Source organism: Pseudomonas sp. zfem005 (assembly GCF_032621735.1).
GTDB classification, from domain to species: domain Bacteria; phylum Pseudomonadota; class Gammaproteobacteria; order Pseudomonadales; family Pseudomonadaceae; genus Metapseudomonas; species Metapseudomonas solani.
In genome coordinates, this window is sequence record NZ_JAVYJE010000013.1 from 115,344 (window position 1) to 172,307 (window position 56,964).

Annotated in this window: 48 protein-coding genes, 3 tRNA genes and 1 pseudogene (2 of these 52 running past the window's edge); 20 read left to right on the forward strand and 32 right to left on the reverse strand. The window is 65.2% G+C overall.

Annotated elements, in window-relative coordinates; translation table 11 throughout:
* From RTW82_RS26325 to RTW82_RS26340, 4 genes are all read left to right on the forward strand, one after another.
* On the forward strand, positions 1–91 hold the end of the coding sequence (locus RTW82_RS26325; protein WP_316926939.1) for a histidine phosphatase family protein. The gene continues 620 nt to the left of window position 1, outside the view; the window shows 91 of its 711 coding nt (coding positions 621–711); the start codon falls outside the window, past its left edge; its stop codon occupies positions 89–91.
* A 60-nt stretch (positions 92–151) separates the two neighbouring features.
* A complete protein-coding gene (locus tag RTW82_RS26330; protein WP_021221784.1) occupies positions 152–466 on the forward strand; it encodes an SCP2 sterol-binding domain-containing protein in 315 nt (104 codons plus the stop codon).
* A 207-nt stretch (positions 467–673) separates the two neighbouring features.
* The gene (locus tag RTW82_RS26335) at positions 674–1,744 is read left to right on the forward strand and encodes a phosphotransferase family protein (protein WP_316926940.1); all 1,071 of its coding nucleotides are present in this window, start codon (positions 674–676) and stop codon (positions 1,742–1,744) included.
* A 25-nt stretch (positions 1,745–1,769) separates the two neighbouring features.
* Entirely contained in the window at positions 1,770–2,537 is a 768-nt protein-coding gene (locus RTW82_RS26340) for an SDR family oxidoreductase (protein ID WP_184488019.1), read from the forward strand.
* A gap of 173 nt (positions 2,538–2,710) precedes the next feature.
* On the opposite strand, the gene RTW82_RS26345 is transcribed toward RTW82_RS26340, so the two are convergent.
* Positions 2,711–3,361, reverse strand: coding sequence for a hypothetical protein (locus tag RTW82_RS26345; protein ID WP_021221787.1), 651 nt, complete (start codon positions 3,359–3,361; stop codon positions 2,711–2,713).
* A gap of 99 nt (positions 3,362–3,460) precedes the next feature.
* Here RTW82_RS26345 and RTW82_RS26350 point away from each other — a divergent pair, with 99 nt between their 5' ends.
* Positions 3,461–4,237 (forward strand): TSUP family transporter, encoded by a 777-nt coding sequence (locus RTW82_RS26350; RefSeq protein ID WP_021221788.1) that lies wholly within the window; start codon positions 3,461–3,463, stop codon positions 4,235–4,237.
* Here the strand turns inward: RTW82_RS26350 and nudC are convergent.
* The 8 genes from nudC to RTW82_RS26390 all read right to left on the reverse strand — a co-directional run bounded on the left by nudC (position 4,214) and on the right by RTW82_RS26390 (position 13,496).
* Positions 4,214–5,047 carry an NAD(+) diphosphatase gene (gene nudC / locus RTW82_RS26355; protein ID WP_021221789.1) on the reverse strand — a complete coding sequence of 278 codons (834 nt, stop codon included), beginning with the start codon at positions 5,045–5,047 and terminating at the stop codon, positions 4,214–4,216. The two genes, RTW82_RS26350 and nudC, sit on opposite strands and share 24 nt — an antisense overlap.
* Positions 5,047–6,726, reverse strand: coding sequence for a ferrous iron transporter B (locus tag RTW82_RS26360; RefSeq protein WP_316926941.1), 1,680 nt, complete (start codon positions 6,724–6,726; stop codon positions 5,047–5,049). Before RTW82_RS26360 ends, nudC begins: the two co-directional genes overlap by 1 nt.
* 39 nt (positions 6,727–6,765) lie before the next feature.
* The gene (locus RTW82_RS26365; RefSeq protein ID WP_021221791.1) at positions 6,766–7,578 is read right to left on the reverse strand and encodes a crotonase/enoyl-CoA hydratase family protein; all 813 of its coding nucleotides are present in this window, start codon (positions 7,576–7,578) and stop codon (positions 6,766–6,768) included.
* Between the two features lie 150 nt (positions 7,579–7,728).
* The gene (locus RTW82_RS26370) at positions 7,729–9,090 is read right to left on the reverse strand and encodes an amino acid permease (RefSeq protein ID WP_031288616.1); all 1,362 of its coding nucleotides are present in this window, start codon (positions 9,088–9,090) and stop codon (positions 7,729–7,731) included.
* A 15-nt stretch (positions 9,091–9,105) separates the two neighbouring features.
* Positions 9,106–11,361: an Orn/Lys/Arg decarboxylase N-terminal domain-containing protein gene (locus RTW82_RS26375; protein ID WP_043243319.1), complete on the reverse strand. Its 2,256-nt coding sequence runs from the start codon at positions 11,359–11,361 to the stop codon at positions 9,106–9,108.
* 126 nt (positions 11,362–11,487) lie between these two features.
* Positions 11,488–12,228 (reverse strand): DNA polymerase III subunit epsilon, encoded by a 741-nt coding sequence (gene dnaQ, locus RTW82_RS26380; protein ID WP_021221794.1) that lies wholly within the window; start codon positions 12,226–12,228, stop codon positions 11,488–11,490.
* A 59-nt stretch (positions 12,229–12,287) separates the two neighbouring features.
* The gene (rnhA, locus tag RTW82_RS26385) at positions 12,288–12,713 is read right to left on the reverse strand and encodes a ribonuclease HI (RefSeq protein ID WP_371877105.1); all 426 of its coding nucleotides are present in this window, start codon (positions 12,711–12,713) and stop codon (positions 12,288–12,290) included.
* Positions 12,714–12,731: 18 nt separating this feature from the next.
* On the reverse strand, positions 12,732–13,496 hold the full coding sequence (locus tag RTW82_RS26390) for a methyltransferase domain-containing protein (RefSeq protein WP_031288618.1): 765 nt from the start codon (positions 13,494–13,496) through the stop codon (positions 12,732–12,734).
* 60 nt (positions 13,497–13,556) lie between these two features.
* Here RTW82_RS26390 and gloB point away from each other — a divergent pair, with 60 nt between their 5' ends.
* Positions 13,557–14,336 (forward strand): hydroxyacylglutathione hydrolase, encoded by a 780-nt coding sequence (gene gloB, locus RTW82_RS26395; protein WP_316926942.1) that lies wholly within the window; start codon positions 13,557–13,559, stop codon positions 14,334–14,336.
* A gap of 100 nt (positions 14,337–14,436) precedes the next feature.
* Positions 14,437–16,035 carry a lytic transglycosylase domain-containing protein gene (locus RTW82_RS26400; protein WP_316926943.1) on the forward strand — a complete coding sequence of 533 codons (1,599 nt, stop codon included), beginning with the start codon at positions 14,437–14,439 and terminating at the stop codon, positions 16,033–16,035.
* Here RTW82_RS26400 and RTW82_RS26405 read toward each other — a convergent pair.
* Positions 16,023–17,474 carry an HDOD domain-containing protein gene (locus RTW82_RS26405; protein ID WP_316926944.1) on the reverse strand — a complete coding sequence of 484 codons (1,452 nt, stop codon included), beginning with the start codon at positions 17,472–17,474 and terminating at the stop codon, positions 16,023–16,025. The two genes, RTW82_RS26400 and RTW82_RS26405, sit on opposite strands and share 13 nt — an antisense overlap.
* Before the next feature lie 240 nt (positions 17,475–17,714).
* On the opposite strand from RTW82_RS26405, the gene RTW82_RS26410 reads away from it, so the two are divergent.
* From RTW82_RS26410 to fabI, 6 genes are read left to right on the forward strand one after another with little or no spacing between them, the layout of a single operon-like run.
* Positions 17,715–19,544 (forward strand): extracellular solute-binding protein, encoded by a 1,830-nt coding sequence (locus RTW82_RS26410; RefSeq protein ID WP_316926945.1) that lies wholly within the window; start codon positions 17,715–17,717, stop codon positions 19,542–19,544.
* Positions 19,541–21,412, forward strand: coding sequence for an extracellular solute-binding protein (locus RTW82_RS26415; RefSeq protein ID WP_316926946.1), 1,872 nt, complete (start codon positions 19,541–19,543; stop codon positions 21,410–21,412). Before RTW82_RS26410 ends, RTW82_RS26415 begins: the two co-directional genes overlap by 4 nt.
* On the forward strand, positions 21,412–22,497 hold the full coding sequence (locus RTW82_RS26420; protein ID WP_184488008.1) for a microcin C ABC transporter permease YejB: 1,086 nt from the start codon (positions 21,412–21,414) through the stop codon (positions 22,495–22,497). Before RTW82_RS26415 ends, RTW82_RS26420 begins: the two co-directional genes overlap by 1 nt.
* Position 22,498: 1 nt before the next feature.
* Positions 22,499–23,518, forward strand: a complete 1,020-nt coding sequence (locus RTW82_RS26425; protein WP_263400788.1) for an ABC transporter permease — start codon at positions 22,499–22,501, stop codon at positions 23,516–23,518.
* A gap of 1 nt (position 23,519) precedes the next feature.
* Positions 23,520–25,127 (forward strand): ABC transporter ATP-binding protein, encoded by a 1,608-nt coding sequence (locus tag RTW82_RS26430; RefSeq protein ID WP_316926947.1) that lies wholly within the window; start codon positions 23,520–23,522, stop codon positions 25,125–25,127.
* Positions 25,128–25,147: 20 nt separating this feature from the next.
* Complete coding sequence (fabI, locus tag RTW82_RS26435) at positions 25,148–25,942, forward strand: enoyl-ACP reductase FabI (RefSeq protein ID WP_043243326.1); 795 nt, start codon at positions 25,148–25,150, stop codon at positions 25,940–25,942.
* A gap of 208 nt (positions 25,943–26,150) precedes the next feature.
* Here the strand turns inward: fabI and RTW82_RS26440 are convergent, their stop codons facing one another.
* The 6 genes from RTW82_RS26440 to tig form a co-directional block, all read right to left on the reverse strand.
* Positions 26,151–28,025 carry a SurA N-terminal domain-containing protein gene (locus RTW82_RS26440; protein ID WP_316926948.1) on the reverse strand — a complete coding sequence of 625 codons (1,875 nt, stop codon included), beginning with the start codon at positions 28,023–28,025 and terminating at the stop codon, positions 26,151–26,153.
* Between the two features lie 214 nt (positions 28,026–28,239).
* Entirely contained in the window at positions 28,240–28,512 is a 273-nt protein-coding gene (gene hupB / locus RTW82_RS26445) for a nucleoid-associated protein HU-beta (RefSeq protein ID WP_003087931.1), read from the reverse strand.
* Between the two features lie 136 nt (positions 28,513–28,648).
* Positions 28,649–31,045, reverse strand: a complete 2,397-nt coding sequence (lon, locus tag RTW82_RS26450) for an endopeptidase La (protein ID WP_043243329.1) — start codon at positions 31,043–31,045, stop codon at positions 28,649–28,651.
* Between the two features lie 132 nt (positions 31,046–31,177).
* Positions 31,178–32,458 (reverse strand): ATP-dependent Clp protease ATP-binding subunit ClpX, encoded by a 1,281-nt coding sequence (gene clpX, locus RTW82_RS26455; RefSeq protein ID WP_271658458.1) that lies wholly within the window; start codon positions 32,456–32,458, stop codon positions 31,178–31,180.
* Positions 32,459–32,568: 110 nt separating this feature from the next.
* On the reverse strand, positions 32,569–33,213 hold the full coding sequence (clpP, locus tag RTW82_RS26460) for an ATP-dependent Clp endopeptidase proteolytic subunit ClpP (RefSeq protein WP_031288134.1): 645 nt from the start codon (positions 33,211–33,213) through the stop codon (positions 32,569–32,571).
* A 94-nt stretch (positions 33,214–33,307) separates the two neighbouring features.
* A complete protein-coding gene (tig, locus tag RTW82_RS26465) occupies positions 33,308–34,618 on the reverse strand; it encodes a trigger factor (RefSeq protein ID WP_316926949.1) in 1,311 nt (436 codons plus the stop codon).
* A gap of 271 nt (positions 34,619–34,889) precedes the next feature.
* On the opposite strand from tig, the gene RTW82_RS26470 reads away from it, so the two are divergent.
* The 4 genes from RTW82_RS26470 (at position 34,890) to RTW82_RS26485 (ending at position 39,589) form a co-directional block, all read left to right on the forward strand.
* Positions 34,890–35,597: a response regulator gene (locus tag RTW82_RS26470; RefSeq protein ID WP_021220501.1), complete on the forward strand. Its 708-nt coding sequence runs from the start codon at positions 34,890–34,892 to the stop codon at positions 35,595–35,597.
* Positions 35,598–35,600: 3 nt separating this feature from the next.
* Positions 35,601–36,887 (forward strand): ATP-binding protein, encoded by a 1,287-nt coding sequence (locus RTW82_RS26475; RefSeq protein WP_316926950.1) that lies wholly within the window; start codon positions 35,601–35,603, stop codon positions 36,885–36,887.
* 101 nt (positions 36,888–36,988) lie between these two features.
* A complete protein-coding gene (locus tag RTW82_RS26480; RefSeq protein ID WP_316926951.1) occupies positions 36,989–38,782 on the forward strand; it encodes a serine hydrolase domain-containing protein in 1,794 nt (597 codons plus the stop codon).
* 24 nt (positions 38,783–38,806) lie between these two features.
* Positions 38,807–39,589: a MipA/OmpV family protein gene (locus RTW82_RS26485; RefSeq protein WP_316926952.1), complete on the forward strand. Its 783-nt coding sequence runs from the start codon at positions 38,807–38,809 to the stop codon at positions 39,587–39,589.
* 248 nt (positions 39,590–39,837) lie between these two features.
* Here RTW82_RS26485 and nadS read toward each other — a convergent pair whose 3' ends face one another.
* From nadS to RTW82_RS26510, 5 genes are all read right to left on the reverse strand, one after another.
* Entirely contained in the window at positions 39,838–40,125 is a 288-nt protein-coding gene (gene nadS, locus RTW82_RS26490; RefSeq protein ID WP_316926953.1) for a NadS family protein, read from the reverse strand.
* Positions 40,126–40,127: 2 nt separating this feature from the next.
* Positions 40,128–40,442, reverse strand: coding sequence for a type II toxin-antitoxin system RelE/ParE family toxin (locus RTW82_RS26495; protein WP_316926972.1), 315 nt, complete (start codon positions 40,440–40,442; stop codon positions 40,128–40,130).
* 154 nt (positions 40,443–40,596) lie between these two features.
* Positions 40,597–40,681: transfer RNA gene (locus RTW82_RS26500), tRNA-Leu, on the reverse strand.
* 54 nt (positions 40,682–40,735) lie between these two features.
* Positions 40,736–40,811: transfer RNA gene (locus tag RTW82_RS26505), tRNA-His, on the reverse strand.
* 35 nt (positions 40,812–40,846) lie between these two features.
* Positions 40,847–40,923 (reverse strand) — tRNA-Arg (locus RTW82_RS26510).
* Positions 40,924–41,193: 270 nt separating this feature from the next.
* Between RTW82_RS26510 and folD the strand changes: the two genes are divergently transcribed.
* The gene (gene folD / locus RTW82_RS26515; RefSeq protein ID WP_184488001.1) at positions 41,194–42,048 is read left to right on the forward strand and encodes a bifunctional methylenetetrahydrofolate dehydrogenase/methenyltetrahydrofolate cyclohydrolase FolD; all 855 of its coding nucleotides are present in this window, start codon (positions 41,194–41,196) and stop codon (positions 42,046–42,048) included.
* Between the two features lie 91 nt (positions 42,049–42,139).
* Here folD and RTW82_RS26520 read toward each other — a convergent pair whose 3' ends face one another.
* Genes RTW82_RS26520 through RTW82_RS26545 form a run of 6 tightly spaced genes read right to left on the reverse strand, consistent with a single transcriptional unit; the run spans position 42,140 to position 48,056 of the window.
* The gene (locus tag RTW82_RS26520) at positions 42,140–43,876 is read right to left on the reverse strand and encodes an extracellular solute-binding protein (RefSeq protein WP_021220496.1); all 1,737 of its coding nucleotides are present in this window, start codon (positions 43,874–43,876) and stop codon (positions 42,140–42,142) included.
* Positions 43,877–43,909: 33 nt separating this feature from the next.
* On the reverse strand, positions 43,910–44,182 hold the full coding sequence (locus RTW82_RS26525; protein ID WP_021220495.1) for a DUF2160 domain-containing protein: 273 nt from the start codon (positions 44,180–44,182) through the stop codon (positions 43,910–43,912).
* A gap of 8 nt (positions 44,183–44,190) precedes the next feature.
* The gene (locus RTW82_RS26530; RefSeq protein WP_043243335.1) at positions 44,191–44,991 is read right to left on the reverse strand and encodes a carbohydrate ABC transporter permease; all 801 of its coding nucleotides are present in this window, start codon (positions 44,989–44,991) and stop codon (positions 44,191–44,193) included.
* A gap of 8 nt (positions 44,992–44,999) precedes the next feature.
* Positions 45,000–45,869, reverse strand: coding sequence for a sugar ABC transporter permease (locus RTW82_RS26535; protein WP_316926954.1), 870 nt, complete (start codon positions 45,867–45,869; stop codon positions 45,000–45,002).
* The gene (locus tag RTW82_RS26540) at positions 45,866–46,963 is read right to left on the reverse strand and encodes an ABC transporter ATP-binding protein (RefSeq protein WP_021220492.1); all 1,098 of its coding nucleotides are present in this window, start codon (positions 46,961–46,963) and stop codon (positions 45,866–45,868) included. Before RTW82_RS26540 ends, RTW82_RS26535 begins: the two co-directional genes overlap by 4 nt.
* Positions 46,964–46,973: 10 nt before the next feature.
* A complete protein-coding gene (locus RTW82_RS26545) occupies positions 46,974–48,056 on the reverse strand; it encodes an ABC transporter ATP-binding protein (RefSeq protein ID WP_021220491.1) in 1,083 nt (360 codons plus the stop codon).
* Between the two features lie 279 nt (positions 48,057–48,335).
* On the opposite strand from RTW82_RS26545, the gene RTW82_RS26550 reads away from it, so the two are divergent.
* A complete protein-coding gene (locus tag RTW82_RS26550) occupies positions 48,336–50,204 on the forward strand; it encodes a sigma-54-dependent Fis family transcriptional regulator (RefSeq protein WP_316926955.1) in 1,869 nt (622 codons plus the stop codon).
* 24 nt (positions 50,205–50,228) lie between these two features.
* Here RTW82_RS26550 and RTW82_RS26555 read toward each other — a convergent pair whose 3' ends face one another.
* The 5 genes and pseudogenes from RTW82_RS26555 to RTW82_RS26575 form a co-directional block, all read right to left on the reverse strand.
* On the reverse strand, positions 50,229–50,957 hold the full coding sequence (locus tag RTW82_RS26555; protein ID WP_021220489.1) for an alanyl-tRNA editing protein: 729 nt from the start codon (positions 50,955–50,957) through the stop codon (positions 50,229–50,231).
* Position 50,958: 1 nt separating this feature from the next.
* Positions 50,959–51,945: a serine O-acetyltransferase gene (locus RTW82_RS26560; protein WP_316926956.1), complete on the reverse strand. Its 987-nt coding sequence runs from the start codon at positions 51,943–51,945 to the stop codon at positions 50,959–50,961.
* Positions 51,946–51,967: 22 nt separating this feature from the next.
* Complete coding sequence (locus RTW82_RS26565; RefSeq protein WP_043246101.1) at positions 51,968–52,882, reverse strand: PLP-dependent cysteine synthase family protein; 915 nt, start codon at positions 52,880–52,882, stop codon at positions 51,968–51,970.
* An 11-nt stretch (positions 52,883–52,893) separates the two neighbouring features.
* A pseudogene (gene moeB / locus RTW82_RS26570) lies at positions 52,894–54,777 on the reverse strand (molybdopterin-synthase adenylyltransferase MoeB).
* 13 nt (positions 54,778–54,790) lie between these two features.
* A complete protein-coding gene (locus RTW82_RS26575; protein WP_410478856.1) occupies positions 54,791–55,729 on the reverse strand; it encodes a DMT family transporter in 939 nt (312 codons plus the stop codon).
* 98 nt (positions 55,730–55,827) lie between these two features.
* On the opposite strand from RTW82_RS26575, the gene RTW82_RS26580 reads away from it, so the two are divergent.
* On the forward strand, positions 55,828–56,964 hold the 5' portion of the coding sequence (locus RTW82_RS26580) for a PLP-dependent aminotransferase family protein (RefSeq protein WP_316926958.1). 288 nt of this gene lie beyond the right edge of the window; 1,137 of the gene's 1,425 nt are visible here — the first part of the coding sequence; its start codon is at positions 55,828–55,830; its stop codon lies beyond the right edge, outside the window.

The following is a 56,964-nucleotide window of genomic DNA, read 5'->3' on the forward strand; positions in this document are numbered from 1 at the left end:
GTTCCGCGGCAGCGAAGTGGCGCTAGCTTCCTTCAACAGTCATGTGCATCTGGAACTGTTGAAGGCGCCGGAGCTCATCACCTATCGATGAGCACGGCCCACTGCGCCCCAGAAGGGGCGCTAGAAAAACCTGAAAATAAAGGAAAGAACCATGACCACAGTTGCTGACATCGTCAAAAACATGCAGTCCAAGTTCAACGCCGGTGCCGCCGCTGGCCTGGACCTGGTATTCCAGTTCAACATCGAAGATGGCGACAACCACTACCTGGTCGTCAAGGACGGCACCTGCGACGTACAGCAAGGTGATGCTCCGAACCCGAACGTCACCCTGATCATGTCCACCGAAACCCTGGTTGGCATCATGACCGGCGAAACCGACGGCATGCAGGCCTTCATGGGCGGCAAACTGCGCGCCGAAGGCGACATGATGCTCGCCATGAAGCTCGGCGAGCTCTTCCCGGTCTAAGCTTCGAGCTGACCAGGAACAGAGAAAACCGGAGTCCCAGGGCTCCGGTTTTTTTTCGCCCGGCGCAGGTGAATCCGGGCTAATCAGGCAGTTTGATTGTGCTGCAACACGCCTGCCTATAACGGCCCTTCGCCCTTGTGACGCCATCCGGGCGGCATTAGATTAGCGAATAGTCTCGGGCCCTCATCATAAGTAGAAGGGATAAGCATGACGCTTACTGATCAGTCCACCCGCATCCGCGAAGGCGAAGAGCTCGACGTCGCGGCCATCGATCCTTACCTCAAGGCCAACATCCCCGGCCTGACCGGTACGCCGCGCATCAGCCAGTTTCCCGGTGGTGCCTCGAACCTGACCTACCTGCTGGAATACCCGGAGCGCGAGTTCGTCCTGCGTCGCCCGCCCTTCGGCCACAAGGCCAAGTCCGCCCATGACATGGGCCGCGAGTTCCGCATCCTCAACCAGCTCAACGACGGCTTCCCCTACTGCCCGAAAGCCTATGTGCACTGCACCGACGAATCGGTGATCGGCGCCGAGTTCTACGTGATGGACCGGGTCAAGGGCGTGATCCTGCGGGCCGACGTACCGGCCGAGCTGGGCCTCGACGAAGCCAAGACCCGCGCGCTGTGCAAGAGCTTCATCGACAAGTTCGTCGAGCTGCACAACGTCGACTACAACGCCTGCGGCCTGGGTGACCTGGGCAAGCCGGAAGGCTACGTGCAGCGCCAGATCTCCGGCTGGAGCGACCGCTACGAGAAAGCCCTGACCCCCGACGCCCCCACCTGGGAGCCGGTCAAGGCCTGGCTGCGCGAGAAGATGCCCGCCGACCACCACAAGCCGGCGATCGTGCACAACGACTACCGCTTCGACAACGTGATCCTCGACCCAGCCAACCCGATGAACATCATCGGTGTGCTCGACTGGGAGCTGACCACCATCGGCGACCCGCTGATGGACCTGGGCAACACCCTCGCCTACTGGATCGAAGCCGCCGACCCGGCGCCGGTGCAACTGATGCGCCGCCAGCCCAGCCACCTGCCGGGCATGCTGAGCCGCCAGGAGTTCGCCGACTACTACGCCGAGCGCGCCGGCCTGCCGCCGATCACCAACCTCGATTTCTACTACACCTACGGCCTGTTCCGCCTGGCCGGCATCGTGCAGCAGATCTACTACCGCTTCTTCCACGGCCAGACCCAGGACAAGCGCTTCGCACAGTTCATCCACATGAACAAGCTGCTGGAGCAGATGAGCCTGCAGGTCATCGGCAAATCACGGCTGTAACACGGCACATAACAAGGGGAACCCCATGTCCAAGACCCACCTGTTCGACCTCGACGGCAAGATCGCCTTCGTATCCGGCGCCAGCCGTGGCATCGGCGAGGCCATCGCCAAGCTGCTGGCCCAGCAGGGCGCCCACGTGATCGTCTCCAGCCGCAAGATCGACGGCTGCCAGGCCGTCGCCGACGCCATCGTCGCCGAAGGTGGCAAGGCCACCGCCATCGCCTGCCACATCGGCGAGATGGAGCAGATCCAGAGCGTCTTCGCGCAGATCCGCGAGCAGTTCGGCCGCCTCGATATCCTGGTCAACAACGCCGCCACCAACCCGCAGTTCTGCAACGTGCTGGACACCGACCTGTCGGCCTTCCAGAAGACCGTCGACGTGAACATCCGCGGCTACTACTTCATGTCCATCGAAGGCGGCAAGCTGATGAAGCAGAACGGCGGTGGCAGCATCATCAACGTCGCCTCCATCAACGGCGTCTCCCCGGGTGAGTTCCAGGGCATCTACTCGGTGACCAAGGCTGCCGTGATCAGCATGACCAAGGTCTTCGCCAAGGAATGCGCGCAGTTCGGCATCCGCTGCAACGCCCTGCTGCCGGGCCTGACTGACACCAAGTTCGCCTCGGCCCTGACCAAGAACGACGCCATCCTCAACGTCGCCCTGCAGCGCATCCCGCTGAAGCGCGTGGCTGACCCGAGCGAAATGGCCGGTACCGTGCTCTACCTCGCCAGCGACGCCTCCAGCTACACCACAGGCGTGGCGCTGAACGTGGACGGCGGCTTCCTCTCCTGAGGAAACCCCGCCCATGAAAAAGGGAGCCCATGTGGCTCCCTTTTTCTTTTCAGCGCCCGGGCGCCCTTGTGGACGCTGGGCAACCTGCAGGTTGGGCTGAGGTACGAAGCCCAACGCAGCGAAGCCGCCCCATGCACGTTGGGCCTGGCTGCGCTCGGCGCCACCCTACGCGATCAGCGCCAGTCCTTGAGCGCCTGGGTGGCGACGGGATTGAGGGGCTGGGCCAGCAGGCCGGTGGGCGAGAGGCTGACGGAGTAGACCGCGCCGTCGGCCATGGGCAGGTAGGTCACCCGCTGCGCCTGGGGGTCGAACAGGAACAGGTCACGCTGGTTGAGCCGCAGCCAGCGCCACAGGTCGATGCCATAGGGGCTGGCGGCCAGCTCGGCTTCGGCGTGCTGGGCCAGCTGCTGTTCCTCGATGGCGAGGAAGCGCCCGGAGAGCTTCTCCAGGCGGTAGCCCGGCTGCAGGCCGATCAGCTCGGCCAGGCCCTTGAGGCGGAAGATCCGCGCATCCAGCTGCCACAGGTCGCCATCCAGCAACACCGTGCGCTCGTTGCCGCCTTCGAGCAGGGTCACTTCGTAGCGCTGCGGGCCCAGGGCCTTGAAGTTGAGGGTGACGATGGGCTTGTCGGGGTGCAGGGGCTCGTAGCGGGTCAGGTCCCAGGCCACGGTGCCCACCAGCAGCGCCAGGGCGAGGAAGCCCAGGCCGAGGGTGCCGCGCAACCAACCGAGGAACCAGCTGCGATCGAAGAGGATGCGCGCGGCCACAACCGCGGCAAGCAGAGCCAGCAGGGCGATGCCCCAGGCCAGGCCGTCATACTGCATGGAACCCTTTCCTTCTGTGCAAAATAGCCGGCATTATGCGGACCTCCCGGCGCAGCGACCAGTTGCCGCGCTGCGCAATCGGACACAGATCGAGCATTTATGCCCTTCCCTCTCGACTTCGCCGTCGACCCCGTCACCCTTCTGGTGCTGGCGGCGGTCGCGTTCCTCGCCGGTTTCATCGACGCCATCGCCGGCGGTGGCGGCCTGCTGACCATTCCCGCCCTGCTCACCGCCGGTCTGCCGCCGCACCTGGTGCTGGGCACCAACAAGCTGTGCGCCACCTTCGGCTCGGCCACCGCCAGCTACACCTTCTACCGACGCAAGCTGTTCGAGCCGGCCAAGTGGCGCAGCGCGCTGATCGCCACCGCCCTGGGCGCGGCCATAGGCGCGGTGATCGCCCACTGGCTACCGGCCCATTGGCTGAACCAGATGCTCCCCGCCGTGGTGTTCGGCTGCGGCCTGTACCTGCTGTTCGGCAAGGTGCCGGATGCCCAGCACGCCGTCGACGCGCCCATTCCCCGTGGCCGCCAATGGCCCCAGGGATTGGGCCTGGGTTTCTACGACGGCGTCGCCGGCCCCGGCACCGGCGCCTTCTGGACCGTCAGCAGCCTGTTGATGTACCCCCTCGACCTGGTGCGTGCCAGCGGCGTGGCGCGGACGATGAACTTCGTCAGCAACGGCGTCGCCCTCGCGGTCTTCGTGGTGGGTGGCCAGGTGGCCTGGCTGCTGGGCATCTGCATGGGCATCGCGCTGATGGCGGGCGCCTTCCTCGGCGCGCGCACGGCCATCAGCGGCGGGGCGAAGTTCATCCGCCCGGTGTTCATCTGCGTGGTGTTGGCGCTGACCGCGCGGCTAGCCTGGCAGCACTGGTTCTGAGTGACCCAGGCGGCGCGCCAGGTAGAGGTCGATCAGGTAGCGCGCGATGGACTTGCTCGCCGGCAGCGGCGGCAGGTCGTGGATGGAGAACCACTGGGCGTCCTCGATCTCGCCCGGCTGCGGAACGATATCGCCGCTGACGTATTCGGCGTGGAAGCCGAGCATCAGCGAATGGGGGAAGGGCCAGTTCTGGCTGGCGATGTACTGCGGCATGGCGATTTCCACGCCGACTTCCTCGCGCACTTCGCGTGCCACGCACTGCTCCACCGACTCGCCCGGCTCGACGAAGCCGGCCAGGGTGCTGTAGACGCCGCTGACGAAGCGCGGCGAGCGCGCCAGCAGCAGCTCGTCACCGCGGGTCACCAGCACGATCATACTCGGCGACAGGCGCGGGTAATGGTGCACGCCGCAGCTTTCGCAGTGCATGGCCCGCTCACCGGCGACCTGGCGCATGCGCGCGCCACAGCTGCCGCAGAAGCGTTGCTGGTCGGCCCAGGTGCCGATCTGGGTGGCGAAGCCGAGCATGCGGAAGGTGTCCGGGTCGCCCTGCATCATCAACTGGCGCAGGCCGACCCAGGCGCTGCCGGGCACATCGGCGGTGCTCGCCAGTTCCAGCAGGTAGATTTCATCGCCATCGAAGTGGCCGATGCCGTGTTCGGAGAGGATCGGCAGGTCCTGGCGCTTCAGCCATTCCCGGGGGAACAGCACGCCATTGCCGTCGGCCAGGAACTGCTGCCGGCAGTGGGCCAGGGCCCAGCCACCGGCACGACTGGCATCGAGCAGGCTGGGCTGCCAGCGTTCGTTGGCCATCAGGTCGCCACCGACAGGCCCAGTGCGCGGACGCTTTCAGCGGCCAGGTCGAGCACGCTCGGCTGGGCATCGGGGCGCAGCACGCCGCCACCTTCGAGGTAGTACTCGAGGCTGGTGAGGGCGTCGGCCAGAGTTTCCAGCAGTTGCTCGGAGGGCATCTGCGGCGCTTCGATCATGTCTTTCTGGATGAAGTCGCCACAGGCGCCTACCAGCAATGCCGCGCGCTCCTGGCCGAGGAACCAGAGGCCGCCACGCACGGCTTGCAGGGTCAGGGGCACGTTGGCCAGGTGCAGCTTGTCGCCATTGGATTCGAGGTACGCGGTGATGGCGCGCTTGGCCATGGCCAGGCCGGCCTGGGCTTCGTCGATGACCACGATGCGCGCTTCGGTCAGTTGGTGCTGGGCGAAGGATTCCGATTCGGTCATCGCCTGGGCCGCCGCCTGGCGGTTCTCGCGACGCTCGCCACGCTCGAGGTCGGCCACCATGCTTTCGACATAGAGCACGGCATCGGCCAGCTTGTGCAGGGCTTCGGGGGCGGCCGGCGATTGCTCGCTCCAACTGGCGACCACCGGCAGCTGCGCATGCAGGGCGTTGGCGGCGGAGGTCTGGCCGACCATGCCGAGGGTCTTGGCCAGCTTGCCCAGCAGGGCGTGCAGGCTGCCGAAGCTTTCCACCTGGGCGGTGCCGCGCTCGATCAGGTCGAGCACGTCCTTGACGCTGGCCAGCTCCTCGCGGATGGCCGAGGACAGGGAACGCATCACGGCCTGGCCCGGGCCGGCCAGACGCTGGTATTCCTCTTCCAGCAGGTGGTCGGTGAAGGGCAGCGCGGTCATGCCGAAGACGCTACGCAGCTCACTGGCACGCGGCCCCTGGCTATCGGCCAGGGCAACGAGGTAGAGCAGTTCCTTCTGCAGGTTGCGCGGCGCTTCGTAGAGTTCGTTGGCGAGCAGTTGCTTGAGCTCGCGGTCGATGCGCGAGAACAGCTGCTTGCGTGCCTTGCGCGGCAGCAGCTGGCCATCCAGCACTGCTTCCACGGCGGCGGCGCCGATCCAGCACAGGCGCGCACGGGGGTCGATGGCGTAGAGGCTGTCGAGGCGACCGAGGGCACGGCCCATCAGCTTGAGGCTGGCCTGGGGGTTCTGCTCGCGAATGAAGCCCAGCAGGCCCACCTGGTACATCTGCCGCAGGCGACGGGCCAGGAGGTCCTGGGCGCCGGTCTCGGGGAGGTTGGCGGCAGCGGGCACGCGCGCCTGGTCCAGGCGCACGCTGAAGAAGAAGCTCTCCGGCAGGGCCGGCTGGTTGGCGGCCTGGCGCAGGTCGTTGATCGCGGGCAGCAACAGCTCGGGCATTTCCTGGCGATGGGCGTCGACGTTTTCCAGGTAGCGGCGCAGCACGTAAAGCGCATTGGCGAGCGCGGCCAGCTGGCTGTCGCGCTCTTCACCGGCCCCGGCCGGGATGTCGGTCGCCTGGTCCAGGACTTCCTGGGCCAGCAGCTCGGCGCCGGTGAGTTCGATGAGGTTGAGGGTGCCGCGCACCTGCTGCAGGCTTTCCACAGCCTGTTGCAGCAGGCTGCCGTTCTCGCGTTCGACGATGAACTGCTCGAGGCTCTGTTCGGCCTGTTCAATGGTGGCGAACAGCTCGTCGCGCACCAGGCTCAGGGAAGTGGCTCCAGTGACCATGCGTCTAGCGCGCCTCCCGCGCGGAGTTCTCGTACAGCATCAGTCGGCGAATTCCGGCTTCTGTTTGTTCATATGGGCGGCCATGGCCACACGCAGGTCGGCGGACTGCAGCATCGCTGCGTTCCAGGTGGCGATGTATTCCAGGCCATCGTCCACGCGGTGGTCGCGCATGTAGCGGATCATTTCCTTGGTACCGCGCACGGCGACCGGCGACTTGGCGGCGATCTCGCGCGCCAGGGCGAAGACGCCTTCCAGCAGCGCATCGCGGTCGGCGTAGGTGCGGTTGACCAGGCCGATGGCGCGGGCTTCCTCGCCATCGATGGTGCGACCGGTGAAGGCCAGCTCACGCATCATGCCGTCGCCGATGATGCGCGGCAGGCGTTGCAGGGTGCCGACGTCAGCGGCCATGCCGATGTCGATCTCCTTGATGGAGAACTGCGCATCGGGGGTGGCGTAACGCATGTCGCAGGCGGAGATCAGGTCGATGGCACCGCCCAGGCAGTAGCCCTGGATAGCGGCGAGCACCGGCTTGCTGCAGTTGTCCACGGCATTGAACGAGGCCTGCAGCTCGAGGATCTTGCGGCGCAGGGTCTGGGCGTTGCGGCCCACGTCCTTGCCCAGCTGGGTGCCGACCGAGGCCAGCAGCATGAGGTCGATGCCCGAGGAGAAGTGCTTGCCGGCGCCGGACAGCACCACCACGCGGACTTCGTCGGTTTCGTCGATCCAACGGAAGATATCGATGATTTCCGTCCAGAAATCGGCGTTCATCGCGTTGATCTTTTCGGGGCGATTGATCTCGACGTGGGCAATCTTGTCTGTCAGTTCTACACGAAAAGCTTTGTAGTCGGACACCGTCGCGATCCTCGCCAGTTCTGCTGCTGGCATGCGTGAAAATTCTTGGGGAATAAACCCCGCAACTATAACAAGCGCGGGTGAAAAGTCGAAGACGGCCTCTGTGATGCAGGACACGCCATGGCAGATAGAAGCCGCTTGCAACGGGGCTCAGAGGCGCGTGGCCAGGGCATCGCGGTGCACCCGGTTGCGCCATTGTCGCCAGGTGTAGAGCGGGATGCCGGCCATGAGCACGAGGAAGCCCCAGAAGATCGCCTGCTCGCCGGTGCCGTACAGCGCCCAGATCGAGTAGATGAAGCCGAGCACGCCGATGGCCACCAGCCGGCCGCGCTCACGCGCGGAGAAATCCCCCGGCTGCACCGCCAGTTGTTGCAGCAACGCGGCGGTGCAGAAGGCATAGGGCACGACGCCGGTCATGGTGCCGAGCAGGATGATCACGTTGAACACGTCCACCAGGTCGCCACGCCCGTCCACCAGCACCAGCGCGGTGACCAGGACGCCGGAAATCAGCAGGCCGTTGGCCGGCACATCGTATTTGTTGGTCTTGGCCAGGGATTCGGGCAGCAGCCCGTCACGTGCGGTGGCCATGGGGATCTGTCCCTGCAGCAGCACCCAGCCATTGAGCGCGCCCAGGCAGGCGATCACCGCGCCTGCGGCCACCAGGTGGTAGCCCCAGTCGCCGATGAGCACCCGCGCCGCATCGGCGAAGGGCGCGGTGGAACGCATCAGCACCTCGGGCGGCAGCACGCCCTGCACCGCCGTGATGGAGAGGATGTAGACGGCGGCGGCGACCAGGGTGCCGAACACCGTGGCACGGGGAATGGTGCGCTTGGGGTCGCGCACATGGTCCGCCGGAACGGTCGCCGACTCCAGGCCGATGAAGGACCAGAGCGTCAGCGCCGCGGTGGTGGCGATGGCCTTGGCGTAGCCGCCGGAGCCCGAGGGCAGCTCACTGACCTCGGGGATGCGCAGGTATTCCGGGTGGAAGGAGAACCAGCCGAGGATGCCCACCAGCAGCAGCGGGATCAGCTTGAGGGCGGTGAGGATGTTCTGCGCCAGGCCGAAGGCGCCGATGCCACGCAGGTTGATCAGGGTGCACAGCCAGATGGCGCCGATGGCGGTCGTCACCGTCAGCACCGGGTCGCGCAGCGCGGGGAAGAACACCTGCAGGTAGCCCACCAGGGTCACCGAGATGGCGGCGTTGCCGATCCAGGCGGCCTTCCAGTAGGTCCAGGCGCAGAGGTAGCCGGCGAAGGCGCCGAAGCCGTCACGGGTATAGGCGTAGGGCCCGCCGGCTGCGGGGTTGAGCCGGGCCAGGCGGGCGAAGGTCAGCGCCAGGATCACCGCCCCGGTGCTGGAGATGAGCCAGCCGAATAGGCTCAGCCCGCCGTAGGCGGCGAGGCTGGAGGGCAGCAGGAAGACCCCCGAGCCGATCATGTTGCCCACCACCAGCGCGGTGCAGGTCCAGAACCCCATGGTGCCGGACCTGCCCGCCGGTTTCTGCTCGCTCATCGCGCCCCCGGCTCGTCACTCCCTTATGCAATCAACGGTATAGCAGCGCCCCGTTGGGCTGTCGTCGTGCTGCAGGCCGTGGACATCGGAGTCGAAGCCGGGGAAGGCGCTGTCGAAGGTCCGGGCGAAGGCCAGGTAGTCGATGATCGAGCGGGTCTGCGCGGTGAAGCGCTCCCCCGGCATGATCAACGGGATGCCCGGCGGGTACGGCACCAGCATCACCGCGGCGATGCGCCCTTGCAGCTGCTCGATGGGCACCGCCTCGACCTCGCCACGCACCAGCTTGTCATAGGCCTCCGACGGCTTGATGGCCAGCTCCGGCAGCGCGGTGTACATGCGCCGCATGGCCTTGGCCGTGGCGTTGTCGCGGTAGCAGGCGTGCAGCTGGTCGCAGAGGTCGCGCAGGCCCAGCCCCTGGTAGCGGGCGGCATCGGCCCGGGCCACCGAGGGCAGCGCACTGGTCAGCGGGGCGTTGGCGTCGTAGGAGCGCTTGAACTCCAGCAGCTCGGTGAGCAGGGTGCTCCATTTGCCCTTGGTGATGCCCATGGAGAACAGCACGAGGAAGGAGTAGAGGCCGGTCTTCTCCACCACCAGGCCACGCTCCCAGAGGAACTTGCCCACCACCGCCGCCGGGATGCCCTGCTCGCCGAGCTTGCCGTCGGCACTGAGCCCGGGGGTGACCAGGGTGACCTTGATCGGGTCGAGTAGCACGTAGTCATCCGCCACCTCGCCGAAGCCGTGCCAGTCGGCGCCGGGCTCCAGCACCCAGTCGCCAGTGGCCACCGCCTCGGCGCCTTCCACCTGGGGCGGCTCCCAGATATCGAACCACCAGTCCTTGGCATCCAGGGTCTGCCAGACGTTGGCCAGGGCACGGCGGAAGCTCAGGGCCTCGTCGAAGGTTTCCTGGATCAGCGAGCGCCCGGCGGGGCCTTCCATCATCGCCGAGGCCACGTCCAGCGAGGCGATGATGCCGTACTGGGGCGAAGTGGAGATGTGCATCATGAACGCCTCGTTGAAGCGGTCACGGTCCAGCTGGCGGGCGCCGCCGTCCTGCACATGGATCATCGAGGCCTGGCTGAAGGCCGCCAGCAGCTTGTGGGTGGAGTGGGTGGTGAACACCAGCGGGCCCTCTTCGCTGCGCGCCGTGCCCATGCCGTAGCGGCCGTCGTAGAACTCGTGGAAGGCGGCGTAGGCGTACCAGGCCTCGTCGAAGTGCAGCACCTCCACCGTGTCACCCAGCGCCTGCTTGATCAGCTCGGCGTTGTAGCAGAGGCCGTCGTAGGTGGAGTTGGTCACCACCGCCAGCTTGACCTTGGGCGCGCGGCCCCGGGCCAGCGGGCTGGCGTCGATCTTGGCCTGGATGGATTCGCGGCTGAACTCGCTCAAGGGGATGGGCCCGATGATGCCCAGCTCGTTGCGCTCGGGGCTCAGGTAGAGCGGGATGGCGCCGGTCATGATGATCGAGTGGAGGATCGACTTGTGGCAGTTGCGGTCCACCAGCACCAGGTCGTCGCGGGCGACCATGGAGTGCCAGACGATCTTGTTCGCGGTGGAGGTGCCGTTGATCACGAAGAAGGTGTGGTCGGCACCGAAGTTGCGCGCGGCGCGGGCCTCCGCCTCGGCCAGGGGGCCGGTGTGGTCCAGCAGCGAGCCCAGCTCGGGCACCGAGACGGAGAGGTCCGAGCGCAGGGTGTTTTCGCCGAAGAACTGGTGGAAGGCCTGCCCCACCGGGCTCTTGCGGTAGGCGACGCCACCGCCGTGACCGGGCGTGTGCCAGGAGTAGTTGGATTGCGCGGTGTGCTCCACCAGGGCACGGAAGAACGGCGGCAGCAGGCCTTCGAGGTAGTTGCGCGCGGCGCGGGCGACCTGGCGGGCGAGGAAGGGCACGGTGTCTTCGAAGAGGTAGAGCAGGCCCCGCAGCTGGTTGAGGTCGGCCATGGCTTCGGCCGGGGCGTTCTCGATGGTCACCTGTTCGCCCAGGGCGAAGATCGGTAGTTGCGGCGCGCGTACCCGGGCCACGCGGATCAGCTCGACCACGTCCTGCAGCAGGCGCTGGTTCTCGCCCGCCCCTTCGGCGGCGACGAGGATGCAGGCCAGGCCGTGGTGGGTGGAGGCGACGATGCGCCCTTCGGCGGAACTGGCGGTGGAGAGGATGACGAAACCGTCCTGCTCCAGTTCGCGGGCGATGCCGCGCACGCGATCACCGGCGACCGTATCGGCCTTGATGTCGCGGTGGACGATGAGGATGGGGAACTTCAGGTCTTTGTACATGCAGGCTTCCCGAGGGCGGCGGGATCGGTCCCGCCTGTGCCCTCAGGGTAGAAGCTCACCGGAGTCGACGGAACCCCGGTTGCCCCAGCCTGTACGAAAAGGTCGCGCCTCTGGAATTCGGCAGACTCAGGCTTCCGGCGTGGCCGGCTGCTCCATCTGCACCCAGAGCGCCGGGGCGCCGGCGGACTTCTCGATCACGCCCATGCGCACCTTGTGGGCTGCGATCTCTTCCTCGGTTGCGAGGAGCACGCGACCCGGCGCACGGCCGCTGATGCGACGGATGGGGCTGGCCACGGGGCGGCCACCACCATCGTCGGCCCCCTCGCCCGCCAGGGACAGGTTGGTCTGGCCACCGGTCATCGCCAGGTAGACGTCGGCGAGGATCTCGGCGTCGAGCAGTGCGCCGTGGAGGTCGCGGCCGGAGTTGTCGACGTCGTAGCGCTTGCACAGGGCGTCCAGGCTGTTGCGCTGGCCCGGGTGGCGCTCGCGGGCCATCATCAGGGTGTCGAGCACGCCGCAGTGTTCGGCGATGTCGGAGCGATCGCTCTGGCCCAGCAGGGCGAACTCGTTGTTGATGAAGCCGATGTCGAACGCCGCGTTGTGGATGATCAGCTCGGCGCCCTTGATGAATTCGAAGAATTCGTCGGCGATGTCCTTGAAGCGCGGCTTGCCCACCAGGAATTCGTTGGTGATGCCGTGGACCGCGATGGCGCCCTCGTCCACTTCACGATCGGGCTGCAGGTAATAGTGGAAGTGACGCCCCGTGAGGCGGCGGCCATCCAGCTCGACGCAGCCGATCTCGATGATGCGGTGAGCATCGGTCACCGGCATGCCGGTGGTTTCGGTATCCAGTACTACATAACGCATGTTCGGGCCCGTGAATGAGTGGCTCTATATATAGAAGGAAGAACGCCGCAGGCGGCATTCTAGCGGGCGTTCAGCTCACTGACACCCCGGTTGGCCAACTGGTCGGCGCGCTCGTTGCCCGGGTGGCCGGTATGGCCGCGGACCCACTGCCATTCCACTTCGTGGCGGTTCACCTGCTCGTCGAGCATCTGCCACAGGTCGGCATTCTTCACCGGCTGCTTGGCGGCGGTCTTCCAGCCGCGCTTCTTCCAGTTGGGCATCCATTCGCGGATGCCGCGCATCACGTACTCGGAGTCGGTCACCAGGCGCACCTTGCACGACCGCTTGAGCTCGGCCAGGCCACTGATGGCGGCCATCAGCTCCATGCGGTTGTTGGTGGTATCGCGCTCGCCACCCCAGAGCTCGCGCTCGACGCCCTTGTAGACGAGCAATACGCCCCAGCCACCGGGACCGGGGTTACCCTTGCAGGCGCCGTCGGTGTACATCTCGACTTGATCGGTCACTTAAGCCTCGTGTTTCGAATCGCGCCGGCTGACCTTGGCCACCGGCATCGGCACCAGCTTGCCCATGGGCTCGCGTCGGGCCGGACGCAGCGGGCGCAGGCCGACCACCAGCTTGCGCGCCACCAATAGATAGAAGCCGGCACCGAACCATTGCCCGGCACCGCCCCACCGCTCCAGCCGTGCCAGGCGCGTTTGCCAGGCTGCCGAAGCGAGCGGCGGACGATAGCACCCGAAGCGGCGTTTCTCCAGCGCGAAGCCCAGCAGGTTGAGCCAGTCGGCAACCCGCGTCGGCGAGATGCAGCGGGCCTTGCCCAGGGCATCGCCGGCGAAGTAGTGACGCAGGCCCCAGGGGCTCCAGGGGTTGACCCCGACGATCAGCAGGTGCCCGCCGGGCCGCACGCTGCGCGCGGCTTCACGCAACAGGCCATGGGGCGACAGGCAGAAATCCAGCCCGTGCTGCAGCACCACCACATCGGCGGCGTGCTCGCTGAGCGGCCAGGCATTTTCCTCGCAGACGATCTCGACGCCGGACAGCGGCGCGCCCAGGTGCACGCTGCGCTGGATCTGCTTCGCGCCCGGCGGCAGCTCGGCGCGCGGGCCGTAGTGCACCAGGTAGCCACCGAAGTAGCGCGCCAGTTCGTCCTCCAGCAGGCGCTGTTCCTCGAACAGCATCAGGCCACCGAGCGGCCCTTCGAACCAGGCGCGGGCATCATCGATCAGCTCGATCCAGGCAGGATCGGCCTGGGCGAAGGCTTGCTCGGTCATGGAAATCTCCTGCATGGGAGCCCTAAGATGCTCCTTTGCGTACTGATTGGCGACCGGATCATGATACAGATCGACCCCTTGCGTGCCTTCTCCGACAACTACATCTGGCTGTTGCAGGATGCGACCGAACGCCGCTGCGCCGTGGTCGACCCGGGCGACGCGACGCCGGTGCTGGCCTGGCTCGACGCCCACCCCGGCTGGACCCTGTCGGACATCCTCATCACCCACCACCACGCCGACCACGTCGGTGGCGTCGAGCGCATCAAGGCCGCCACCGGCGCCCGGGTGCTCGGCCCGGCCAACGAGCGCATCCCCGGCCGCGACCTGGCCCTGGATGAAGGTGACGAGGTGCAAGTGCTGGGCCTGTCGTTCCGCGTCATCCATGTGCCGGGCCACACCCTGGGCCACATCGCCTTCTTCCACGCCGACGCCAGCCGCCCCCTGCTGTTCAGCGGCGACACGCTGTTCGCCGCCGGCTGCGGGCGCATGTTCGAAGGCAACCCGGTGGACATGCAGGCCGCCCTCGCCCGCCTCGCCGCGCTGCCCGTGGAAACCCTGGTCTACTGCGCCCACGAATACACCCTGAGCAACCTGCGCTTCGCCCGCGCCGTGGAGCCCGACAACGCCGACATCGCCCAGCGCTTCGAGGCCGTCACCCGGCTGCGCGAGCAGGACGGTATCAGCCTGCCTTCGACCATCGGCCTGGAACGCCTGACCAACCCCTTCCTGCGGGTGAATGAAACATCCGTAAAAGAAATAGCCGACAAGCGGGCCGGCAGCCATAACCCCGCCCCCGCACAGGTTTTTGCTGTCATCCGGGCATGGAAAGACAGCTTCTGAAACCCCTCCCAGGTCACAGTTGAGCTGGTGAAAACTTGACCACTCCCGGGTCGGTTCCTAGAATCGCCCGACCTTTTTGCCCGGAAAAGCACCCTGACCAATGCCGTCCAAGTCGTACCAAACCCTTGATCTAGACGCATTGGTTCGAGCCTCCCGGGTGCTCGTGCTGATGTGTGCCGCTGCGCTGGCAGGCTGCCAGAGCGCCGTTCACAAGCCCGAGGACGCGGGCCAGGACACCGACCTTGCCGTCGGCATGCAACAACAGACCCAGTGGCTGGAAGAAGTACCGGCCGAAGCGCGCGAACCCCAGGACATCTGGGAGCGCATGCGCAAGGGCTTCGCCCTGCAGGACGAGATCGGCGTCAACCCGCGCATCGAGCAGCAGCGCCTGTGGTTCGTCAGCAACCCCTCCTTCGTCGAGAACGCCAGCCAGCGCGGCAGCCTCTATATCCACTACATCGTCGAGCGTCTCGAAGAGCGCAAGATGCCGCTGGAACTGGCCCTATTGCCGGTGATCGAGAGCGCCTACAACCCCTTCGCCTATTCCCGCGCCGATGCCGTGGGCCTGTGGCAGTTCATCCCGTCCACCGGCCGCCACTTCAACCTGCGCCAGACCAGCTGGTACGACGGCCGCCGTGACATTACCGCCTCCACCAACGCAGCCATGGATTACCTCGGCCGCCTGCACGAGATGTTCAACGGCGACTGGCTGCTGGCCCTGGCCGCCTACAACGCCGGCGAAGGCACGGTGAGCCGCGCCATCGAGCGCAACCAGAAGCTGGGCCTGCCCACCGATTACTGGAACCTGCCGCTGCCCCAGGAAACCCGCGACTACGTGCCCAAGCTGCTGGCCCTGTCCCAGGTGGTGGGCGCGCCCGAAGCCTACGGCGTGAACCTCAGCCCCATCGCCAACGAGCCCTACTTCGAAGTGGTCGAGCTGAAGCAGCGCATGGACCTCTCCCGCGTGGCCGCCATGGCCCAGGTGGACGAGGACGAGCTGTACCAGCTCAATCCCGCCTTCAAGAAACGCATCACCGTGGACGGCCCGCAGCAACTGCTGGTGCCCACCGAGAAGGCCGAGTTGCTGGCCGCCAACCTGTCGCTGATGAAGCCCCAGGACCTGGTGGAATGGCAGGAGTACAAGGTGCGCAACGGTGACAGCCTGCACGGCATCGCCAACCGTTACCACGTGACGGTGAACACCCTGAAGGAGATCAACGGGCTCTCCGGCAACCACCTGCGCGTGGGCCAGGCCCTGAGCATCCCCGTGGAGCCGGGCGTCAAGCCGACCCAGCCGCTGTTCCAGAACCTGGCCCGTGCCGAGGAGCGCCCGAGCGCAACGGCCCGTACCTACAAGGTGAAGAACGGCGACAACCTCTGGCAGATCGCCAAGCAGACCAAGGTCGACGTGAATGACCTCAAGCGCTGGAACCGTCTCTCCGGCAATTCGCTAAAGGTCGGCCAGAGCCTGGCCCTGCAGGCCCCCGGCCAGCCAAGCGCGAAAAGCACTGCGCGCATGGTCGCTGCGGTCGACAAGCCCGGCCGCGATGCGGTGACCTACTACAAGGTCAAGGAAGGCGACTCGCTCTATGTGATCGCCAAGCGCTTCAAGGTCGAGATGAAGCACCTGCAGCGCTGGAACCCACGCAGCGGCCACGCCCTCAAGCCGGGCCAGACCCTCACGCTCTACCTGCCCTGACCCTTGCTCAGCGCCTCCAGGCAGCGCCCGGCCAGCTGGGCGAAGCGCTGGAAGGCGACGAACTGCTCATGTTTCAAGGCCCTGCCCGATAGCCGGCAGTCGGCGTAGATCACCCCGATCTCCCGGCTGCCCGCGCGCAACGGCGCGACGAAGAACATGCCCTGGCCGAACCAGCGGCGCATGGGCTGGCTGACCAGTTCGTTGAGGCTGTAGCTCGCCGGAATCCCCATCCACAACGCCTCGCGGCTACGCAGCACGTAGCTGAACAGGTGCGGCTGCTCGGGCAACTCCGCCGGCAGCTCGAACTCGGTGAGCCAGTGCGCACTGCCCTCGCCCACCGCCCGCTTGGCGCGGAAGCGGGTCTGGCGGTCGGCGAGCACGGCGATCATCACCCGCTCCAGCCCCACGCCCTGGTGCAGTCCCTTGCACAGGGTGTCGAGAATCAGCCCGACATCGGCCCTGCTCGACACCATCATCCCCAGGTCCTGCAAGGCTTGCTGCATCAACAGCAGGTCGGGCTGCAGCAGCCGCGCCTTGCGCTGGGCCTGCTGCTGCAACAGCAGTTCGGGGTCGGTGTTGGGGATCAGCGCGCAGAGCTTGCTGGCACCGAAAGTCGCCGCCACCTTCACCGCCTCGTCGGCGCTGGCCAGCACCTGCTGCATGGCCTCCTCGGGGGTGACGCCGATGAAGGTCGCCAGTTGCTGCACCAGCTTGCCCATCTGTGCCGAATCCCAGCCCTCCAGCGCTGCCTCGCTGATGCGCACGCCGAGGTTCACGGCCTTCACCGACGGGTCGTTCTGCGCGCCGCCGCCCTGGGCCAGGGCGACGATCTCGCCGAGGTTCCAGCTCTTCACCAGGCCACCGCTGAGCTGGCGGAAGCTGGTGCCCAGCACCTGGCGCACCGCCTCGTCCTCGTCGGCACCCGGCTGTGCCAGGGCACTGGCCAGCTCGTCGGCCTGCTCGCCGCCGCAGCCCCAGAAGGCCAGCTCGCCCAGGTGGTAGAGCAAGGCGGCGATGAACACTTCCTCCTGGTCCCGGGTGAGCACGTAGCCGGCGATGTTGCGTGCCTGCACGGCGGCATGGAAGGAGCGCGCGAGCAGCTCCTGCAGTTGCTCGCGCGGTGCGCGGGTGAGCAGGCCATCGATCAGCGACAGCGAGAGACCGATCAGCCGCACGTTGTCGAAGCCGATCAGCACGATGGCCCGCGAGATGGTGCGGATGGTCTCCTGGGAGGGGTTGTAATAGACGCTATTGCCGACCCGCAGCACCTTGGAGGTGAGCGCGGCGTCGCGCAAGAGCACGTCGGCCAACTGCTGGACCGACGCCTTGTCGTGTTGCGCCAGCTTGTGCAGGTCCTGCACCACCGCGGCGAGAGCGGGCAAATCCGCCTGATTGAGCCTGTCGATCCATGACTGCAAACCATGGCTACGTGAACCCAAGATAGGAACCCCTGCACGTTTTCCCGAAGTGTAGCCAAAATGCTGGCCATCCGGCCTGGGGCCAGCCCTTTTTCCAGTGGATACAAGCTGTTACTGTACCTGTCGAAACGCCCGTCCGACGGCTCCCGCCGAGGGCCCAGAGAAGATGAAGCCGGCGGCTGGCCCGTCCGAGGTTCCCATGCCCAGCCAGGCTCACGACCCCACCCCAGACCACCCTGCCATGGACCGGACACACGCCTGATGCGTCGCCTCCTCCTCCTGCTGATCAGCCTGGCCGCCAGTGGCCCGGTGGCCGCGACCATCAGCGAGAGCCATGGCTATGCCCAGTTCGGCGCACTCAAGTACCCCGAGACCTTCAGCCACTTCGACTGGGTCAACCCCGACGCCCCCAAGGGCGGCACCCTACGGGTGATGGCCTTCGGCACCTTCGACACCCTCAACCCTTACACCTTCAAGGGCAGCAGCCCGGTCTCCACGCCCAACTTCCTGCAATACGGCGTGACCGAGCTGAACGAGCCGCTGATGGCCGGCACCGGGGCCTACGACCCCTCGGGCGACGAGCCGGCGTCCAGCTATGGGCTGATCGCCAAGAGCGTGGAGTACAGCGAGGACCGCAGCTGGGTGGTGTTCAACCTGCGCCCGGAAGCGCGCTTCCACGACGGCCAGCCGATCACCGCCTACGACGTCGCCTTCTCCTACCGCACCCTGGTGAGCAGCGGCCACCCGCAGTACCGCACCAGCCTGCAGGAAGTGCAGCGGGTCGACATTCTCAACCGCCACCGCATCCGCTTCGTGCTCAAGCGCGCGGGCAACCCGCTGCTGATCCTGCGCCTGGGCGAGATGCCGGTACTGCCGCAACACTATTGGAAGAACCGCGACTTCAAGGCCACCAGCTTCGATGTGCCCCTGGGCAGCGGCCCTTATCGCATCACCCAGGTACGCCCTGGGCGCGGGCTGGTGTTCGAGCGGGTCAAGGACTGGTGGGGCGAGAAGCTGCCGGTGAACCGCGGCAAGTACAATTTCGACCGTGTCGAGGTGGAGTTCTACCGCGACAGCAACGTCGCCTTCGAAGCCTTCAAGGCCGGCGAATTCGACTTCTACATCGAGCACCAGGCGAAGAACTGGGCCAACGGCTACCGCTTCCCGGCCATCGCCCGGGGCGACGTGATCCGCGCGGAGATCCCCCACCAGATTCCCACCCAGACCCAGGCGCTGTTCATGAACACCCGCCGCGCGACCTTCCAGGATCGCCGCGTGCGCGAGGCCATGGGCCTGATGTTCGACTTCGAGTGGACCAACCGCGCGCTGTTCAACAACGCCTATGCGCGGGCCCGCAGCTACTACCCCAACAGCGAGTTCGAGGCCACCGGCAAACCCGAGGGCCAGGAGTGGCTGCTGCTTTCGCCCTACCGCGAGCAGCTGCCCGCCAAGCAGTTCACCGAGCCCTTCAAGGTGCCGGAAACCGATGGCCGTGGCATTCCCAGGGAAACCCTGCGCCGTGCATTGGGTCTATTGGCCGACGCCGGCTGGAAGCTCTCCGGCCAGCGTCTGCTCAACAGCCGTGGCGAACCGCTGCGTTTCGAAATCTTGCTGGTCAATCCGAACCTTGAACGCATCCTCCAGCCCTACAGCGAAAACCTCGCCAGCATCGGCATCGACGTCACCCTGCGGACCGTCGACCGCGCCCAGTACAAGCAGCGCCTGGACCATTTCGACTACGACATGATCCTGATGACCCTGGCCCAGACCCTCAGCCCCGGACTGGAGCAGTCGCTCTACTTCCACTCCAGCCAGACCTCGGTGAAGGGCAGCAAGAACTACGCGGGCATCGCCGACCCGGTGGTGGACGCCATGGTCGAGAAGCTCCTCGGCGCCCAGACCCGCGACGAGCAGGTGGCCGCCGGCCGCGCCCTGGACCGCACGCTGCTCTGGCAGCACTACAGCATTCCCAACTGGTACATCAACTACCACCGCCTGGCGTACCGCAACAGGTTCGCCTTCGTCACCACGCCGCCCTATACCCTGGGCCTGCGCGCCTGGTGGCTGAAGCCCACGGAGAAATCCCGATGAGCAAGACCCTGCGCTCCCTTTGCCTGAGCGGCTGCGGCGCATTGCTGCTGACCCTCGCCGGCATCGCCCATGCCGAGCCCCGGCACGCGATCACCCTCTACGACGAGGCGCCCAAGTACCCGGCGAACTTCAAGCACTTCAGCTGGGTCAACCCCGACGCGCCCAAGGGCGGCACGCTGCGCCTCTCCGGCTACGGCGGCTTCGACAGCCTCAACGAGTTCATCCCCAAGGGCACTGCGGCGGGCCAACTGGGGCTGATCCACGACACGCTGACCTACCACTCCCCCGACGAGCCCTTCACCGAGTACGGGCTGCTCGCCGAGAAGATCGAGAAAGCGCCGGACAACAGCTACGTGCGCTTCTACCTGAACCCCAAGGCACGCTTCAACGACGGCACCCCGGTGACCTCGGACGACGTGGTGTTCACCTTCAACACCCTGGTCGAGCACGGCGATCCGATGTACCGCCACTACTACTCCGACGTGGCCCAGGTGGTGGCCGAGGACAAGCAGCGCGTGCGCTTCGACTTCAAGCATCCGGGCAACCGCGAATTGCCGCTGATCCTCGGGCAGATCCAGGTGCTGCCCAAGCACTGGTGGGCCACCCGCGACTTCTCCAAGAACACCCTGGAGCCACCACTGGGCAGCGGCCCCTACCGCATCACCAAGGTGGACGCCGGTCGGGCGATCCGCTTCGAGCGGGTCAAGGACTGGTGGGGCAAGGACTTGCCGGTGAACCGCGGCTACTACAACTTCGACGTGATCACCGTGGACTACTACCGCGACATGTCGGTGGCCCTGGAGGCCTTCAAGGCCGGCCAGTTCGACTTCAACCTGGAATACTCCGCCAAGGACTGGGCCACCGGCTACGACAGCCCGGCCCTGCGCGCCGGCAAGATCATCAAGCAGGCCATCCCCAACCACAACCCGGTGGGCATGCAGGGCTTCGCCTTCAACATCCGCCGGCCGCTGTTCCAGGACCGCCGCGTGCGTGAGGCCATCGCCTCGCTGTTCGACTTCGAGTGGACCAACAAGCAGCTGTTCTTCGGCTCCTACAAGCGCACCCGGAGCTTCTTCGAGAACTCCGAAATGGCCGCCACCGGCCTGCCCAGCGAAGCCGAGCTGAAGATTCTGGAACCCTTGCGCGAGCAGATCCCCGACGAGGTCTTCAGCGAAGTGTTCCAGCCGCCGGTGAGCGATGGCAGCGGCATCATCCGCGAGCAGAAGCGCCGCGCCTACAAGCTGCTGACCGACGCCGGCTACCGCATCGAGAACGACAAGATGGTCGGCCCCGACGGCAAGCCCCTGGCCTTCGAGATCATGATCGCCCAGGCCAACCTGGAGCGGGTGATCCTGCCGTTCAAGCGCAACCTGTCCGAGCTGGGCATCGACCTGACCATCCGCCGCGTCGACGTCTCGCAGTACATGAACCGCCTGCGCTCGCGGGACTACGACATGGTCCCCGGCACCTGGGGCCAATCCAACTCGCCGGGCAACGAGCAGATGGAGTTCTGGCACTCGCGCAGTGCCGACAGCGCCGGCAGCCGCAACTTCATCGGCCTGCGCGACCCGGCCATCGACAAGCTGGTGGAGGGCCTGATCCGCGCCGACTCGCGGCAGAGCCTGATCGACCACTCCCGCGCCCTCGACCGGGTGCTGCTGTGGGGCAATTACGTGGTGCCCAACTACTACGTGGACACCTGGCGCGTGGCCTACTGGAACCAGTTCGACCGCCCCGCCACCACGCCGCTCTATGACTTCGGCATGCTCACCTGGTGGAAGAAGCCCGACGCCAAGGGCGACGCCCCCGAGCAGGCCGACGCTGACGCCGCCCCGGCCGACACCGCACAGACCGAGGAAGCGCAGTAATGCTCGCCTACATCCTGCGGCGCCTGCTGCTGATCATCCCCACCCTGTTCGGCATCCTGCTGATCAACTTCATCATCATCCAGGCCGCACCCGGCGGCCCGGTGGAGCAGATGATCGCCAAGCTGGAAGGCTTCGACGCGGCCGCCGGCGGCGCCACCGGGCGCATCTCCGGTGGTGGCGCCGAGGTCTCCGTGGCCGGCTCCAACTACCGCGGCGCCCAGGGCCTGGACCCGGAGCTGATCAAGGAAATCGAGAAGATGTACGGCTTCGACAAGCCGGCCCACGAACGCTTCTGGCTGATGATCAAGAACTACCTGCACTTCGACTTCGGCAACAGCTTCTTCCGCGACGCCAAGGTCACCGACCTGATCATCGAGAAAATGCCGGTGTCGATCTCCCTGGGGCTGTGGAGCACGCTGATCATGTACCTGGTCTCGGTGCCCCTGGGCATCGCCAAGGCGGTGCGCCACGGCAACGCCTTCGACGTCTGGACCAGCACCGCGATCATCGTCGGCTACGCCATACCCGCCTTCCTCTTCGCCATCCTGCTGATCGTGCTGTTCGCCGGCGGCAGCTACTACGACTGGTTCCCCCTGCGCGGGCTGACCTCCAACAACTTCGACGAGCTGAGCCTGGGCGGCAAGCTGCTGGACTACCTCTGGCACCTGGCGCTGCCGGTGCTGGCGCTGGTGATCGGCAACTTCGCCACCCTCACCTTCCTGACCAAGAACAGCTTCCTCGACGAGATCAACAAGCAGTACGTGATCACTGCCCGCGCCAAGGGCCTGTCGGAGAACCGCGTGCTCTACGGCCATGTGTTCCGCAACGCCATGCTGCTGATCATCGCCGGCTTCCCCGCCGCCTTCATCGGCATGTTCTTCACCGGCTCGCTGCTGATCGAGGTGATCTTCTCCCTCGATGGCCTGGGCCTGCTGAGCTTCGAATCAGCGCTGAACCGCGACTACCCCGTGGTGTTCGGCACCCTGTTCATCTTCACCCTGCTGGGACTGATCGTGAAACTGATCGGCGACATCACCTACACCCTGGTCGATCCGCGCATCGACTTCGAAAGCCGGGAGGGCTGACATGCAACTCTCGCCAATCAATCGACGTCGCTTCGAGCGCTTCAAGGCCAACAAGCGTGGCTGGTGGTCGCTCTGGCTGTTCCTCGTGCTGTTCATCGCCAGCCTGGGCGCCGAACTCATCGCCAACGACAAGCCGCTGGCCGTGCGCTACGACGGCGAGTGGTACTTCCCGGTGTTCAAGCGCTACCCGGAAACCGCCTTCGGTGGCGAATTCCCCCTGGAAGCCAACTACAAGACGCCCTACATCCGCGAGCTGATCGCCGCCAAGGACGGGCAGATGATCTGGCCGCCGGTGCCCTTCAGCTACGAGACAATCAACTACGACCTCAAGGTGCCGGCCCCCGCGCCGCCCTCCGCCGACAACCTGCTGGGTACCGACGACCAGGGCCGAGACGTGCTGGCGCGGGTCATCTACGGCTTCCGCATCTCGGTGCTGTTCGCCCTGACGCTGACCATCCTCAGCTCCATCATCGGCGTGATCGCCGGCGCCCTGCAGGGCTTCTACGGCGGCTGGGTGGACCTCGCCGGGCAGCGGTTCCTGGAAATCTGGTCGGGCCTGCCGGTGCTCTACCTGCTGATCATCCTGGCCAGCTTCGTGCAGCCGAACTTCTGGTGGCTGCTGGGCATCATGCTGCTGTTCTCCTGGATGAGCCTGGTGGACGTGGTGCGCGCGGAGTTCCTCCGCGGCCGCAACCTGGAGTACGTGCGCGCGGCCCGGGCGCTAGGCATGCAGAACGGCGCGATCATGTTCCGCCACATCCTGCCCAACGCCATGGTCTCGACCATGACCTTCATGCCCTTCATCCTCACCGGCGCCATCGGCACCCTCACCGCCCTGGACTTCCTCGGCTTCGGCCTGCCGCCCGGCGCGCCGTCCCTGGGCGAGCTGGTGTCCCAGGGCAAGGCCAACCTGCAGGCCCCCTGGCTGGGCATCAGCGCCTTCGCCGTGCTCGGCGTGATGCTGACCCTGCTGGTGTTCATCGGCGAAGCCGCCCGCGATGCCTTCGACCCGAGGAAGTGAGATGAGCGAGAACCTGATTGAAATCCGCGACCTCGCGGTCGAATTCGTCACCGGCCAGCACACCCAGCGGGTGATCGAGGGCGTGAGCTTCGACATCCGCAAGGGCGAGACCCTGGCCCTGGTGGGCGAGTCCGGCTCGGGCAAATCGGTCACCGCGCACTCCATCCTGCGCCTGCTGCCCTACCCGCTGGCCCGTCACCCCGCCGGCAGCATCACCTACGCCGGCAAGGACCTGCTCAAGCTGCACGAGGCCAAGCTGCGCGGCATCCGCGGCAACCGCATCGCCATGGTCTTCCAGGAGCCCATGACCTCGCTCAACCCGCTGCACAGCATCGAGAAGCAGATCAAGGAAGTGCTGGCCCTGCACAAGGGCATCAGCGGCAAGGCCGCCACTCAGCGCACCCTGGAGCTGCTGGAGCTGGTGGGCATCCCGGAGCCGGCCAAGCGCCTCAAGGCCTACCCCCACGAACTCTCTGGTGGCCAGCGCCAGCGGGTGATGATCGCCATGGCCCTGGCCAACGAGCCGGAGCTGCTGATCGCCGACGAGCCGACCACCGCGCTGGACGTCACCGTGCAGCTGAAGATCCTCGAGCTGCTCAAGGAATTGCAGGCCCGCCTGGGCATGGCGCTGCTGCTGATCACCCACGATCTGAACCTGGTGCGACGTATCGCGCATCGCGTATGTGTCATGCAGCGCGGTTGCATCGTCGAACAGGCGTCGTGTGAAGAATTGTTCCGTGCACCGCAGCATCCCTACACCCGGGAACTGCTCGCCGCCGAGCCTTCGGGCAAGCCGGTGGACAGCCCGCAGGGGCCGCCGTTGCTGGAAGTTGACGACCTGCGTGTGTGGTTCCCGGTGAAAAAGGGATTGCTGCGACGCACGGTCGACCATGTGAAAGCCGTGGACGGCATCGACTTCACCCTGCACCAGGGCCAGACCCTGGGCATCGTGGGTGAAAGCGGTTCCGGCAAGTCCACGCTGGGCCTGGCGATTCTCCGGCTGCTCGGCAGCCAGGGCGCCATCCGCTTCCAGGGCCAGCCCCTGGATGGGCTTTCGCAGAAGGATGTACGGCCGTTCCGGCGCCAGATGCAGGTGGTGTTCCAGGACCCCTTCGGCAGCCTGAGCCCACGCATGTGCGTGGGCCAGATCGTCGGGGAAGGCCTGCGGATCCATGGCATGGGCACCGAGGCGGAGCAGGAACAGGCCATCATCGACGCGCTCCTGGAGGTAGGACTGGACCCGGAAACCCGGAACCGCTACCCCCACGAGTTTTCCGGCGGGCAACGGCAACGGATCGCCATTGCCCGGGCATTGGTGCTGAAACCGGCGCTGATACTGCTGGACGAGCCCACTTCGGCGCTCGACCGGACGGTGCAGCGCCAAGTGGTGGAGTTACTGCGTTCGTTGCAGGCCAAGTACAACCTGACCTACCTGTTCATCAGCCATGACCTGGCGGTGGTCAGGGCCCTGAGCCACCACCTGATGGTGGTCAAGCACGGCAAGGTGGTTGAACAGGGGCCTGCCGAGGCGATCTTCGCCGCACCGCAGCACACTTATACGAAGCAGTTGCTGGAAGCCGCATTCCTGGCCCCGGTAACTGCCAATTAACCAGAAGAGGAAGAACGCACATGGGTTTTCTCGCCGGTAAGCGCGTACTGATCGTTGGCGTCGCCAGCAAACTGTCCATCGCATCGGGCATCGCTGCTGCCATGCACCGTGAGGGCGCCGAGCTCGCCTTCACCTACCAGAACGAAAAGCTGAAGGGCCGTGTGGAAGAGTTCGCCGCAGGCTGGGGTTCCAACGCCGACCTGTGCTTCCCTTGCGACGTCGCCAATGACGACGAGATCGCAGCCGTATTCGAAGCCCTGGGCAAGAAGTGGGACGGCCTGGACATCATCGTCCACTCCGTCGGCTTCGCCCCGGGTGACCAACTGGATGGCGACTTCACCGACGTCACCACCCGCGAAGGCTTCCGTATCGCCCACGACATCAGCGCCTACAGCTTCGTGGCCCTGGCCAAGGCCGGTCGCGAGCTGATGAAGGGCCGCAACGGCAGCCTGCTGACCCTGTCCTACCTGGGCGCGGAACGCACCATGCCCAACTACAACGTGATGGGCATGGCCAAGGCCAGCCTGGAAGCGGGCGTCCGCTACCTGGCCGGCAGCCTCGGCCCGGAAGGCACCCGCGTCAACGCCATCTCCGCCGGCCCGATCCGCACCCTGGCTGCCTCCGGCATCAAGAGCTTCCGCAAGATGCTCGCCGCCAACGAGAAGCAGACCCCGCTGCGCCGCAACGTCACCATCGAGGAAGTCGGCAACGCCGGCGCCTTCATCTGCTCCGACCTGGCGTCGGGCATCAGCGGTGAAATCCTCTACGTCGACGGTGGCTTCAACACCACCGCCATGGGCGCGATCGAAGACTGATCTCCCCGGACGTGAAAAAGCCCGCCTGATGGCGGGCTTTTTCATGGGCGCTCGAAACGCACCGGTGCTCAACCTGTCGTCCGGACGTAGCCCGGGCTTTAGCCCAGGGGATCGAGACACAGAAGACACAGAAGCTCCACCCTCCCCTTTTCTCCGGGCATGAAAAAGGCCGCTTCGCAGCGGCCTTCTCCAAATCACGCCAGGTCGATCAGAAACGCTCGACCTTGGCTTCGGCTTCCAGCTGGCGGCGGTAGGCAGCGAAATCCTGCTGACCGCTGCGCGAGGCGAGGAAACGGGCGTACATGGCCTTGTCCTGCTCGGACAGGGCATCTTCAGGCTGGCTCACACCGTTCAGGCGGATCACCACGTAGTCGCCGTTGCTCAGCTTCAGGGAGGAGAAGGTCGGCTTGTCGGCCGACTCCGGCTTGCCCATGCGGAACAGCGTCTGCAGCAGGGCCGGGTCTACACCCTCCTGGCTGCGGGTGGCGGCTTCGACCACGTTCCAGGTCTGGCCTTGCGGCGCCTGGGTGGCCGGAGTCTTGCCTTCACGCAGGCTGGCGAGCAGCTCGTCGGCCTTGGCCTTGACGGCTTCGCTGGCCTTTTCCTGGGTCAGGTGCTGGCGGATGCTGTCGCTGACGGACGCCAGCTCCAACTGCTGGGGCTTGCGGTGTTCTTTGGCACGCAGGACGACCACGGTGTCCGGGTCCAGCTCGATGGCACCGCTGTTACCGCCGTCTTCCAGCACTTCAGGGCTGAAGGCAGCCTGCAGCACCTGGCGGTTGGCAGCCAGGCCTTCGCCGCCTTCACGACCGAAGGGGGCGCTGGTCTGGACCTTGAGGTTCAGCTCCTGGGCCGGCTGGGCCAGGTCGGAGGCTTCGAACGCGGAGTCTTCCAGTTCCTTGGTGGCCTCGACGAAACGCTGCTCGACCTGCTGGGTCTTCAGCTCGCGGACCATCTTCTCTTTGAGGCTGTCGAAGCTCGGCACTTCAGGTGCCTGGATCGCCAGCAGCTTGATCAGGTGCAGGCCATAGGGCGTGGTCACCGGAGCGGAGACTTCGTCCTTCTTCAGGGCGTAGAGCGCGTCCTCGAAGGCCGGTTCGTAAACACCACGACCGGCGAAGCCGAGGTCACCCCCATTGGCGGCGGAACCCGGGTCCTCGGACAGTTCCTTGGCCAGAGCGGCGAAGTCTTCGCCCTTGTCCAGGCGCTGCTTGATCTCGTCGATCTTCGCCTTGGCCTGCTCAGCGGTCTGCTGATCGTTCACTTCGATCAGGATGTGGGCCGCGTCGCGCTGCTCGGAGAGGTTGCCGATCTCCTTGTCGTACTGGGCCTTGAGGTCGTCTTCGCTGACCTCGACCTGACCGAAGAAGGCTTCCTTCTTCAGCTCGACGTATTCGAGCACGACCTGCTCGGGGCTCATGAACTGGCCCTTGTGCTCGTCGTAGTAAGCCTGGATTTCTTCGTCGCTCACCTGGACGGCCTTGGGATCGGCCTTGAAGGTCAGGGTGGCGAAATCACGGGTCTGCTTCTCCAGACGGGCAAAGGCGCGTACTTCTTCGTCGGTGACGAAGCCGCTACCAGCCAGGCCGGCGCGAAGCTGGCCGACGAGCATTTCCTGCTCGAGCATCTGGCGGAACTGCAGGCGGGTGTAGTTCATCTGGCGAATCACCTGATCGAAGCGATCAGAGTTGAATTTGCCATCGACCTGGAATTCGGGAGTTTGCAGGATCAGTTGATCCAGAGCGGGTTGCGAGAAGGCGAAGCCGGATGACTTGGCGCCTTGCAGCAGCAGCTTGCGCTCGATCAGGCCCTTGAGGGCGGCTTCACGCAGCAGCTTGTCGTCGAGCTGGGAGGCGTCGAAGTCCTTGCCCAGTTGCTGCATCAGCTGGCGGCGCTGCATGTCTGCGGCCTGGCTCAGTTGGTCGAGGGTGATTTCCTCGCCGTTGACCTTGGCAGCGTCCTGGCGGTTGCTGGTGGCATTGAAGATGGCATCGAAGCCCGTCAGCGCGAGCAACGCGATGATGACGCCGATAATGGTCTTGGCAATCCATCCCTGTGAATTGTCCCTGATGTTCTGCAGCATGCGTCCCCCAGAAACGGCTGTACCAAAAAACCAGCCGCGCAGCGCGGGTAGAGTCCATATATAAGAAAGGCGCATCCGAGGATGCGCCTTCTCTCTTAACTGGCGGAGCGGTCGGAAGCTAAGGCTTCCAGGACGCGAGGTATTCCTCGTGGTCTACCGCTCCGCTGCCAGCCGGGACAAAGCCCCTGCTGGAAGGGCAAAGCCCGAAAGACGCTTAGTTGACGGCGTCTTTCAGAGCTTTACCAGCTTTGAAGCCAGGGATCTTGGCAGCAGCGATCTTGATCGGCTTGCCAGTCTGCGGGTTACGGCCAGTGCGAGCAGCGCGCTCTTTCACAGCGAAAGTACCGAAACCTACCAGCACCACGGAATCACCAGCCTTCAGAGCGCCAGTGACGGATTCGATAACTGCGTCCAGCGCACGGCCAGCGACAGCTTTCGGGATATCAGCAGATGCGGCGATGGCATCGATCAGTTCCGACTTGTTCACTCTTAAGTCCCCTTATTTCTGTTGAGTTTGTTTCTTAGTTGTTTGGTGTAAGCAAAGCGGGTGCTGGATAGCCTGCTGACACACGAGAGCCGCTTTATAACAAGGGCTCGAAAAATGTGTCAAGAAAGCCCCCCGGCTAATGCGTGCTGATTCGCTCCTTGGAATCAGACTCGCGCTTGTCATCCTTTGCAACCATCTCGGGAGCCGCATCGGGCAAGGGCTCCGGGGCGTATTGCAGCGCAATTTGCAGGACCTCGTCAATCCATTTAACAGGTTTAATGGCCAGGTCTTGCTTGATATTTTCGGGAATCTCTTTCAGATCACGAACATTCTCTTCGGGAATGATCACGGTCTTGATCCCACCCCGGTGAGCAGCCAGCAATTTCTCTTTCAACCCACCGATTGCGAGTACTTGACCACGCAGGGTGATCTCACCGGTCATGGCCACATCGGCCCGCACGGGAATCTGCGTCATCGCCGAAACCAGCGCGGTGCACATGCCGATGCCGGCGCTCGGACCGTCCTTCGGCGTCGCCCCTTCGGGCATGTGGATGTGAATGTCGCGCTTCTCGTGGAAGTCCGCAGGGATACCGAGGCTTTTCGCACGACTGCGCACAACCGTCAGCGCGGCAGTGATCGACTCCACCATCACATCGCCGAGGGAGCCGGTCTTGGTCAGCTGCCCCTTGCCGGGGACCACAGCGGCCTCGATGGTCAGCAGTTCGCCACCGACCTGGGTCCAGGCGAGCCCGGTGACCTGGCCGATCTGGTCCTGCAGCTCGGCAAGGCCGTAGCGGAACTTGCGAACGCCGAGGAAGTGCTCGAGGGACTCGGCGGTGACCAGCACCTTGAAGCGCTTCTCGCGGGCATGCTCCTTGACCGCCTTGCGGCAGACCTTGGCCAGTTGCCGCTCGAGGCTGCGCACCCCGGCCTCGCGGGTGTAGTAGCGGATGATGTCGCGGATGGCCGCTTCGTCGAACTCCAGCTCGCCCTTCTTCAGGCCGTTGGCCTGGGTCTGCTTGGGTGCGAGGTACTTGGTGGCAATGTTGACCTTCTCGTCCTCGGTGTAACCGGGCAGACGGATCACTTCCATGCGGTCCAGCAGCGGTGCCGGAATGTTCATGGAGTTGGCGGTGCACAGGAACATCACGTCGGAAAGGTCGTAGTCGACTTCCAGGTAATGGTCGTTGAAGTTGTGGTTCTGCTCGGGGTCGAGCACCTCCAGCAGCGCCGAGGCGGGGTCGCCGCGCATGTCGCTGCCCATCTTGTCGATTTCGTCCAGGAGGAACAGCGGGTTGCGCACCCCAACCTTGGTCATCTTCTGGATGAGGCGACCCGGCATGGAGCCGATGTAGGTACGACGGTGACCGCGAATTTCAGCTTCGTCACGCACGCCGCCCAGGGCCATGCGTATGAATTTGCGGTTGGTGGCACGGGCGATGGACTCGGCCAGCGAGGTCTTGCCTACGCCGGGCGGGCCGACCAGGCAGAGCACCGGGCCCTTGACCTTCTTCACACGCTTCTGCACGGCGAGGTATTCGAGGATGCGGTCCTTGACCTCTTCGAGGCCGTAGTGGTCAGCGTCGAGAATGTCTTCGGCCTTGGCCAGATCGAGACGCACCTTGCTCTCGGCCTTCCACGGCACATTGACCAGCCAATCGATATAGGAGCGTACGACAGTGGCTTCAGCGGACATCGGCGACATCTGCTTCAGCTTGTTCAGCTCGGCATTGGCTTTGGTCAACGCCTCCTTGGTCAGGCCAGCGTTATCGATGCGCTTCTTCAGCTCCTCGATCTCGTTGTGCCCTTCGTCGATGTCGCCCAGCTCCTTCTGAATGGCCTTCATCTGCTCATTCAGGTAGTACTCGCGTTGGCTGCGCTCCATCTGTTTCTTCACGCGACCCCGGATACGCTTCTCGACCTGCAGCAGGTCGATTTCGGCATCCAGCAGCGCCAGCACGTGCTCGACACGCTCGGGCAGCTCGGTGATTTCGAGGATTTCCTGCTTCTGCTCGATCTTCAGCGCCATATGGGCAGCCATGGTGTCGACCAGACGCCCGGGCTCATCGATGCTGTTCAGCGAAGAAAGGACTTCAGCGGGCACTTTCTTGCCCAGCTGTACATACTGCTCGAACTGGCTGAGCAGGCTGCGGGTGAAGACTTCGGACTCGCGCTCGCCGGCGTCGACTTCCTCGATGAGGGTCACCTCGGCACGGCAATGGCCGTCCACCTCGGTGAAACGCTCGATGGAGCCCCGCTGCTCACCCTCCACCAGCACCTTGACGGTGCCATCGGGCAGCTTCAGCAGTTGCAGGACGGTCGCGACGGTGCCAACACGGTACAGGGCATCTTCGCCCGGATCGTCATCGGCCGGATTCCTCTGCGCCAACAGAAGAATTTGCTTGTCCCCGGTCATCGCGGCTTCGAGGGCCTCGATGGATTTTTCACGGCCCACGAACAGTGGGATGACCATATGCGGATAGACCACGACATCACGCAATGGCAGGAGAGGCAATTCAACGGTTGTCTTCATGATTTCAGCTCTACAGCGGCCAATGGCCGGTAACAGATGGGATAACCCTGGGACCTAAGATGGGGGCAGGTCTGGGAAAAAACAAGCGCTGTAGTAGGAAATGCAAAGGGGCCCGGAGGCCCCTTTGTTTCATCAAGCGTCAGGCGCGGCCTTGGCCGGCTGCTCGCTGTTCTCGTAGATCAGCAAGGGCTTGGAAGTGCCTTCAATGACGCTCTCGTCGATCACCACCTTGCTCACCTCGGTTTGCGAAGGGATTTCATACATGGTGTCGAGAAGGATGCCTTCGAGGATAGAGCGGAGGCCACGGGCGCCGGTTTTGCGCTCCAGGGCACGGTGAGCAACGGCCTTCAGCGCATCGGGACGGAATTCGAGGTCAACCCCCTCCATCTCGAAGAGCTTGGCGTATTGCTTGGTCAGTGCGTTCTTTGGTTCGGTGAGGATCTGCATCAGCGCAGGCTCATCGAGCTCGTCCAGTGTGGCGATGACCGGCAGACGACCGACGAACTCGGGGATAAGCCCGAATTTCACCAGGTCTTCCGGCTCGGCATCCCGCAGCGCTTCACCGACTTTCTTGCCCAGGTCGACGCTACGGACTTCGGCATTGAAGCCGATGCCGCCACGAGCGGAACGGTTCTGGATGACTTTTTCCAGGCCGGCGAAGGCGCCACCGCAGATGAACAGGATGTTGCGCGTGTCCACTTGCAGGAACTCCTGCTGCGGGTGCTTACGGCCGCCCTGGGGAGGAACCGAAGCGACGGTGCCCTCGATGAGCTTCAGCAGCGCCTGCTGCACGCCCTCGCCCGAAACATCGCGGGTGATGGACGGGTTGTCGGACTTGCGCGAAATCTTGTCGATTTCGTCGATGTAGACGATGCCCATCTGGGCCTTCTCGACATCGTAATCGCACTTCTGCAGCAGCTTCTGGATGATGTTCTCGACGTCCTCACCCACGTAGCCCGCCTCGGTGAGGGTGGTGGCATCGGCGATGGTGAAGGGAACGTTGAGCAGACGGGCCAGGGTCTCGGCCAGCAGCGTCTTGCCCGAACCGGTCGGGCCGATCAGCAGGATGTTGCTCTTGCCGAGTTCGATATCGTCTTTCTTGTCACGCTGGTTCAGGCGCTTGTAGTGGTTGTAGACCGCTACGGCCAGCACCTTCTTGGCACGTTCCTGACCAATGACGTACTGATCGAGGATGGTGCGGATTTCCTTGGGCGCCGGCAGCTTGTGCGCGTTGTTCTCGGCCTGGGCTTCCTGCACCTCCTCGCGGATGATGTCATTGCACAGGTCCACGCACTCGTCGCAGATAAAGACCGAGGGGCCGGCAATCAATTTGCGTACTTCGTGCTGGCTTTTGCCGCAGAAGGAGCAATAGAGCAGCTTGCCGTTGTCCTCGCCATTGCGGGTGTCAGTCATTCGATCAATCCAATCGGGATAGGCATGAAACACAAGATGAAGGCAAATGCGGGCATTTTCAAGCCCGCGAGGCGGCCGGACATCTTCCGGCCGCGGTATTGCGGAACGGCTTAGCTCGCCAGTTGGCGCTTGCTATGGACCTGATCGATGAGGCCGTATTTGACCGCTTCTTCACCGCTCATGAAGTTGTCGCGGTCGGTGTCGCGGGCTATCACGTCGATCGGCTGACCGGTGTGGTCGGCGAGGATCTTGTTCAGGCGCTCACGGATGGTGAGAATCTCACGGGCGTGGATCTCGATATCCGAAGCCTGGCCCTGGAAGCCACCCAGCGGCTGGTGGATCATCATCCGCGAGTGCGGCAGGCAGTAACGCTTGCCAGCAGCGCCACCGGCGAGCAGGAGCGCGCCCATGCTGCAGGCCTGGCCGATGCAGGTGGTGGAGACGTTGGGCTTGATGAACTGCATGGTGTCGTAGATCGACATGCCAGCAGTCACCGAACCACCCGGGGAGTTGATGTAGAGGTGGATATCCTTGTCGGGGTTCTCCGCTTCGAGGAAGAGGAGCTGCGCCACGACCAGGTTGGCCATGTAGTCCTCGACCGGGCCGACCAAGAAGATCACCCGCTCCTTCAGGAGACGCGAGTAGATGTCGTAGGCACGTTCGCCACGGGCGGACTGCTCGATCACCATCGGCACGAGGCCACCGGCGGCCTGGATATCAGGGAACTGTTGCTGCATATAAGAATTGCGGGACATGTCCAGCGATCACTCCCTAAATAATGTCATGTCTCAAAGACGCATAAGCCAGCGCGAAGGCTGGCTTATGGTGTGCTCGAACGAGGCGAAACGATCAGTCGGCTTGCGGAGCTTCTACCGGCTTGACTGCATCTTCGTAGGAGACCGCTTTGTCGGTCACGTTGGCCTTCTGCAGGACAGTATCTACAACTTGTTCTTCCAGCACAACAGAACGCACTTCGTTCAGTTGCTGGTCGTTCTTGTAGTACCAGGCCACTACTTGCTCGGGCTCCTGATAAGCGGAAGCCATTTCCTCGATCAGCTCGCGAACGCGGGCGTCATCGGGCTTCAGCTCGAACTGCTTGACCACTTCGGCGACGATCAGGCCCAGCACGACGCGGCGCTTGGCTTGCTCTTCGAACAGCTCGGCCGGCAGTTGGTCGGGCTTGATGTTGCCACCGAACTGCTGGACGGCCTGCACGCGCAGACGGTTCACTTCGTTGCCGATCAGGGCCTTCGGCACTTCGATCAGGTTGGCAGCCAGCAGGCCGTCCATTACCTGGTTCTTGACCTTGGACTTGATGGCCTGGCGCAGTTCACGCTCCATGTTCTTGCGGACTTCGGCGCGGAAACCTTCCAGGCCGCCTTCCTTGATGCCGAACAGGGTGAAGAACTCGTCGTTCAGTTCCGGCAGCTGGGGAGCGGAAACGCTGTTCACGGTAACGGTGAACTCAGCGGTCTTGCCGGCCAGGTCGAGGTTCTGGTAGTCCTCGGGGAAGGTCGGGGTGATGACCCGCTCTTCACCAGCCTTGACGCCAACCAGGGCATCTTCGAAGCCCGGGATCATGCGGCCGGAGCCCAGCACCAGGGCAGTGCCCTTGGCGGAACCGCCAGCGAAGGCTTCGCCATCGATCTTGCCGACGAAATCGATGTTCAGCTGGTCGCCGTTCTCGGCAGCGCGATCAACCGCTTCGAAGCGGGTGTTCTGCTTGCGCAGGATTTCCAGCATGTTGTCGACATCGGCGTCAGCCACGTCGGCTTGCAGGCGCTCGATGGCGATGGAATCGAAACCGGCAACCTGGAACTCGGGGAAGACTTCGAAGGTGGCGATGAATTCCAGGTCCTTGCCCTTCTCGAACACTTTCGGCTCGACGGCAGGCTGGCCAGCCGGGTTGAGCTTCTGCTCGACGACGGCTTCATAGAAGGAGGACTGGATCAGGTCACCCAGGACTTCCTGACGAGCGGAATCTTCGTAGCGCTGACGGATCACGCTCATGGGCACCTTGCCCGGGCGGAAGCCAGCGACCTTGGCGCGACGAGCAGTCTGCTGAAGACGCTTGGTGACCTCGGTCTCGATCCGCTCAGCCGGAACGCCAACAGTCATACGGCGCTCGAGAGCGGAGGTGCTTTCAACAGAAACTTGCATGGATATTCCTCGTTGCAGACGTTAGCCGGCCGGACCGGCCCCATAATCAAGGGCATGCATTCTAGTGGAGCGAAAAGCAGAAGTCACCCCAGCGGCAACGGCAGATGCAACACCGCTTTTCATACCCTCTCGAACACCGCGCCGCGCCCCCGCCCAAGCACCGGAACAGAGGCCTTCAGGCCAACGGATACGCTGTGTTACGCACCACTGGAGTGCAACTCACGGAGGGTGCTTATAATGCGCCACGCCTCCCGCCGACCGACGAACAACCATGGATAGCCACGCCCTCAGCAAGGTAATGCTGGTCGAGGACGATCAGAAGCTCGCCCGCCTGATGTCCCTCTACCTCTCCGAACACGGCTTCGAGGTACGCCAGGTGCACCGGGGCGACACCGCCCTCGACGCCTTCGTCGAATTCCGCCCCCAGGCGGTGATGCTCGACCTCATGCTCCCCGGCCAGAGCGGCCTGCACGTGTGCCGCGAAATCCGCCGCATCGCCGATACGCCGATCCTCATGCTCACCGCCAAGGAAAGCGACCTCGACCACATCCTCGGCCTCGAATCCGGCGCCGACGACTACGTGATCAAGCCCATCGAGCCGCCCGTCCTGCTCGCCCGCCTGCGCGCCCTGCTGCGGCGCCATGCCCCCTTGGCCGGTGAGCGCGACAGCCTGGAGTTCGGCCGCCTGAACATCGACCGCCGCCGTCGCGGCGCCGAACTGGGCGGCCAGGACATCGAGCTCACCACCATGGAGTTCGAACTGCTCTGGCTGCTAGCCGGACAGGCGGGGGAGATTCTCTCCCGCGACGAAATCCTCAATCGCACCCGCGGCATCGGCTTCGACGGCCTCAACCGCAGCGTCGACGTCTGCATCAGCAAGCTGCGCGCCAAGCTGCTGGACAACCCACGCGAGCCCGTGCGGATCAAGACCGTCTGGGGCAAGGGCTACCTGTTCAACCCCCTGGGCTGGGAGAGCTGAACCATGCTGCGCCTGTTCCTGCGCCTCTATCTATTGCTCGCGGTGGGCTTCGGCGGCGCCATCTTCGTGGTCGACCACGTCATCTCCACCCTCTTCGCCCCCAGCCTCGAGGAATACAACCGCGAAGCGGTGCGCGGCCAGGCCTACGCCCTCACCGAACGCCTGCGCCAACTGGACGCTGCCGGCCGCGCGCGCCAGATGGATGACTGGCGCCCCCACTACGGCCTGCACTTGGAACTGAAGGACGCCAGCGACCTCGCCCTGGACGAGCGCGAGCGCAAGCTGATCCTCAACAACCTGCTGGTCACCCGCGAGAACTACACCCGCTATATAAGCCGCATCGACGATGGGCCGCAGCTGCTGGTGATCGACCTGCCCGCCGAACCGGCCGGCACCCTGCTCTTCACCATCGGCGCCTACCTGTTGCTGGGCTTCCTGGTGGGCCTGGTGCTGTTCCTCTGGGTCCGCCCGCACTGGCGCAACCTGGAAACCCTGCGCCTAGCCGCCCAGCGCTTCGGTGACGGCGACCTCGGCACCCGCACCCCGGTGTTCCGTGGCTCCGACTGCCGCAAGCTGGCGGAGCACTTCAACCAGATGGCCGATCGCATCGAAAGCCTGATCAGCAACCAGCGCGAGCTGACCAACGCCGTCTCCCATGAGCTACGCACCCCCATCGCCCGACTCAGCTTCGAACTGGAACAGATGGCGCGCCGCTCCGACCACCCGGACCACCAGGCCCTGGTGGACGACATGCGCGCCGACCTGGGCGAGCTGGAAGGCATGGTTTCCGAACTGCTCACCTATGCCCGCCTGGAACACAGCGCCGTCGGCTCGCACCGCGAGACCATCGACGCTGCCAGCTGGCTGGAAAGCGTGGTGGCCGACGTGGCGTTGGAGGCGGAAGCCGCCGGCGTGCGCTGCGAGATCCGCGCCTGCGAAGTGGACAGCCTACGCATGGAGCCGCGCTTCATGGCCCGCGCGGTGATCAACCTGCTGCGCAACGCCATCCGCCACGCCGAGCGGCGGGTGGATATCGCCCTCCTCCAGGCCGGCGACAGCTACCAGATTCAGGTCGATGACGACGGCCCCGGCATACCCGAGGAATCCCGCCAGCGGATCTTCGAGCCCTTCTCGCGCCTGGATGAAAGCCGCGATCGTCGCACCGGCGGCTTCGGCCTAGGCCTGGCCATCGTCCACCGGGTCGCCCAATGGCACGGTGGCCACGCCGAAGTGCTGGACGCCCCCCAGGGCGGCGCCTCCTTCCGCCTCAGCTGGGCCCGCCAGGGCTGAGGCGCTGCTTCACAATCTTTCACAGACTGCAGACAAAGCCGGGCGGATTGTCCCGGCCCGCCGCCCTAGCATCGGCTCCCTGATCATCCAGGGAGAACCCCATGTTCCATGCGCTGCGCCTGCCCCTGCTCGGCTGCCTGCTGGGCGGCACCGGCTGCCAGGCCCTGCCGGTCACCCCCGCACCTGACATTCGCCAGGGTGACTACAGCGAGCTGATCGTCTACCTGCAGGAACACATCCGCCAGCAAATGCAGGCCCATGACATTCCCGGCCTGGCCCTGGCGCTGGTTGACGACCAGCAGGTGATCTGGGCACGCGGCTTTGGTTACGCCGACCGCGAGCGGCGCATCGCCGCCAGCGAATACACCGCCTTCCGCATCGGTTCGTTGTCCAAGCCAATCACCGCCAGCCTCGCCATGCAACTGCGCGAACGCGGCGCCCTGGACCTGGACACCCCGCTGCAATCCAGCCTGCGCGAGTTCTACGTGCGCTCACGCTTCCATACGGACCAGGCGGCAGCCGACCGCGCCATCACACTGCGCCGCCTGCTCAGCCACCAATCCGGCCTACCGACCGACCACCTCGAAGGCCAGGTCGCCAAGCTTCCGCTGCCCCTGGGCGAGTTGCCCGCACTGGCCAGCGGCACCTGGCTGAGCCACCAGCCCGGCACGCAAACCGTCTACTCCAATCTCGGCTACGCCTTGGTCGGCGCCGCAATCGAACGCACCAGCGGCTGCGAATTCGAAGCCTGCGCACAGAAATCGCTGCTGCAGCCACTGGACATGCGCCACGCGAGCTTCCTCGGCAACAGCGGCCAGCAACCCTATCGCGCTCGCGGCTATATGAAGGGCAAGCCCTCGGCGGACCTCAACATCCGGGACCTCTCCGCCGGCAGCCTCTGGGCCAGCCCAGTGGACCTCAGCCACTTCGTGCAAATGGTCTTCGCCGACGGCCGCTACCAAGGCCGGCAAGTGCTGCAACCGGCCTCGATCCAGGAAATGCTGCACCCGCAGAATGTCGGCAACGCCCTGGACCTGGACTGCTCGATCGGCCTCGGCTGGTTCCTCGGTACCTATGGCGACGAGCTGGCGACACCCGGCCTGCGCGTCGTCGAGCACAGCGGCTCGACCGGTGACTTCAACGCCCAGATGACCTTGCTGCCGGAGCAGCGTCTGGGCGTGGTCGTCCTCACCAACTCCGACAGCGCCGCAGCCGTTACCAGCCAGCTCGCCAGCCTGTCGCTGCGCTTGCTGCTGCAAGCTCGTGACGGCAAGCCGGCAAGCCCGCCGGGACCGCCCCGCCGCACCAACCGGCAACGCCCCAGCCCACAGGACCGCCAACGCCTGGACGGTCGCTACGCCACCGGCAGCGGCCTGATCCATATTCGTAGCCAGGGTGAGCGCCTGTATGCAGAACTTTCCGGCCTCCGCGTCGAACTGCTGCGCGACGACGAAGGCTGGCTCCGCGCACGCAAGAAACTGCTCGGGCTATGGCCACTGGACCTGGGCGAGCTGGGCCGCCCGCAGCTGGACGTCGTGACGCTACAGGGGCGCCAGGCGCTGGTCGGCCGCCAACATGGCCAGACGCTGTTCATCGGCGAGCGCGTGGACGCCATGCCCATCCCCCGGGAATGGGCCGCCATGGTCGGCGACTACCGCATCGCCGGTGGCAAGGACGACACCCTGAGCCTGAGCCTGCGCCTTGAAGACGGTTTCCTCCTGGCACGCGGCCGCTCCGCTGGCGAGCCCATCGGCGACTACATCCTCCATCCCCAGGACAGCGCCCACGCAACCCTCGCCGGCAGCGGGCGCGGCCTCGGCGACACCCTCAGCCTGCGCCCGGACGGTTTCGAAGCCCTCGGCTACCGCTTCGTGCGCACCGACAAAAAGCCCTGATCCCCCTTAACAAGGACGATTTCCATGCTTCGCTTGCACCCCACCCTGCTCTGCAGCGGCCTGCTGCTGATGTCCGCCCCGCTTCACGCCGAGGACTGGCAGTACCAGCTCAGCGCCGGCCTGGCCAACCTGCCGCGCTACAGCGGCAGCGACGAACGGATCACCACGCCACTGCTCGACGCCCGCCTGGAGATTCCCCAAGGATTCTTCCTCGGTATAAAGGACGGCCTCGGCTGGCAATACGCGCAAGATGGCTTCGGTTTCAGCCTGCACCTCGGCAGCAGTGATCGACGCAAGGACAGCCGCTCCCACTTCCATGGCTCCGACCGACTGGAGGGCATGGGCTCGATCAAGCAGCGCGGCCAGCTCGGCATCGCCGCCAGCTATGACATCGGCCCGGTCACCCTGGGTGCCAGCCTCGAACATGCCCTGAAGAAAGACAGCGACCGCGACACCGGCTCGGCCTACAACCTGCTGGAGCTGAGCCTGGGCGGCACCCTCGCCGAAGGCGTTTACGGACGGCTGGACGCCAGCCTCAGCAGCCGCTTCGGCGACGATGACTACCTGCGCACCTGGTACGGTGTCAGTCGCGCGCAGGCGTCACGCAGCCGCTTCGCTGCCCATGACACCGACGCCGGCCTGGTTTCCAGCGGTGCCGCCCTGAGCTGGACCTACCCCCTCAGAACGAACATGGACCTGGTCACCGCACTGGATGTGCAGCGCCTGATGGGCGACGCCGCCGACAGCCCCCTGACCGAACGCCGCACCCAGGCCGCCCTCGCCACACAGATCGACTACCGGTTCTGAGCCCACGCGCACGCCTCCCGGGCGCCAGCGCCAAGAACAGCCTCTATAGAAAAGAAATCCGAAATGAACAGACCGCCCTACCCGGCCAGCATCCCTGCCCGATGCCTGTGGCCGGGCGGGCGGCGAGATTCGAGTAGAGCACAGCCCTCGGAGAACGACACTGCGGCGGGTTGGCGCACAACAGGCGTCCTGAAACGAAAAAAGGCAGCCCTGAAAGAGCTGCCTTTGAGCCGCGCATCGACCGAGCGCTAACCCCCAAGGGCCTGGATAACGTGCACGGGGTCATTGTGGATGGCGCGCAGCAGCGCCTTGGCGGGGCCGGTGGGCTCACGTCGCCCCTGCTCCCAATTGCGCAGGGTACCCAGCTGAACATCGATCATCGCGGCGAACCTAGCCTGTGTCAGGCCCGCTGCCTTGCGGATCGCCTTCACCTGCAGCGCATCCACGGTGAACTCACGCGAAGGCTTGCGCTCGCCACGGCGTATCTCGTCCATCTGCTGGACGCTTTCCATCAGGTCGTCGAAGAATTGGCTCATGGTCACCTCCAGCGCTCGATGATCTGCCTGAGCGCCTTGCGCTCATCCGTGGTCAGGTCATCCTTCTCGTTCTTGGGGTAGATCAGCAGCAAGGCGATCTGCGAGGCGGACGAGAAATGGTAATAGATGACCCTCGACCCGCCGCGCTTGCCATGACCGCCACTGGCCACCCGCACCTTGCGGATGCCACCCGTGCCCTCGATCACATCCCCCATTTCCGGCCGCTCGGCCAGCAACCGCTGGAAGGCCGCATAACTGTCATCGTCGAGCAACTCGCGAAGACGCCGGGTGAAGAGGGGTGTCTCGAGGAAGATCATCACGCAAAGGTACGCCAATGGCGCACATCACACAAACCCGCCCACTTCATGCCCGCAGAAACGAAAAAAGGCAGCCCCGAAGGAGCTGCCTTTTCTTTGTCGCTTCCAGATTCCCGCGAGGCTTGCCCCACGCTACTTGGCTACGCGTATTACTTGGTGCGGACGGAGAGACTCGAACTCTCACACCTTGCGGCGCCAGAACCTAAATCTGGTGTGTCTACCAATTCCACCACGTCCGCTTGCAACGCTCGAAACGAAAACGCCAGGCACTAGGCCTGGCGCTTTCTCGAATATGGGGTGGACGATGGGAATCGAACCCACGACACCAGGAGCCACAATCCTGTGCTCTACCAACTGAGCTACGCCCACCATATTACGTTTTGCTTGAGCCAAACTTGCCAAATTGGCACGCCCGGCAGGACTCGAACCTGCGACCATCCGCTTAGAAGGCGGATGCTCTATCCAGCTGAGCTACGGGCGCTTATTCATCTGCTAAACAGATTACTAAAAGCTTCGGCTTCAGCAGAAGCCTGTAGACTTCTACGTTTGCCGTCTTACCCAGCTAGTTGCTGTGCTCGACAAGCGGGGCGCATGTTATAGAGCCCCCCCTACCTCGTCAACAGGATTTTTAAAAAAATTTAGAAAGATAAAGGGGTTACGGGAAAATGCTGACCAGCCGCCTTTGCCCAAAAGCCACGCCATGCGAGAATATGCGCCCTTTTTAGCCCCTTCCGATGGTTAATCACGCGACATGACCGCACAACTGATCGACGGCAAAACGATCGCCGCCCGCCTCCGCCAACAGATAGCCAAGCGCGTCGACGAGCGTCGCCAGCAAGGCCTGCGCATTCCCGGCCTGGCCGTCATCCTGGTTGGCAGCGATCCGGCCTCTCAGGTCTATGTCGCGCACAAGCGCAAGGACTGCGAGGAAGTCGGCTTCATCTCCGAGGCCCACGACCTCCCGGCCAGCACCCGCCAGGAAGACCTGCTGGCGCTGATCGACCGCCTCAACGTCGACCCGACCATCGACGGCATCCTCGTGCAACTGCCGCTGCCGGCGCACCTGGACGCGTCCTTGCTGCTCGAACGCATCAGCCCGGACAAGGACGTGGACGGCTTCCACCCCTACAACATCGGCCGCCTGGCCCAGCGCATGCCGCTGCTGCGCCCCTGCACGCCGAAGGGGATCATGACCCTGCTGGAAAGCACCGGGGCCGATCTCTACGGCATGGACGCGGTCGTCGTCGGCGCCTCCAACATCGTCGGCCGCCCCATGGCCCTGGAGCTTCTGCTGGCCGGCTGCACCGTCACCGTCACCCACCGCTTCACCAAGGACCTGGCCGGCCACGTCGGCCGCGCCGACCTGGTGGTGGTCGCCGCCGGCAAGCCGGGCCTGGTCAAGGGCGAGTGGATCAAGGAAGGCGCCATCGTCATCGACGTCGGCATCAACCGCCAGGAAGACGGCAAGCTGGTGGGCGACGTGGAATACGAGCCGGCCCTGCAACGCGCCAGCTGGATCACCCCGGTCCCGGGCGGCGTCGGCCCCATGACCCGCGCCTGCCTGCTGGAGAACACCCTCCACGCGGCGGAAACCCTGCACGACTGAGCAGCGGCGGCACCATGAGAAACGGCACCCGAGGGTGCCGTTTTTTGTTTCAGCGAACAGGCCCCGGGCATCCGGGGCCTGCCGTCCAGCGTCATTTCTTCTGCCAGGACTTCACCAGCTCCTCGTAGTTCACGGTTTCGCCCTTCGGCTTCTCGTTGGCCAGCTTCGGCTTCGGTGCGCCCGGCTGGTCGAACCAGTACTGGGCGTCCCGCTCCTCGTTGAGCTTCGGCCCGCACTCGCCCTGCACACCGGAGCGCTCGATGCGCGCCATCATGGTGTCCTGCGCCTTGGCCAGGCCATCCAGGGCTTCCTGCGGAGTCTTCTCGCCGCTGGCGGCCTCGGCGATGAACTGCCACCACAGCTGCGCCAGGCGCGGATAGTCCGGAACGTTGGTGCCGGTGGGCGACCACTGCAGGCGCGCCGGGCTGCGGTAGAACTCAACCAGCCCGCCGAGTTTCGGTGCCGCCTCGGTCATCGCCTGGGAGTTGATGTCCGATTCGCGGATCGGCGTCAGCCCCACCAGGGTCTTCTTCAGCGAAACCGTCTTGGCGGTGACGAACTGCGCGTAAAGCCAGGCCGCCAGGCGCTGCTTCTCGGGTGTGGACTTGAGGAAGGTCCAGGAACCGGTGTCCTGGTAGCCCAGCTTCATGCCCTCTTCCCAGTACGGGCCCTTGGGCGACGGCGCCATGCGCCACTTCGGCGTGCCGTCGGCGTTGACCACCGGCAGGCCGGGCTTGGTCATGTCGGCGGTGAAGGCGGTGTACCAGAAGATCTGCTGGGCGATATTGCCCTGCGCAGGCACCGGGCCGGCCTCGGAGAAGGTCATGCCCTGGGCTTCCGGCGGCGCGTACTGGTGCAGCCAGTCGACGTACTTCTGGGTCGCGTAGACCGCTGCCGGGCCGTTGGTGTCGCCACCGCGGGTGACGCTGGAACCCACCGGGCGGCAGCCGTCGACGCGAATGCCCCACTCGTCCACCGGCAGGCCGTTGGGCAGGCCCTTGTCGCCGCCGCCGGCCATGGAGAACCAGGCGTCGGTGAAGCGCCAGCCGAGGGACGGGTCCTTCTTGCCGTAGTCCATGTGGCCATAGACGCGCTTACCGTCGATTTCCTTCACGTGCTTGCTGAAGAACTCGGCGATGTCCTCGTAGGCGGACCAGTTCACCGGCACGCCCAGCTCATAGCCGTAGATTTCCTTGAACTTGGCCTTCAGCTCGGGCTTCTCGAACCAGTCGGCGCGGAACCAGTAGAGGTTGGCGAACTGCTGGTCGGGCAGCTGGTAGATCTTCTTGTCCGGGCCGGTGGTAAAGGAAATGCCGATGAAGTCGTTGAGGTCCAGGGTCGGCGAGGTCACGTCCTTGCCTTCGTTGGCCATCATGTCGGTGATCGACACGGCCTTGCCGTAGCGGAAGTGGGTGCCGATCAGGTCCGAGTCGTTGACCCAGCCGTCATAGATGTTCTTGCCCGACTGCATCTGCGTCTGCAGCTTCTCCACCACGTCGCCTTCCTGCATCAGGTCGTGCTTGAGCTTGATGCCTGTGATCTCGCTGAAGGCCTTGGCCAGCACCTTGGCCTCGTACTCGTGGGTGGCGATGGTTTCCGAGGCGACGTTGATCTCCATGCCACGGAACGGCTCGGCGGCCTTGATGAACCACTTCAGCTCGGCGAGCTGCTGTTCCTTGCTCAGGGTCGAGGGCTGGAACTCCGCGTCGATCCACTTCTTCGCCGCATCCTCGTAGGCATCGGCCCAGGCCGCGCCACTCAATCCGGACAACGCCAGCAGGGCCGCTATCGCCATGCTATGTCGGGTCTTGTAATTGTTTTCGAACATAGACACCTCCTTGGGGATTTTGAACGGTCGCAACTAGCCGAAGCGCATCACGACCAACAACCACACGACGGATAGCGCCGAGGCTACCCACAGGTTCCAACTGGTCGCGCCTATCACCAGCAGGTGCAGGTAGGCGCTCCCGAGAAGCCCGATGAACAACCGGTCGCCACGGGTGGTAACGATCGGCAAGAAGCCCTTGCGCTCGACGCAGGGCGAACGCAGTTCCCAGATGCCCATCAGCAGCAGCACCAGGCCGATGCTGCCGAAGAACACCGCGGTGGGCAGAGTCCAGGCCATCCATTCCATAAGTCACCTCATACCCGGCCAAGGGCAAAGCCCTTGGCCACGTGGTTGCGCACGAACCAGATCACCAGCACGCCCGGCAGGATGGTCAACACCCCTGCCGCCGCCAGCACGCCCCAGTCGATGCCCGAAGCGGACACGGTGCGGGTCATCACCGCCACGATCGGCTTGGCGTCCACCGAGGTCAGGGTGCGCGCCAGCAGCAGCTCGACCCAGGAGAACATGAAGCAGAAGAACGCCGTCACACCGATGCCCGAGCCGATCAGCGGGATGAAGATCTTGGCGAAGAAGCGCGGGAAGCTGTAACCGTCGATATAGGCCGTCTCGTCGATCTCCTTCGGCACCCCCGACATGAAGCCCTCGAGGATCCACACCGCCAGCGGCACGTTGAACAGGCAATGGGCCAGGGCCACGGCGATATGGGTATCGAACAGGCCGATGGACGAATACAGCTGGAAGAACGGCAGCAGGAACACCGCCGGCGGCGCCATGCGGTTGGTCAGCAGCCAGAAGAACAGGTGCTTGTCCCCCAGGAAGCGGTAGCGCGAGAAGGCGTAGGCCGCCGGCAGCGCCACCGCCAGGGAGATCACCGTGTTCAGGCACACGTAGTAGAGCGAGTTGAGGTAGCCCTCGTACCAGCTCGGGTCGGTGAAGATCACCTGGTAGTTGCGCAGGGTGAACTCGTGGGGCCAGAGCGTCAGGCCGCCGAGTATCTCGGTGTTGCTCTTGAACGACATGTTCAGCAACCAGTAGATGGGCACCAGCAGGAACAGGATGTAGGCGAGCAGCACCAGGGTTTTGCGTGGTGTCATGGGCGGCCTCAGCTCTTCGAGTCGTTATGGGTCATGGCCGTGTAGAACAGCCAGGACACCAGCAGGATGATGAGGAAGTACACCAGCGAGAACGCCGCCGCCGGCCCCAGGTCGAACTGCCCCACCGCCATCTTGGTCAGCGTCTGGCTGAGGAAGGTGGTGGCGTTGCCCGGCCCGCCGCCGGTGAGCACGAAGGGCTCGGTGTAGATCATGAAGCTGTCCATGAAGCGCAGCATCACGGCAATCAGCAGCACACTCTTCATCTTCGGCAACTGGATGTGGCGGAACACCGCCCAGCCCGAGGCGCGGTCGATGCGCGCCGCCTGGTAGTAGGCATTGGGGATGGCACGCAGGCCCGAGTAGCACAGCAACGCCACCAGCGAGGTCCAGTGCCACACGTCCATCACCAGCACCGTCACCCAGGCGTCCATGGTGTTGGAGGCGTAGTTGTAGCTGATGCCCAGCTTGCTCAGGGTCCAGCCCAGCAGGCCGATATCGGCGCGGCCGAATATCTGCCAGATGGTGCCGATCACGTTCCATGGGATCAGCAGCGGGATCGCCATGACGATCAGGCTCGCCGAGGCCCAGCGCCCTTTTGTCGGCATGCACAGGGCGATGCCGATGCCCAGCGGGATCTCGATCAGCAGCACGCAGGCGGAGAAGATGAACTGGCGCAGCAGCGAGTCGTGCAGGCGCGGGTCCTGCAGCACCTGCTTGTACCAATCGACACCGACGAAGGTGCGGGTGGAGGCATCGAAGATGTCCTGCACCGAATAGTTCACCACCGTCATCATCGGCAGGATGGCGCTGAAGGCCACCAGCAGGAACACCGGCAGCACCAGCCACCAGGCCTTGTTGTTGATCAACTTGTCGGTCATGGCGCCACCTCCACCAGCAGGTCATCGGCGTAGAGCATCAACCACTGCGAGGGGAAGCCGATCCACGCCGTGCCCCGTGGCACCGTCTCGTCTTCCTGCAGGCGCGCCTTGAGGCGTTGCCCGTCCAGGTTCAGGGTGAGGATCTTGTAGGTGCCTAGGTCCTCGACGTGGGTCACCTCGCCGGCCAGGGCATCGACGAAAGGCTCGTCGCTGACGTGCACGAACTCCGGACGGATGCCCAGCTTCAGGCTGCTCCAGCCGCCCTTGGCCAGGTGCGCCGCCATGGCCGGGGCCAGGGGCACGCGGGTGTTGCCGAATACCAGCGCATCCCCCTCCGGGCGCACCTCGATCAGGTTCATCCCCGGGCTGCCGATGAAGAAGCCGACGAAGGTGTGCAGCGGCCGCTCGAACAGCTCGCGCGGGGTGCCGAACTGGACGATACGCCCCTCGTACATCACCGCGATCTTGTCGGCGAAGGTCGAGGCCTCCAGCTGGTCATGGGTCACGTAGATCATGGTGATGTTGAACTGCTCGTGGATCTGCTTGAGCTTGCGCCGCAGCTTCCACTTCAGGTGCGGGTCGATCACCGTCAGCGGCTCGTCGAAGAGGATCGCCGACACGTCGTCGCGCACCAGCCCGCGGCCCATGGAGACCTTCTGCTTCTCGTCCGCTGTCAGGTTGCGCGCCTTGCGCTTGAGCAGGTGATGCAGGTCGAGCACCTCGGCGATCTCGCTGACCTTGCTCAGCACCCGCGACTCCGGCAGGCCCTGGTTGCGCAGGGGGAAGGCCAGGTTATCGAACACCGTCATGGTGTCGTAGACCACCGGGAACTGGAAAACCTGGGCGATGTTGCGCTCCTCCGGCGGCAGCAGGTTGACCTCGCGGGTGTCGAACAGCACCTGCCCTTCGGACGGGCTGAGCAGCCCGGAAATGATGTTCAGCAAGGTCGACTTGCCGCAGCCCGAAGGCCCCAGCAGCGCATAGGCGCCGCCCTGCTCCCAGACGTGGTCCATCGCCAGGATGGCGTAGTCTTCCGGGCCCTTCGGCTGGCTGGCGTAGCTGTGGGCCAGGCTCTGCAGGCGAATCTCGGCCATGGGCGGCTCCTCAGGTACGACGGCTCGGCGCCAGGACCAGGCGGTCCTGGGCGTCGAAGACGAAGAGTTTGTGGGTGGGGATGTAGATGCGGATCGGCGCATCCACGTCGTACTCGTGCACGCCCTGCAGGTGCAGCACCAGGGCGAAATGCTCGCTGCGCACATGGAGGAAGGTCTCGGAGCCGCTGATCTCGGCCAGCTCCACCTTCACCGCCAGCTCCAGGTCGTCGTCGTTGGAGGGCACCAGGCCGATGTGGCCGGGGCGCACGCCGAAGCGGTAGGCGCCCTCGCCCAGTTCGCGCAGCTCGGTGGTCAGCGGGAAGTGGACGAAATCACGGAAGCTCACCTCGCCTTCGCTGATGCGCCCGTCCACCAGGTTGATCGGCGGCTCGGAGAACAGCTCGGCGGCCAGCACCTGCTGCGGCCGCTGGTACACCTCGGTGGTCGGCCCGCTCTGGATCACCCGGCCCTCGTGGAGGATGGTCACCGTGCCGCCCAGGGCCAGCGCCTCGTTGGGCTCGGTGGTGGCGTACACGGCGATGCTGCGGCGGGTGCGGAACAGCTCGCGCATCTCCTGGCGCAGCTCCTCGCGCAGCTTGTAGTCGAGGTTCACCAGGGGCTCGTCGAACAGCACCAGGTCGGCGTCCTTGACCATCGCCCGGGCCATGGCCGTGCGTTGCTGCTGGCCGCCGGAAAGCTCCAGCGGGTGGCGCTGCAGGAACTTCTCGATGCGCAGCATCTGCGCCGTCTCGCGCACCTTGCGCTCGATCTCCTCACGGCCGACGCCATTCTGCCGCAGCGGCGAGGCGATGTTCTCGAACACCGTGAGGTTGGGGTAGTTGATGAACTGCTGGTAGACCATCGACACGTTGCGGCGGCGCACCGGCACCCCGGTCACGTCGACGCCGTTGAGCAGGATGCGCCCGCTGCTGGGCTTGTCCAGCCCGGCCATCAGGCGCATCAGTGAGGTCTTGCCGGCCAGGGTCCGGCCGACCAGCACGTTGAAGGAACCCGGCTCGAAGCTCAGGCAGGCGTCGTCTATGTAGACCTGATGGTCGACGACGCGGCAGACATGCTCCAGCGTTAACGACATGGCGTGTCCTTGTGGTTGTTCTCAGCCATTCGCGGCTCTGGGCCGCGCTACCACAAGGCGACTTCCGTGCCAGGAGCGCCAAAAACCCTCTATCCCATTGATTAAGCTGGTTTTTAGTGAAATTCGGCGCCCTGCACGAATGTTCACTTGAACAGTATTGAACATTCGAATGTGAACAACTGAACACTTCGAACGTTGACTTTGAACAGCCATGAACAACACTGCTCGGATCGCCGCAGAGCGAATGCCCCATAACAACAAGAACGCTGCGAGGCTCACATGGCCACCCCTGCCCAGGCGCCCGTACCGGCGCCGAACCACGATGCGATCGTCCGCGACTCGTGGAACCGCTGCCGCGACTTCGGCCTCACCCACCAGAGCCGACCGAGCTTCGGCGACGCCGCCGCGGGCGACGTCTCGGCACTGCTGGAGAGCCGGCACTTCCTCGTGCAGACCACCCACCAGGAGGTCCTGCCCTACTACGAGAACATCCTCGCCAACTCCAACTGCCTGATCATGCTCGCCGACAACCAGGGCCAGCTGCTGCAGTCCTGGGGCGACCGCCGCTTCGTCGAGCCTTCCCAGGCCGCCGGCTTCGTCGCCGGCGCCCTGTGGCAGGAGCGCACCACCGGCACCAACGCCATCGGCACCGCGCTGGCCTGCGGCCAGGCCGTGCACATCCAGCGCGACGAGCACTTCCTCAAGGCCAACCGCTTCATGACCGGCTCCGCCTCGCCGATCTTCGACGCCACCCGACAGATGATCGGCGTGCTCGACGTCTCCAGCGACAGCTACCTGCCGCCCTCGCACACCCTGGGCATGGTCAAGATGATGAGCCAGTCGGTGGAGAACCGGCTGATCCTCGGGCGCTTCAAGGACGACTACTTCCAGCTCAGCTTCAACACCAGCCTGGACAACCTCGACAGCCAATGGGCCGGGCTGCTGGTGTTCGACGAGGCCGGCCAGGTGGTTTCGGCCAACCGCCGCGCCGACTCGCTGCTGGGCATCGGCCTGTCGTGGATGAACATCGAAAGCCTGTTCGACCTGAGCCTGCCGCAGCTGCTGGCGCAGCCCGACAACCTGCCCTTCCCGCTGCGGGCCGCCGGCCGCTACCGCTTCCACGGCCGCCTGCTGCGCCCGCGCAAGCCGCGCATCGAGGCCCGCGACTTCCGCCCCGCCCCCGCGACCCCGAGCGAAGCGCCGGCCGGCGAGCTGACCCTCGGCACCATCAGCCTGGGCGATGCCCGTGTCGACCGCGTGGTGCAGCAGGCACAACGGCTGCTGGAAAAGGACATCCCCATCCTCATCCAGGGCGAAACCGGCGTCGGCAAGGAGGTGTTCGTCAAGGCCCTGCACCAGGCCAGCTCCCGCGCCGGCAAGACGCTGGTGGCGGTGAACTGCGCGGCCATTCCCGCCGAGCTGGTGGAGTCGGAACTGTTCGGTTACGAAAAGGGTGCCTTCACCGGCGCCAACCAGAAGGGCAGCGTCGGCCTGATCCGCAAGGCCGACAAGGGCACCCTGTTCCTCGACGAGATCGGCGACATGCCCCTCAACGTCCAGGCCCGGCTGCTGCGGGTGCTGCAGGAGCGCAGCGTGCAGCCCCTCGGCGGCGGCGAACCCTACCCGGTGGATATCCGCCTGGTCTCGGCCACCAACCGCCCGCTGCGCCAGGATGTGGACGCCGGGCTGTTCCGCCAGGACCTCTACTACCGCGTCAGCGGCCTCAACCTCGAACTGCCCCCCCTGCGCGAACGCAGCGACCGTGGCGAGCTGTTCCGCCGCCTCTGGGAGCAGCACCGCGAGCCGCGCCAATGGGCCGGTTTCAGCAACGATGTGCACGAACTCTTCATGGCCCACCCCTGGCCCGGCAACCTGCGCCAGGCCGGCAGCGTGATCCAGATCGCCCTGGCCATGGCGGAAGAACAGCCCATCCGCCGCGAGCACCTACCGGACGACTTCTTCGCCGACCTGGAAGAAACACCGCCGCCCAGCCATAGCGCCGCGCCAACCCAGCCGACGGATGCCAGCCTCGCCGCCCAGCTGCAGGCCTGCGGCGGCAACATCTCCGACCTCGCGCGCCGCCTCAACCTCAGCCGCAACACGCTGTACAAGCGCCTGCGCGAGCAGGGCCTGTACCCCGGCGGCTAACGCAAGCCGCCCAACCCTGCAGCCTCAGGCGAAGCGCAGGGTCACGCGGCGGTTGTGGCGGCTCTTCTTCTCGATCTTGTCGCACACCACCCGGCCGATCTCGCGGGTGTTGCGCACATGGGTGCCGCCACAGGGCTGGATGTCCACCCCGGGGATGTCCACCACCCGCACCAGGCCCTGCAGCACCGGCGGCGCCACCGCCTGGGTGCGGGTCATCTCCAGCACCGTGTTGTATTCGCTGGCCGGCAGCATGTGGGTGCGCACATCCAGCGCGCCCTCGATCAGCTCGTTCAGCGCGTGGGTCAGGTGTTCCTTGTCCAGGGTCGATTCCGGCAGGTCGAAATCCAGGCGGCCCTTGTCGGCTGCGATGCTGCAACCGGTGACGGGGGCATCGATGATCGAGCACAGCAGGTGCAGGCAGGTGTGCATCTTCATGTGCTGGAAGCGCCGCTCCCAATCCAGGCAGCCCTGCAGTTCGAGGCCGGCGGTGACGGGCACGGCGCCCTCCTCCAACTGGTGCCAGATCATCGAGCGCAGCAGCGGGTCGCGCTGGGTGCCGACCACCGCCACCACCGAACCGTCCGGCAACAGCAGGTGGCCCTGGTCGCCCGGCTGGCCGCCGCCGGTGGGGTAGAACAGCGTCTGGTCCAGCGCCACGCCCTGGTCACTCACCGCGAGTACGCGGGCAGTGAAGGTGCGCTGGTAAGGGGCTTCGTCGAACAGGGCACGGGTGTGCATGGCGAATACGGACATTTCAGCCTCCGATGCTCAGGAAATAGGGTTGCAGCTGCGAGCGCACGAGTGCGCTGAGGCCAGGTGGGTCGAGCAGGGTGATGTCGTGGTCGGGACCGATGATCCGCAGGTGCAGCGGGTAACGGGGCGCCGGCAGGGCCAGGCCGATGCTGCGCAGCCGGTACTGGCGGTGGTTGCGCTCGTGCACCGTGCATTCCAGGGCCATGCAGCCGAAGCGCCGGTGCTCGGCGTCCAGCACCAGCACCTCGCCGCTGTCGGGCAGCTCGCCCACCAGGTGCATCCGCTCATTGAGGGCGAAGGCCCCCAGGTAGCCGCAGTTGGATGACATCGACGCGCGCTGCATCTGCAACTGGTTGACGATGCTGACCTTGGTGTTGGCCGGCACGTCGCGGGTGATCACGCAGGCCGGGCTGATGAACACGTTGTCGCCGATGCTGATGGGCCCGAGGATGCGCGCCCCCGCGCCTACCTCCACATGATTGCCCAGGCGCGGGTGGCGCTTGCCGCCCGGGTTGTCGGCGATGCCCGAGGCGCCGAGGGTGACGCCACTGAGCAGGTAGCAGTCGTCGCCGATCTCGCAGGTCTGCCCGATCACGGTGCCGAAGCCATGGTCGAGCACGAAACGCTTGCCGATGCGCGCCGCCGGGTGGATCTCGGCGCCGGACAGCAACTTGCCGGTGCTGGCCAGCTTGTGCGCCATGGCCTCGTGCCCGTCCACCACACCGTGGGTCCAGACCTGGTGCGCCAGGCGATGGAACAGCACCGCCTTGAAGGAGGCATAGGAGCCGAGCACCAGGTCGATGCGCCCGGCCGTGGCGGGGTCGCGCTGGGCATAGGCCTGAAGGTCGTCTGCCACCTGCTGCACGGCCACGTCCATGATGCCGTCCAGGTGGGGCATGAGCTGGTCCAGCTCGTTCGGCTTGAGTGCATGCACCAGTTGATCGAGCAGCTCGTCATAGAGCCGCAACCTGTCGAGATATCCCCACATCCTGTCGCCCTCCCCAGGCTCGTTATTCGAAATGCGGCAGGTAGCCGTCCACACCGTCATAGATCAGGGTCAGTACCCGGCTGCCGCGCGGCAGCTCGCCGGCCAGGCTGGCGATGGCCACCAGATTGGCGGCCGAGGACAGCCCCAGGCTCACCGCGTCGCTACGCATGGTGCGGCGCACACGCTCCAGGCAATCCGCCTTGGCTACCTTGAGCATGCCGTCGAGCACCCCGAGGTTGAGGATGCTCGGCACCAGGCCGATGGACAGGCCCTGGATCTCGTGCGGCGCATGGCGATCGGCGAGCAGGTCGCACTGCTCCGGCTCGACGCCGAACACCCGCAGCGAGGGCCAGCGGGCCTTGAGCATCTCGCCCAGGCCGGTGATGTGGCCGCCGGTGCCGATGCCCGCCACCAGGCAATCGAGGGGGCGGTCGGCGAAGTCGCGGAGGATCTCCTGCGCGGTGCTGCGCCGGTGGGTCTCGGGGTTGGCGGCATTGCGCTGCTGGTTGAGCATCACGAAACCGGGGTTCTCCAGTTGCAGCTCCATGGCTTTCTCGCCATGGGAGTTGTTGCCAAGGCGGCTGTCAGAGAGCACCACCTCGGCACCGTAGAGGCGCAGCACCTTCTGTTTCTCGGGGCTGTAGTTGTCGGGGATCACCAGGACCACGCGGTAGCCGAGGATGTTGCCGGCGATGGCCAGGCCGATGCCGGTGTTGCCGCCGCTGGGTTCGATGATGGTCTGCCCGCTGCCGGGCACGAGGATGCCCCGGGCCTCGGCGTCGCGGACCATGCCCAGGGCGATGCGTGCCTTGTGGCTGCCACCGGGGTTGAGCGACTCCAGCTTGGCGTACACCTCCAGCCCGGTCTCGGCGCTGAAGGCGGCCAGGCGCACCACGGGCGTCTCGCCAATGGCCTGGAGCAGGGATTCGTGGATCATCGCGCGCCTCCTCAGTACAGCGGCATGTCGGTGTCGACATCCCGCGCCCAGGCCTTGATGCCGCCCTGCAGCACCTGGATCTGGGTGAAGCCCGCTGCCAGCAGCAGCAGCGCCGCGCGTTCGGCACGGGTGCCGCCGTAGCAGACGATGCACAGCGGGCGCTGGCGATCCAGCTCGTCGAGGCGAGCGTCCAACTCGCCCAGCGGCAGGTTGAGGCTGCCGGGCAGGCGGCACACCTCCAGCTCGTTGGTTTCGCGCACGTCCAGCAGTTGCAGATCGGTGCCACAGGCCAGGAGCTGCTGCAGCTCCAGCGCGGTAATGCGGAAATCCGCCGGTAGCGTGCTGGCCGCCGGGATGCTGGAAGAACAGGCCGAAACCTCCTCTTCCAGCGGCTGCATGCAGGTGCGGCCGGGCGAGCAGGACGGGCAGTTGGCGCGGCGCTTGAAGCGCACTTCGTTGAACTTCATCGCCAGGGCGTCGAAGCACATCAGCCGGCCCACCAGGGGCTCGCCGATGCCGAGGACCAGCTTCACCGCCTCGGTGGCCTGGAGCAGCCCGACCACGCCGGGCAGCACGCCGATCACCCCGCCGGCGCTGCAGTTGGGTGCCAGCTCCGCCGGCGGGCTCTTGGGAAACAGGCAGCGGTAGCAGGGGCCGTCCTGATGGTTGAACACGCTGATCTGCCCGTCGAAGCGGTGCAGCGCGCCGTAAACCAGCGGCCGGCCCAGCAGCACACAGGCATCGTTGACCAGGTAGCGGGTGGCGAAGTTGTCGGTACCGTCCACCACCAGGTCGTAGTCGCCCACCAGCTTCAGGGCGTTATCCGGAGTCAGGGCGCAGTCGTGGGCATCGATGTGGATGTCCGGGTTGAGGTCCAGCAGGCGACGGCGCGCCGACTCGACCTTGGGCAGGCCCAGGGTGCTGGTGCCATGCACCACCTGGCGCTGCAGGTTGCTGGCCTCGACGCGGTCGAAATCCACCAGGCCCAGGGTGCCGATGCCGGCGGCGGCGAGGTACAGGCTCACCGGAGACCCCAGGCCGCCGGTGCCGATGATCAGCACCCGCGCCTTCTTCAGGCGCAACTGGCCCTGGCGACCGACGTCCGGCAGGGTGATGTGGCGCACGTAGCGGCGCACCTCGTCGTTGCTCAGCTCATCGCTGTCCAGGCCCCCGGAGGTGGCGAGCATGATGTCCAGCTCGGCGCCTGCCTCCAGGCTGCTGTCGCCGTCCACAAGCTCGCCGTTGGCGCTGAGCAGGAAGTGCTCCTTGAACTGGTCGTTTCCATAGAACAGGTGGTCACGCAGCCCCGCGTGGCGGCTGCAGATATCCTCGACCAGCTCGCGCACCGTGGTGCCCTGCCCTTGCAGGCGGGCCTCCGGCAATTTGGCGACACGTGCCAGTACATCCGGGAAGATCACCGTATTCATAGCCAACTCCTTTTATGCAGGTCGTTATGGGGTGCCGGGGTATTCCCGGCTGCAGACAAAGGATTCCCCGCTCCACTCGAACAGCTTCGCGCCGTGGGCCCGTCCGGCCCGCACATCCACCACCAGGTGGGCGACGGGGTGGATCGGCTCGCCCATGAACAGCGCCTTGTCCTCGTCTTCGCGGCTGAAGTAGGCGCCGACGTCGGGGTGCGAGTGGTAGATGACCCGCACCGGGTTGTCGCCGCGCAGGCTGCGGTTGAGCAGCAGGGTGTCGGCCACCGCGAAGGTGAAGCCGGTGCTGGCGTCGCGGCGGAACACGTCCGGGCTGCGCTGGTTGAGCAGGTTCTGGATGTTGCTGCCCAGGTGCACCTCGCCATCGGCGAAGACGAAGCCGCAGCACTCCTCGGGGTAGGTCTCGCAGGCGTGGCGGTAGATGGACTGCAGGGTGTCGCGATCGATCACGTCCATGTGGTCCTCGTTGTCAGGGCTTGCGCGTCAGGAGTTTTTCCACGGGCAGCTTGGTGATGGCGAAACCGGCGAGCAGGATCGCCGAGTACAGCGCCAGGTCGCGGGAGATGGCCTGCCCCTCGTACCAGGAGCCGATGACCACGGCGAACACCGGGAAGATGATGAAGACGAAGGAGAGGACCACCGGGTTCAGGCGCTTGAGCAGGAAGAAGTAGACGATGAAGCCGCCCACCGACGCACACAGGCCCAGGTAGGTAAGCGCCAGCCAGGAGCGCGAGGTGACCTGGCTGAAGTCGGGCTGCTCCACCACCAGGCCGGCGAGGAACAGCATCGCCCCGGCCAAACCGATGGGCAGCGTGTTGTAGGTGATGACGCTGATGCCCTCGCCCTTCTGCTTGGTGATCACGTAGCACAGCGCGTGCATCACTGCGGCGGCGAGGATCGCCAGCACACCGAGGAACTCGGCGTGGTCCAGGCGCAGGCCCTGGCTGCGCAGGATCATGTACAGGCTGCCGAAACCGATGCCGATGCCCACCACCTGGGACAGGTAGATGCGCTCACGCAGGAACAGCGACGAGAAGATCAGGATGAACACCGGCATGCAGCTGAACAGCAGCGCGGTGAGCCCCGAGGAGACATGCATCTCGCCGTAATTGAGCAGGTAGTAGGGAATGCTGAAGTAGCTCAGGGTGACGAAGGCGAAGAAGCCCAGGCGCTCGCGGGGGAACAGGATCGAGTCGCCACGGACCAGGGCGAAGCAGATGAACAGCGGGAAGGCGATGAGGAAGCGCAGGCCCGAGGAAGTCAGGGGCGGCACGCTCTCCACGGCGATCTTGATGCCCAGCCAGGTGGTGCCCCAGCTCAGGCACACCACGAGAAACAGCAGGCTGGTGATGAATCCGGCCAACCAGTGCTTTTGCGATTTTCCGGTGTTTTCAATTACGGCGGACATTGGCATGATGGCAATTCATCCTTGCTGCTAAATTGACCTCTAAAACCTGGGTATCAATCACTGATTGACACAGCTCAATCAGGCTATTAGGACGAAAAATGGCTGTCAAACCAATTATTGACACGGTGTCAATTCTGAAATCAGCACTGGATTCCGGCCAGGGCGCGAAGTACAAGCGCCTCGCCGGAGCCATGGAAATCAGGATTCTCGAGGGCACTCTGGAAGGCGGCGCCAAGCTGCCGCCGCACCGCAACCTGGCCGACCGCCTGGGGGTGACCATCGGCACCGTCAGCCGCGCCTACGCCGAACTGGAACGCATGGGGCTGGTGATAGCACGCGTCGGCGACGGCACCTTCGTCCGCCGCCGGGGGCTGGAGCGCAAGCGCGACGAGGGCTTCCGCAACTTCATCGAAGAGGCGCCAGAGCTCTACGACATGAGCCGCAACATGCACATCCCCGGGCATGAAACGGCCTTCCTGGCGCAGAGCCTGCTGGACCTGGCCAACGACCCGCAGACCCTGCAGGACCTGACCCGCTACACGCCGGACATCGGCCTGCCGCGCTACCGCCAGGTGGGTGCGAACTGGCTGGCCCACGGCGACTTCCAGCCCCAGGCCGACCAGGTGCTGTGCGTCAACGGCGGCCAGCACGGGCTGCTCTGCACCCTGATGGGCCTGTTGCGGGCGGGGGATATCCTGGTGACCGAGCAGCTCACCTACCCGGGGCTGATCACCCTGGCACGGATGCTCGGCATCAAGCTGCTCGGCGCGGACATGGACGAGGAAGGGCTGGTCCCCGCCTCCCTCGACGAGATCTGCCGCAACAACCGGGTCACCGCGCTCTACTGCACGCCGACCATCCAGAACCCCACCACCGGCGTGCTCTCGCACCTGCGCCGCGACGCCATCGCGCGCCTGTGCCGCGAGCACAACCTGCTGATCATCGAAGACGAGGCCCACGCGGTGCTGGTGGAGGACCGCCCGCCGCCCCTGAGCCTCTACGCCCCGGAGCGCACCATCCTCATCAGCAGCCTGAGCAAGGCGGTGGCCGCCGGCCTGCGGGTGGGCTACCTGCATGCACCGACGGCACTGGTCAGCCGCATCGCCGCAGCCCTGCGCGCCACCTGCTGGATGGCCACGCCCCTGGCGCTGGAGCTGTCGACGCTATGGATCGAGAACGGTACGGCGGAGAAGTTGCTGAGCCAGCAGATCCACGAGATCGGCCGACGCAAGGCA

What these genes read in the sequence shown, in the direction of transcription:
- RTW82_RS26555 (WP_021220489.1), bottom strand. Translation starts at nt 50,957, where the DNA reads ATGTCCGTATTCGCCATGCACACCCGTGCCCTGTTCGACGAAGCCCCT.
- RTW82_RS26420 (WP_184488008.1), top strand. Translation starts at nt 21,412, where the DNA reads ATGCTCGCCTACATCCTGCGGCGCCTGCTGCTGATCATCCCCACCCTG.
- RTW82_RS26470 (WP_021220501.1), top strand. Translation starts at nt 34,890, where the DNA reads ATGGATAGCCACGCCCTCAGCAAGGTAATGCTGGTCGAGGACGATCAG.
- gloB (WP_316926942.1), top strand. Translation starts at nt 13,557, where the DNA reads ATGATACAGATCGACCCCTTGCGTGCCTTCTCCGACAACTACATCTGG.
- RTW82_RS26530 (WP_043243335.1), bottom strand. Translation starts at nt 44,991, where the DNA reads ATGACACCACGCAAAACCCTGGTGCTGCTCGCCTACATCCTGTTCCTG.
- RTW82_RS26560 (WP_316926956.1), bottom strand. Translation starts at nt 51,945, where the DNA reads ATGTGGGGATATCTCGACAGGTTGCGGCTCTATGACGAGCTGCTCGAT.
- lon (WP_043243329.1), bottom strand. Translation starts at nt 31,045, where the DNA reads ATGAAGACAACCGTTGAATTGCCTCTCCTGCCATTGCGTGATGTCGTG.
- RTW82_RS26370 (WP_031288616.1), bottom strand. Translation starts at nt 9,090, where the DNA reads ATGAGCGAGCAGAAACCGGCGGGCAGGTCCGGCACCATGGGGTTCTGG.
- RTW82_RS26430 (WP_316926947.1), top strand. Translation starts at nt 23,520, where the DNA reads ATGAGCGAGAACCTGATTGAAATCCGCGACCTCGCGGTCGAATTCGTC.
- nadS (WP_316926953.1), bottom strand. Translation starts at nt 40,125, where the DNA reads ATGAGCCAATTCTTCGACGACCTGATGGAAAGCGTCCAGCAGATGGAC.
- RTW82_RS26540 (WP_021220492.1), bottom strand. Translation starts at nt 46,963, where the DNA reads ATGGCCGAGATTCGCCTGCAGAGCCTGGCCCACAGCTACGCCAGCCAG.
- folD (WP_184488001.1), top strand. Translation starts at nt 41,194, where the DNA reads ATGACCGCACAACTGATCGACGGCAAAACGATCGCCGCCCGCCTCCGC.
- RTW82_RS26565 (WP_043246101.1), bottom strand. Translation starts at nt 52,882, where the DNA reads ATGATCCACGAATCCCTGCTCCAGGCCATTGGCGAGACGCCCGTGGTG.
- RTW82_RS26375 (WP_043243319.1), bottom strand. Translation starts at nt 11,361, where the DNA reads ATGTACAAAGACCTGAAGTTCCCCATCCTCATCGTCCACCGCGACATC.
- dnaQ (WP_021221794.1), bottom strand. Translation starts at nt 12,228, where the DNA reads ATGCGTTATGTAGTACTGGATACCGAAACCACCGGCATGCCGGTGACC.
- clpX (WP_271658458.1), bottom strand. Translation starts at nt 32,458, where the DNA reads ATGACTGACACCCGCAATGGCGAGGACAACGGCAAGCTGCTCTATTGC.
- RTW82_RS26345 (WP_021221787.1), bottom strand. Translation starts at nt 3,361, where the DNA reads ATGCAGTATGACGGCCTGGCCTGGGGCATCGCCCTGCTGGCTCTGCTT.
- RTW82_RS26495 (WP_316926972.1), bottom strand. Translation starts at nt 40,442, where the DNA reads ATGATCTTCCTCGAGACACCCCTCTTCACCCGGCGTCTTCGCGAGTTG.
- RTW82_RS26535 (WP_316926954.1), bottom strand. Translation starts at nt 45,869, where the DNA reads ATGACCGACAAGTTGATCAACAACAAGGCCTGGTGGCTGGTGCTGCCG.
- RTW82_RS26575 (WP_410478856.1), bottom strand. Translation starts at nt 55,729, where the DNA reads ATGTCCGCCGTAATTGAAAACACCGGAAAATCGCAAAAGCACTGGTTG.
- nudC (WP_021221789.1), bottom strand. Translation starts at nt 5,047, where the DNA reads ATGGCCAACGAACGCTGGCAGCCCAGCCTGCTCGATGCCAGTCGTGCC.
- RTW82_RS26360 (WP_316926941.1), bottom strand. Translation starts at nt 6,726, where the DNA reads ATGGTCACTGGAGCCACTTCCCTGAGCCTGGTGCGCGACGAGCTGTTC.
- clpP (WP_031288134.1), bottom strand. Translation starts at nt 33,213, where the DNA reads ATGTCCCGCAATTCTTATATGCAGCAACAGTTCCCTGATATCCAGGCC.
- rnhA (WP_371877105.1), bottom strand. Translation starts at nt 12,713, where the DNA reads ATGTACACCGACGGCGCCTGCAAGGGTAACCCCGGTCCCGGTGGCTGG.
- RTW82_RS26415 (WP_316926946.1), top strand. Translation starts at nt 19,541, where the DNA reads ATGAGCAAGACCCTGCGCTCCCTTTGCCTGAGCGGCTGCGGCGCATTG.
- fabI (WP_043243326.1), top strand. Translation starts at nt 25,148, where the DNA reads ATGGGTTTTCTCGCCGGTAAGCGCGTACTGATCGTTGGCGTCGCCAGC.
- RTW82_RS26390 (WP_031288618.1), bottom strand. Translation starts at nt 13,496, where the DNA reads ATGACCGAGCAAGCCTTCGCCCAGGCCGATCCTGCCTGGATCGAGCTG.
- RTW82_RS26400 (WP_316926943.1), top strand. Translation starts at nt 14,437, where the DNA reads ATGCCGTCCAAGTCGTACCAAACCCTTGATCTAGACGCATTGGTTCGA.
- RTW82_RS26475 (WP_316926950.1), top strand. Translation starts at nt 35,601, where the DNA reads ATGCTGCGCCTGTTCCTGCGCCTCTATCTATTGCTCGCGGTGGGCTTC.
- RTW82_RS26485 (WP_316926952.1), top strand. Translation starts at nt 38,807, where the DNA reads ATGCTTCGCTTGCACCCCACCCTGCTCTGCAGCGGCCTGCTGCTGATG.
- RTW82_RS26480 (WP_316926951.1), top strand. Translation starts at nt 36,989, where the DNA reads ATGTTCCATGCGCTGCGCCTGCCCCTGCTCGGCTGCCTGCTGGGCGGC.
- RTW82_RS26410 (WP_316926945.1), top strand. Translation starts at nt 17,715, where the DNA reads ATGCGTCGCCTCCTCCTCCTGCTGATCAGCCTGGCCGCCAGTGGCCCG.
- RTW82_RS26335 (WP_316926940.1), top strand. Translation starts at nt 674, where the DNA reads ATGACGCTTACTGATCAGTCCACCCGCATCCGCGAAGGCGAAGAGCTC.
- RTW82_RS26440 (WP_316926948.1), bottom strand. Translation starts at nt 28,025, where the DNA reads ATGCTGCAGAACATCAGGGACAATTCACAGGGATGGATTGCCAAGACC.
- RTW82_RS26340 (WP_184488019.1), top strand. Translation starts at nt 1,770, where the DNA reads ATGTCCAAGACCCACCTGTTCGACCTCGACGGCAAGATCGCCTTCGTA.
- tig (WP_316926949.1), bottom strand. Translation starts at nt 34,618, where the DNA reads ATGCAAGTTTCTGTTGAAAGCACCTCCGCTCTCGAGCGCCGTATGACT.
- RTW82_RS26545 (WP_021220491.1), bottom strand. Translation starts at nt 48,056, where the DNA reads ATGTCGTTAACGCTGGAGCATGTCTGCCGCGTCGTCGACCATCAGGTC.
- RTW82_RS26520 (WP_021220496.1), bottom strand. Translation starts at nt 43,876, where the DNA reads ATGTTCGAAAACAATTACAAGACCCGACATAGCATGGCGATAGCGGCC.
- RTW82_RS26525 (WP_021220495.1), bottom strand. Translation starts at nt 44,182, where the DNA reads ATGGAATGGATGGCCTGGACTCTGCCCACCGCGGTGTTCTTCGGCAGC.
- RTW82_RS26330 (WP_021221784.1), top strand. Translation starts at nt 152, where the DNA reads ATGACCACAGTTGCTGACATCGTCAAAAACATGCAGTCCAAGTTCAAC.
- RTW82_RS26550 (WP_316926955.1), top strand. Translation starts at nt 48,336, where the DNA reads ATGGCCACCCCTGCCCAGGCGCCCGTACCGGCGCCGAACCACGATGCG.
- RTW82_RS26350 (WP_021221788.1), top strand. Translation starts at nt 3,461, where the DNA reads ATGCCCTTCCCTCTCGACTTCGCCGTCGACCCCGTCACCCTTCTGGTG.
- RTW82_RS26425 (WP_263400788.1), top strand. Translation starts at nt 22,499, where the DNA reads ATGCAACTCTCGCCAATCAATCGACGTCGCTTCGAGCGCTTCAAGGCC.